Source organism: Hydrogenophaga sp. T66, assembly GCF_057219855.1.
This window is the reverse complement of the sequence record NZ_JBXVVX010000003.1, coordinates 169772-225538: the sequence shown is the minus strand read 5'-3', so window position 1 is coordinate 225538 and position 55767 is coordinate 169772. Positions and strand designations below refer to the sequence as shown.

General features: G+C 69.9%; 51 protein-coding genes (2 of these 51 only partly in view). 28 read left to right on the top strand and 23 right to left on the bottom strand.

Annotated elements, in window-relative coordinates; translation table 11 throughout:
* The 7 genes from AC2D80_RS13395 to AC2D80_RS13365 form a co-directional block, all read left to right on the top strand.
* Positions 1-1065, top strand: the 3' portion of a protein-coding gene (locus AC2D80_RS13395) for an ABC transporter ATP-binding protein (protein WP_484633518.1). It extends 39 nt beyond the left edge of the window; the window shows 1065 of its 1104 coding nt (coding positions 40-1104); the start codon falls outside the window, past its left edge; the stop codon is at positions 1063-1065.
* Positions 1066-1190: 125 nt separating this feature from the next.
* Positions 1191-2105: an ABC transporter permease gene (locus AC2D80_RS13390; RefSeq protein WP_484633517.1), complete on the top strand. Its 915-nt coding sequence runs from the start codon at positions 1191-1193 to the stop codon at positions 2103-2105.
* A 117-nt stretch (positions 2106-2222) separates the two neighbouring features.
* Positions 2223-3083 carry an ABC transporter permease gene (locus AC2D80_RS13385; protein WP_484633516.1) on the top strand — a complete coding sequence of 287 codons (861 nt, stop codon included), beginning with the start codon at positions 2223-2225 and terminating at the stop codon, positions 3081-3083.
* 95 nt (positions 3084-3178) lie between these two features.
* Complete coding sequence (locus AC2D80_RS13380; protein ID WP_484633515.1) at positions 3179-4648, top strand: aldehyde dehydrogenase; 1470 nt, start codon at positions 3179-3181, stop codon at positions 4646-4648.
* A gap of 44 nt (positions 4649-4692) precedes the next feature.
* A complete protein-coding gene (gene gabT / locus AC2D80_RS13375) occupies positions 4693-6000 on the top strand; it encodes a 4-aminobutyrate--2-oxoglutarate transaminase (protein WP_484633514.1) in 1308 nt (435 codons plus the stop codon).
* On the top strand, positions 5997-7352 hold the full coding sequence (locus AC2D80_RS13370) for a type III glutamate--ammonia ligase (protein ID WP_484633513.1): 1356 nt from the start codon (positions 5997-5999) through the stop codon (positions 7350-7352). The genes gabT and AC2D80_RS13370 overlap by 4 nt, the downstream gene beginning before the upstream one ends.
* A gap of 52 nt (positions 7353-7404) precedes the next feature.
* A complete protein-coding gene (locus tag AC2D80_RS13365) occupies positions 7405-8139 on the top strand; it encodes a BUD32 family EKC/KEOPS complex subunit (protein WP_484633512.1) in 735 nt (244 codons plus the stop codon).
* Between the two features lie 22 nt (positions 8140-8161).
* On the opposite strand, the gene AC2D80_RS13360 is transcribed toward AC2D80_RS13365, so the two are convergent.
* The 9 genes from AC2D80_RS13360 to AC2D80_RS13320 form a co-directional block, all read right to left on the bottom strand.
* Entirely contained in the window at positions 8162-8932 is a 771-nt protein-coding gene (locus AC2D80_RS13360) for a class II aldolase/adducin family protein (protein WP_484633511.1), read from the bottom strand.
* Positions 8933-9024: 92 nt separating this feature from the next.
* On the bottom strand, positions 9025-11016 hold the full coding sequence (locus AC2D80_RS13355; RefSeq protein ID WP_484633510.1) for a hypothetical protein: 1992 nt from the start codon (positions 11014-11016) through the stop codon (positions 9025-9027).
* 32 nt (positions 11017-11048) lie between these two features.
* Complete coding sequence (locus AC2D80_RS13350) at positions 11049-12470, bottom strand: hypothetical protein (RefSeq protein ID WP_484633509.1); 1422 nt, start codon at positions 12468-12470, stop codon at positions 11049-11051.
* Between the two features lie 9 nt (positions 12471-12479).
* A complete protein-coding gene (locus AC2D80_RS13345; protein WP_484633508.1) occupies positions 12480-13019 on the bottom strand; it encodes a hypothetical protein in 540 nt (179 codons plus the stop codon).
* 394 nt (positions 13020-13413) lie between these two features.
* Positions 13414-13605 carry a YgaP family membrane protein gene (locus AC2D80_RS13340; protein WP_484633507.1) on the bottom strand — a complete coding sequence of 64 codons (192 nt, stop codon included), beginning with the start codon at positions 13603-13605 and terminating at the stop codon, positions 13414-13416.
* A gap of 142 nt (positions 13606-13747) precedes the next feature.
* Positions 13748-14398 carry a Crp/Fnr family transcriptional regulator gene (locus AC2D80_RS13335; protein ID WP_484633506.1) on the bottom strand — a complete coding sequence of 217 codons (651 nt, stop codon included), beginning with the start codon at positions 14396-14398 and terminating at the stop codon, positions 13748-13750.
* A gap of 84 nt (positions 14399-14482) precedes the next feature.
* A complete protein-coding gene (locus AC2D80_RS13330; RefSeq protein ID WP_484633505.1) occupies positions 14483-14758 on the bottom strand; it encodes a YkgJ family cysteine cluster protein in 276 nt (91 codons plus the stop codon).
* 36 nt (positions 14759-14794) lie between these two features.
* Positions 14795-15409 carry an NADPH-dependent FMN reductase gene (locus AC2D80_RS13325; RefSeq protein WP_484633504.1) on the bottom strand — a complete coding sequence of 205 codons (615 nt, stop codon included), beginning with the start codon at positions 15407-15409 and terminating at the stop codon, positions 14795-14797.
* Between the two features lie 70 nt (positions 15410-15479).
* Positions 15480-15953, bottom strand: a complete 474-nt coding sequence (locus tag AC2D80_RS13320) for a hypothetical protein (RefSeq protein WP_484633503.1) — start codon at positions 15951-15953, stop codon at positions 15480-15482.
* A gap of 560 nt (positions 15954-16513) precedes the next feature.
* Here AC2D80_RS13320 and mnmG point away from each other — a divergent pair.
* Genes mnmG through AC2D80_RS13285 form a run of 7 tightly spaced genes read left to right on the top strand, consistent with a single transcriptional unit; the run spans position 16514 to position 22812 of the window.
* Positions 16514-18502: a tRNA uridine-5-carboxymethylaminomethyl(34) synthesis enzyme MnmG gene (gene mnmG / locus AC2D80_RS13315; protein WP_484633502.1), complete on the top strand. Its 1989-nt coding sequence runs from the start codon at positions 16514-16516 to the stop codon at positions 18500-18502.
* A gap of 58 nt (positions 18503-18560) precedes the next feature.
* Positions 18561-19220: a 16S rRNA (guanine(527)-N(7))-methyltransferase RsmG gene (rsmG, locus tag AC2D80_RS13310; protein WP_484633501.1), complete on the top strand. Its 660-nt coding sequence runs from the start codon at positions 18561-18563 to the stop codon at positions 19218-19220.
* A gap of 30 nt (positions 19221-19250) precedes the next feature.
* Positions 19251-19865: a LysE family translocator gene (locus AC2D80_RS13305; protein WP_484633500.1), complete on the top strand. Its 615-nt coding sequence runs from the start codon at positions 19251-19253 to the stop codon at positions 19863-19865.
* Between the two features lie 6 nt (positions 19866-19871).
* Positions 19872-20642 carry a ParA family protein gene (locus AC2D80_RS13300; RefSeq protein ID WP_484633499.1) on the top strand — a complete coding sequence of 257 codons (771 nt, stop codon included), beginning with the start codon at positions 19872-19874 and terminating at the stop codon, positions 20640-20642.
* Positions 20643-20661: 19 nt separating this feature from the next.
* Positions 20662-21210: an RBBP9/YdeN family alpha/beta hydrolase gene (locus AC2D80_RS13295; protein WP_484633590.1), complete on the top strand. Its 549-nt coding sequence runs from the start codon at positions 20662-20664 to the stop codon at positions 21208-21210.
* Positions 21210-22130 (top strand): ParB/RepB/Spo0J family partition protein, encoded by a 921-nt coding sequence (locus AC2D80_RS13290; RefSeq protein WP_484633498.1) that lies wholly within the window; start codon positions 21210-21212, stop codon positions 22128-22130. The genes AC2D80_RS13295 and AC2D80_RS13290 overlap by 1 nt, the downstream gene beginning before the upstream one ends.
* Before the next feature lie 16 nt (positions 22131-22146).
* Positions 22147-22812 carry a hypothetical protein gene (locus AC2D80_RS13285; protein WP_484633497.1) on the top strand — a complete coding sequence of 222 codons (666 nt, stop codon included), beginning with the start codon at positions 22147-22149 and terminating at the stop codon, positions 22810-22812.
* A 30-nt stretch (positions 22813-22842) separates the two neighbouring features.
* On the opposite strand, the gene AC2D80_RS13280 is transcribed toward AC2D80_RS13285, so the two are convergent.
* On the bottom strand, positions 22843-24267 hold the full coding sequence (locus AC2D80_RS13280; protein WP_484633496.1) for an FAD-binding oxidoreductase: 1425 nt from the start codon (positions 24265-24267) through the stop codon (positions 22843-22845).
* Between the two features lie 173 nt (positions 24268-24440).
* On the opposite strand from AC2D80_RS13280, the gene AC2D80_RS13275 reads away from it, so the two are divergent.
* The 6 genes from AC2D80_RS13275 (at position 24441) to AC2D80_RS13250 (ending at position 34261) form a co-directional block, all read left to right on the top strand.
* Entirely contained in the window at positions 24441-25007 is a 567-nt protein-coding gene (locus tag AC2D80_RS13275; protein ID WP_484633495.1) for a cob(I)yrinic acid a,c-diamide adenosyltransferase, read from the top strand.
* Positions 25008-25180: 173 nt separating this feature from the next.
* Positions 25181-25435, top strand: a complete 255-nt coding sequence (locus tag AC2D80_RS13270; RefSeq protein WP_484633494.1) for a hypothetical protein — start codon at positions 25181-25183, stop codon at positions 25433-25435.
* A 373-nt stretch (positions 25436-25808) separates the two neighbouring features.
* Positions 25809-27335, top strand: a complete 1527-nt coding sequence (locus AC2D80_RS13265; protein WP_484633493.1) for a ShlB/FhaC/HecB family hemolysin secretion/activation protein — start codon at positions 25809-25811, stop codon at positions 27333-27335.
* 59 nt (positions 27336-27394) lie between these two features.
* Positions 27395-33523, top strand: a complete 6129-nt coding sequence (locus AC2D80_RS13260) for a hemagglutinin repeat-containing protein (protein WP_484633492.1) — start codon at positions 27395-27397, stop codon at positions 33521-33523.
* Positions 33510-33863, top strand: a complete 354-nt coding sequence (locus AC2D80_RS13255; RefSeq protein ID WP_484633491.1) for a hypothetical protein — start codon at positions 33510-33512, stop codon at positions 33861-33863. Before AC2D80_RS13260 ends, AC2D80_RS13255 begins: the two co-directional genes overlap by 14 nt.
* Positions 33860-34261 (top strand): hypothetical protein, encoded by a 402-nt coding sequence (locus tag AC2D80_RS13250; protein WP_484633490.1) that lies wholly within the window; start codon positions 33860-33862, stop codon positions 34259-34261. Before AC2D80_RS13255 ends, AC2D80_RS13250 begins: the two co-directional genes overlap by 4 nt.
* Positions 34262-34885: 624 nt before the next feature.
* On the opposite strand, the gene AC2D80_RS13245 is transcribed toward AC2D80_RS13250, so the two are convergent.
* The gene (locus AC2D80_RS13245; protein WP_484633489.1) at positions 34886-36172 is read right to left on the bottom strand and encodes a solute carrier family 23 protein; all 1287 of its coding nucleotides are present in this window, start codon (positions 36170-36172) and stop codon (positions 34886-34888) included.
* A gap of 135 nt (positions 36173-36307) precedes the next feature.
* Between AC2D80_RS13245 and AC2D80_RS13240 the strand changes: the two genes are divergently transcribed.
* The gene (locus AC2D80_RS13240) at positions 36308-38500 is read left to right on the top strand and encodes an acetoacetate--CoA ligase (protein WP_484633488.1); all 2193 of its coding nucleotides are present in this window, start codon (positions 36308-36310) and stop codon (positions 38498-38500) included.
* 164 nt (positions 38501-38664) lie between these two features.
* On the top strand, positions 38665-39669 hold the full coding sequence (locus AC2D80_RS13235) for a tripartite tricarboxylate transporter substrate binding protein (protein WP_484633487.1): 1005 nt from the start codon (positions 38665-38667) through the stop codon (positions 39667-39669).
* A 16-nt stretch (positions 39670-39685) separates the two neighbouring features.
* Here the strand turns inward: AC2D80_RS13235 and AC2D80_RS13230 are convergent, their stop codons facing one another.
* Genes AC2D80_RS13230 through AC2D80_RS13220 form a run of 3 tightly spaced genes read right to left on the bottom strand, consistent with a single transcriptional unit; the run spans position 39686 to position 41530 of the window.
* The gene (locus tag AC2D80_RS13230; protein ID WP_484633486.1) at positions 39686-40093 is read right to left on the bottom strand and encodes a hypothetical protein; all 408 of its coding nucleotides are present in this window, start codon (positions 40091-40093) and stop codon (positions 39686-39688) included.
* A 13-nt stretch (positions 40094-40106) separates the two neighbouring features.
* On the bottom strand, positions 40107-41012 hold the full coding sequence (locus tag AC2D80_RS13225; protein WP_484633485.1) for a DMT family transporter: 906 nt from the start codon (positions 41010-41012) through the stop codon (positions 40107-40109).
* Positions 41009-41530 carry a flavin reductase family protein gene (locus AC2D80_RS13220; RefSeq protein ID WP_484633484.1) on the bottom strand — a complete coding sequence of 174 codons (522 nt, stop codon included), beginning with the start codon at positions 41528-41530 and terminating at the stop codon, positions 41009-41011. The genes AC2D80_RS13225 and AC2D80_RS13220 overlap by 4 nt, the downstream gene beginning before the upstream one ends.
* Before the next feature lie 99 nt (positions 41531-41629).
* On the opposite strand from AC2D80_RS13220, the gene AC2D80_RS13215 reads away from it, so the two are divergent.
* On the top strand, positions 41630-42445 hold the full coding sequence (locus tag AC2D80_RS13215) for an alpha/beta fold hydrolase (protein ID WP_484633483.1): 816 nt from the start codon (positions 41630-41632) through the stop codon (positions 42443-42445).
* A 16-nt stretch (positions 42446-42461) separates the two neighbouring features.
* Here the strand turns inward: AC2D80_RS13215 and AC2D80_RS13210 are convergent, their stop codons facing one another.
* On the bottom strand, positions 42462-43823 hold the full coding sequence (locus tag AC2D80_RS13210) for a D-amino acid dehydrogenase (protein WP_484633482.1): 1362 nt from the start codon (positions 43821-43823) through the stop codon (positions 42462-42464).
* 119 nt (positions 43824-43942) lie between these two features.
* Between AC2D80_RS13210 and AC2D80_RS13205 the strand changes: the two genes are divergently transcribed.
* Complete coding sequence (locus tag AC2D80_RS13205; protein WP_484633481.1) at positions 43943-44860, top strand: LysR family transcriptional regulator ArgP; 918 nt, start codon at positions 43943-43945, stop codon at positions 44858-44860.
* Positions 44861-44907: 47 nt separating this feature from the next.
* Here AC2D80_RS13205 and AC2D80_RS13200 read toward each other — a convergent pair whose 3' ends face one another.
* Entirely contained in the window at positions 44908-45363 is a 456-nt protein-coding gene (locus tag AC2D80_RS13200; protein ID WP_484633480.1) for a fasciclin domain-containing protein, read from the bottom strand.
* A 197-nt stretch (positions 45364-45560) separates the two neighbouring features.
* Between AC2D80_RS13200 and AC2D80_RS13195 the strand changes: the two genes are divergently transcribed.
* A complete protein-coding gene (locus AC2D80_RS13195) occupies positions 45561-46196 on the top strand; it encodes a TetR/AcrR family transcriptional regulator (protein ID WP_484633479.1) in 636 nt (211 codons plus the stop codon).
* 11 nt (positions 46197-46207) lie between these two features.
* On the opposite strand, the gene AC2D80_RS13190 is transcribed toward AC2D80_RS13195, so the two are convergent.
* From AC2D80_RS13190 to AC2D80_RS13180, 3 genes are all read right to left on the bottom strand, one after another.
* Entirely contained in the window at positions 46208-46633 is a 426-nt protein-coding gene (locus tag AC2D80_RS13190; RefSeq protein WP_484633478.1) for a universal stress protein, read from the bottom strand.
* Positions 46634-46702: 69 nt separating this feature from the next.
* Positions 46703-47473, bottom strand: coding sequence for a metallophosphoesterase (locus AC2D80_RS13185; RefSeq protein WP_484633477.1), 771 nt, complete (start codon positions 47471-47473; stop codon positions 46703-46705).
* A gap of 25 nt (positions 47474-47498) precedes the next feature.
* Positions 47499-48488, bottom strand: coding sequence for a LysR family transcriptional regulator (locus AC2D80_RS13180; protein WP_484633589.1), 990 nt, complete (start codon positions 48486-48488; stop codon positions 47499-47501).
* Between the two features lie 105 nt (positions 48489-48593).
* Between AC2D80_RS13180 and AC2D80_RS13175 the strand changes: the two genes are divergently transcribed.
* Both AC2D80_RS13175 and AC2D80_RS13170 read left to right on the top strand, forming a co-directional pair.
* Entirely contained in the window at positions 48594-49118 is a 525-nt protein-coding gene (locus AC2D80_RS13175) for a hypothetical protein (protein ID WP_484633476.1), read from the top strand.
* Between the two features lie 169 nt (positions 49119-49287).
* Positions 49288-50592: a hypothetical protein gene (locus AC2D80_RS13170; protein ID WP_484633475.1), complete on the top strand. Its 1305-nt coding sequence runs from the start codon at positions 49288-49290 to the stop codon at positions 50590-50592.
* A 180-nt stretch (positions 50593-50772) separates the two neighbouring features.
* Here AC2D80_RS13170 and AC2D80_RS13165 read toward each other — a convergent pair whose 3' ends face one another.
* From AC2D80_RS13165 to AC2D80_RS13150, 4 genes are all read right to left on the bottom strand, one after another.
* Positions 50773-52641 (bottom strand): phosphoenolpyruvate carboxykinase (GTP), encoded by a 1869-nt coding sequence (locus AC2D80_RS13165; protein ID WP_484633474.1) that lies wholly within the window; start codon positions 52639-52641, stop codon positions 50773-50775.
* A 385-nt stretch (positions 52642-53026) separates the two neighbouring features.
* The gene (locus AC2D80_RS13160; RefSeq protein ID WP_484633473.1) at positions 53027-53170 is read right to left on the bottom strand and encodes a hypothetical protein; all 144 of its coding nucleotides are present in this window, start codon (positions 53168-53170) and stop codon (positions 53027-53029) included.
* A gap of 76 nt (positions 53171-53246) precedes the next feature.
* On the bottom strand, positions 53247-53651 hold the full coding sequence (locus AC2D80_RS13155) for a PaaI family thioesterase (protein WP_484633472.1): 405 nt from the start codon (positions 53649-53651) through the stop codon (positions 53247-53249).
* A gap of 7 nt (positions 53652-53658) precedes the next feature.
* Complete coding sequence (locus AC2D80_RS13150) at positions 53659-54858, bottom strand: threonine ammonia-lyase (protein WP_484633471.1); 1200 nt, start codon at positions 54856-54858, stop codon at positions 53659-53661.
* 155 nt (positions 54859-55013) lie between these two features.
* Between AC2D80_RS13150 and AC2D80_RS13145 the strand changes: the two genes are divergently transcribed.
* A protein-coding gene (locus tag AC2D80_RS13145) for an ATP-binding protein (RefSeq protein ID WP_484633470.1) crosses the window boundary here: on the top strand, positions 55014-55767 show its 5' end (the start). Its footprint extends 1634 nt past the window's final position; only the first 754 of its 2388 coding nucleotides appear in the window; its start codon is at positions 55014-55016; its stop codon lies beyond the right edge, outside the window.

Genomic DNA, 55767 nt, shown 5'->3' with positions numbered 1-55767 from the left:
GAGAAGCTGGTGAAGCGCTTCGACGAAGCGGTCGCCGTGGACGAGGTGTCGCTGTCCATCGGCAAGGGCGAGATCTTCGCCTTGCTGGGCAGCTCGGGCTGCGGCAAGTCGACGCTGCTGCGCATGCTGGCCGGCTTTGAGACGCCGACCTCCGGGCGGTTGCTGCTCGGCGGCCAGGACCTCGCCGCGCTGCCGCCCTACGAGCGGCCGGTGAACATGATGTTCCAGAGCTACGCGCTCTTTCCCCACCTCAACATCTGGGAGAACGTGGCCTTTGGCCTCAAGCGCGAGGGCCTGCCGCGCGATGAGATCGCCCGCCGCGTGGACGAGATGCTCGGCCTCGTGCAGCTCACCCCTTACGCCAAGCGCAAGCCCCACCAGCTCTCCGGTGGCCAGCAGCAGCGCGTGGCCCTGGCGCGCAGCCTGGCCAAGCGCCCCAAGCTGCTGCTGCTCGACGAGCCGCTGGGCGCGCTGGACAAGAAGCTGCGCGAGCAGACGCAGTTCGAGCTGGTCAACATCATCGAGAAGGTCGGCGTGACCTGCGTGATGGTCACGCACGACCAGGAAGAGGCGATGACGATGGCGAACCGCATCGCCATCATGAGCAAAGGCCGCGTGCTGCAGGTCGGCTCGCCGCAGCAGATCTACGAATACCCGGCCACCCGTTTCGTCGCCGACTTCATCGGCAACGTCAACCTGTTTGAGGGCAAGCTCACGCTCGATGAACCCGACCGCTGCACCGTGGGCAGCAGCATCGGCGACATTCACGTCGGCCATGGCATCAGCGGCGCGATGGGCATGCCGCTGGCGGTGGCCGTGCGGCCCGAGAAGATCAGCATCGGCAAGGCGCGTCCGGCCGAGGTGACGCACAACCTGTTCAGCGGCCGGGTCAAGGAGATCGCCTACTTCGGCTCCTACAACACCTACATCCTCGTCACGTCGCAGGGCGTGCGCGTGAAGATCACCGAGCCCAACGGCTCGCGCCACGAACGGCTGGACATCACCTGGGAAGACGATGTGTTCTTCTGGTGGGACGACACCGACGCGGTGGTCCTCAGAGATTGAATGGGAGGCCCCCCGCGCCGCTGTGCGTCACTCCCCAGAGGGGGGCGATGCGGGTGGCCCGGCGGAGCCGGTTCCACCGCATCCTTGACCTTCGTGATCCCATTCAACCGCCTCAGGAGTCGTTCATGGCCTCCTCATTGATTCCGGTCCCGGGCAAACGCTTCGTCATCGGCGTGCCCTACGTCTGGCTCATCGTCTTCTTCTTCCTGCCCTTCCTGATCCTGCTGTACATCAGCTTCGTGGACATGGGCGACTCGATCAGCCCGTTCAAGCCGCTGTGGGACCCGGTGACCGGCGTGCTGCAGCTCAAGTACGAGAACTACCTCTCGATCTTCCGCACGGAAGAGGGCGCGCCGCTGTTCAAGACGCTGTATGTGGACGCCTACCTGCGCTCGCTGATCTACGCGTTCTGCACCGCGATCCTGTGCCTGATCTTCGGCTACCCGTTTGCCTACTTCATCGCCCGTTCGCCGGCCAGCGTGCGCCCGGCGCTGCTGCTGATGGTGATGCTGCCGTTCTGGACCTCGTTCCTGCTGCGCGTGTACGCCTGGAAAGGCATCCTGGCCGATGAGGGCGTGCTCAACCGCTTCCTGATGGCGATCGGCCTGACCAGCGAGCCGATCCACATGCTCTACACCAACGTGTCGATGCTGGTGGGCATGACCTACGTCTACCTGCCCTTCATGATCCTGCCGCTGTACGCCAACCTGGTGAAGATGGACTTCCGCCTGCTTGAGGCGGCGTACGACCTGGGCACCACGCCGTTCAAGGCCTTCTGGCTGGTCACGGTGCCGCTGTCGAAGTCCGGCATCGTCGCCGGCTTCATGCTGGTCTTCATCCCCTGCGTGGGCGAGTTCGTGATTCCCTCGCTGCTGGGCGGCCCGGAGAACCTGATGATCGGCCGCGTGGTGTGGGACGAGATGTTCACCGCCAACAACTGGCCGCGGGCCACCGCGCTGGCCGTGGTGATGATCGCGCTGATCGTCGTGCCGCTGGCTGTCTATTACAAGGTCACCGGCGACGCCGCGGAGAAACGATGACCACCCCCGCGCCGCTGTGCGGCTCCCCCTCGAGGGGGCCACGCCAATGGCCCGGCCAAGCCGGCGCCATGGCGTGCCTCGATCCGTTGCTTCCTCTCCCTGTCTGAAGGGTTCCGCATGAAAGCGTTTCTCGAAAAGCACTTCGGCAAGTTCTGGCTGCTGATCGTCTTCGGCTTCCTGTACCTGCCGCTGTTTTTCATGATCGTGTTTTCGTTCAACAGCACACGGCAGGACGCCCGGTTCACCGGCTTCTCGCTGCGCTGGTACGAGGCGCTGACGCGCGACACCAAGATCGTGGAGGGCTTCTTCCTGTCGCTGAAGGTGGCTGCGGTCACGGGGGTGCTGTCGGCGGTGCTGGCCACCTTCGCCGCCTTCGTGCTGGTGCGCTACCGCCGTTTCCTGGGCCGCACGATGTTCAGCGGCATGGTCAATGCGCCGCTGGTGATGCCCGAGGTGATCATCGGCCTGTCGCTGCTGCTGCTGGCGGTGGGCGCGCAGAACGTGTTCGGCGGTCCCGAGCGCGGCATGCTCACCATCATCCTGGGCCACACGCTGCTCGGCATGGCCTACGGCATGGTGGTGATCCAGAGCCGGCTGCTGGAAATGGACCGCCGCATCGAAGAGGCCGCCATGGACCTCGGCGCCCGTCCCCACCAGGTGTTCTTCCTGATCACGCTGCCCAACATCTTCCAGGCCATCCTGGCGGCCTTCCTGCTGTCGTTCACGCTGTCCTTCGACGATGTGGTGATCTCCGAATTCCTCAGCGGTCCGGGCGTGAACACCCTGCCGCAGGTGATCTTCGGCTACGCCCGCCGCGGCATCAACCCGACCATTTACGCCGCCGCCACGCTGCTGATCGTGACCGTCACCATCGTGATCGTGGGCTACGCGCTGTGGGTGGCCCGCCAGACCCGCCGGCGCGAGCGCGAGGTCGCTGCCGCCCTGCGTCAGGAGCTGGTGGCGCTCAACCCGAACTGACGCCGGCTCCCGCGCGGGGCGCCAAAGTGGACTGGCGCGCAAGCGTCCTCCGGGGGTAGCATGGGGGCCAATTACCCTACGCCCGCCCCCGCTTCATGACCGACCTTTCCTTCGACGGCCGCGCCTTCATCAACGGCCAGCGTGTGGCCGCCCGCGACGGCCAGACCTTTGACTGCTTCTCCCCGGTGGACGGCCGCCTGCTGACCGCGGTGGCCCGCGGCGGCGCGGCCGACATCGACGCCGCCGTGGCCGCCGCCCGCGCGGCGTTTGAGGACCGGCGCTGGGCCGGCAAGGCGCCGGCGGCGCGCAAACGCATCATGATCCGTTTCGCCGAGCTGGTGCAGGCCGCGGGTGACGAGCTGGCGCTGACCGAGACGCTGGACATGGGCAAGCCGGTGAAGTACGCCAAGGGGGTGGACGTGAACAGCGCCGCCAACTGCCTGCGCTGGTACGGCGAGGCGGTGGACAAGGTGTACGACGAGATCGCGCCCACGCCCGACACGGCGCTGGCGCTCATCACCCGCGAGCCGGTGGGCGTGGTGGGCGTGATCGTGCCGTGGAACTACCCGATGATCATGGCCGCCTGGAAGATCGCGCCGGCGCTGGCGGCGGGCAATTCGGTGGTGCTCAAACCCAGCGAGAAAAGCCCCCTGACGGCGCTGCGCCTGGCCGAGCTGGCGCTGGAGGCCGGCATCCCGGCGGGCGTGTTCAACGTCGTGCCGGGTTTCGGCCCGGAGGCCGGCAGCCCGCTGGCGCTGCACATGGATGTGGATTGCATCGCCTTCACCGGCAGCACCCGCGTGGGCAAGCAGATCCACGTGATGGCCGGTCAGAGCAACCTCAAGCGCGCCTGGACCGAGCTGGGCGGCAAGTCGCCCAACATTGTGTTCGCCGACTGCCCGGACCTCGACCGGGCGGTGGCCGCGGCGGTGGGCAGCATCTTTTTCAACCAGGGTGAGAGCTGCAACGCGCCCTCGCGCCTGTTTGTGGAGGCCTCCATCAAGGAGGCTTTTCTGGAGAAGGCGCTGGCGATGGTGCCCCAGTACCGGCCGGGCAACCCGCTGGACAAGAACACGGTGATGGGCGCCATCGTCGACCGGGTGCAGATGGACACGGTGCTGCGCTACATCGACAGCGGCAAGAAGGAAGGCGCGAAGCTGCTGGCCGGCGGCGAGGCGGCCGAGCCGGTGAAGGGCGGTTGCTACGTGCAGCCCACGATCTTTGACGGCGTGACCAACGACATGACCATCGCGCGCGAGGAGATCTTCGGGCCGGTGCTGTCCGTGCTGAGCTTCACCGACGCGGCCGACGTGGTGCGCCAGGCCAACGCCAACATCTACGGCCTGCAGGCCGCGGTGTGGACGCGCGACATCAACAAGGCGCACGGCGTGGCCCGGGCGCTGCGCGCCGGCACGGTGCACGTCAACCAGTACGACGAAGACGACATCACCGTGCCGTTCGGCGGCTTCAAGCAAAGCGGCGTGGGTCGCGACAAGTCGCTGCACGCGTTTGACAAGTACACCGAAACCAAGACCACCTGGATTCGGATCGATTCGCCGGTGTGACCGGTGCCCCCTGCGCTGCCCCATCTGCCGTTGAAGGAGACCCCATGAACGCCCCGCAAAAGCCCGAAAACCTGACCCCGCCGCACACCAACGCCGCCTGGCACCAGCGCCGCCTGGCGGCCACGCCGCGTGGCGTGGGCGTGATGGGTGACTTCTTCATCGACCGCGCGAAGAACGCCGAGTTCTGGGACATCGAGGGCCGGCGGTTCATCGATTTCGCCGGCGGCATTGCGGTGCTCAACACCGGCCACATCCATCCCAAGGTGCAGGCGGCCATTGCGGCGCAGTTGCAGCGTTTCACGCACAGCTGCTACCAGGTGGTGCCGTACGCCGAGTACGTGGCGCTGGCCGAGCGGATCAACCGCCTGGTGCCGATCGAGGGCCCGGCGAAGACGGCGTTCTTCTCCACCGGCGCCGAGGCGATCGAGAACGCGATCAAGATCGCCCGCGTGGCCACGGGCCGCAGCGGCGTGATCGCCTTCGGCGGCGCGTTCCACGGCCGCAGCCTGTTCGCCGTGTCGCTGACCGGCAAGGTGCAGCCGTACAAGGCCGGCTTCGGCCCGTTCCCGCCCGAGATTTATCACGTGCCGTTCCCCTGCCACTGCGCGTCGCTGGACGACACGAAGAAGGCGATCGAGCAGCTGTTCAAGTGCGACATTGAGCCCAGCCGCGTGGCGGCCATCGTGTTCGAGCCGGTGCAGGGCGAGGGCGGCTTCAACCCGATCCAGCCGGCGGCGGTGAAATGGCTGCGCGAGCTCTGCGACCAGCACGGCATCCTGCTGATCGCCGACGAGGTGCAGACCGGCTTCGCCCGCACCGGCAAGCTGTTCGCGATGGAACACTACGGGGTCAGCCCCGACCTGATCACCATGGCCAAGAGCCTCGCCGGCGGCACCACGCTGTCCGCCGTCTCCGGCCGCCTGGCGGTGATGGACGCGCCCGCACCGGGCGGCCTGGGCGGCACCTACGCCGGCCACCCGCTGGCCATCGCCGCGGCCCACGCGGTGATCGACGTGATCGAGGAAGAGCGCCTGTGCGAGCGCGCCCAGCGCCTGGGCGACAAGCTCATCGGCCACCTGATCGCGCAGCGCGCGGCGCGCCCGCGCATCGGTGACATCCGCGGCCTGGGCGCGATGGTCGCCTGCGAATTCATCGACCCCAAGACCGGCGCGCCCGACGCCGACACCACCAAGCGCGTGCAGCAGGCGGCGCTGGCGCGTGGTCTGCTGTTGCTGACCTGCGGCGTGTACGGCAACGTGGTGCGCTTCCTCTTCCCGCTGACGATCGAGGACGCGGTGTTCGACGAAGGCCTGGCGGTGCTCGACGCGGCCCTGGCCGAGGTGCTGGCTTGAACCTGGCCGACGGGCCCGGCGCGGTGCCGCTGGCCGAGCGCATCGCGGCCTTGCGCGCGCAGGGCGTGCACACGGTGATGGCCACGTTCACCGACCTGCCCGGCGCCCCCAAGGGCAAGCTGATCCCGCTGGAGGCCTTGCCGGCGGCGGTCGCCACCGGCGCGGGCTTCGCCGGCCCGAGCATCGCCGGCACCGGCCTGCCGCGCCACGGCGCGCGCAGCGAGTACATGGGCCGCGTGCGGCCCGAGACGCTGCGCCCGCTGCCGTTCATGCCCGGCGTGGCCCACGCGGTGTGCGACGGATTTGCCGGCGGCGAGCCGCTGGACACCGACCCGCGCCAGACGCTGGCCCGGCAGGTCGAGCGCCTGCGCGCGCGCGGCTGGACGCTGTGGGTCGGCATCGAGCCGGAATTTTTCCTGCTCAAGCGCGGCGCCGACGGGGGCTGGGCCGTGGGCGACGCGCTCGACACGCTGGCCAAGCCGTCCTACGACCTGCGTGCCCTGGGCCGCAACCTGGGCTTCCTTGACGACATGCGGCAGGCGCTCACGGCGCTGGGGTTTGAGCTGCAGCAGACCGACCACGAGGACGCCACCGGCCAGTACGAGATCAACTACCGCCACGACGACGCGCTCGCCGCGGCCGACCGCTACCAGCTGTTCAAGCTCACCGCCGCGGCGCTCGCGGAGCGCCACGGTCTGGTCTTCTCGACCATGCCCAAGCCGCTGCCCCACGCCCCGGGCAGCGGCCTGCATTTCCACATCAGCCTCACCGACGCCGCCGGCGTGCCGGTGATGGCCGAGGACGGCGGACCGCTCGGCCTGAGCCGCGCCGGCCTGGGCTTTGCCGCCGGCCTGCTGCACCACGCCGACGCGCTGGCCGCGCTGTGCGCGCCCACGGTCAACAGCTACAAGCGCCTGGCCGCCAGCCGCAGCGCCTCGGGCACCACCTGGTCGCCGGTGTGGAAGGCGATCGGCGACAACAACCGCAGCTGCCTGCTGCGCGGCGTGGCCGGCCGCCTGGAGTGGCGCCTGCCCGACCCGGCGTGCAACGTCTACCTCGCGCTGGCCGGCGTGATCGCCGCGGGCCTGTCGGGCATCGATCAGGCACTGCCCGCGCCAGTGCCCTGCGACGAGGATCTCTACGAGCGCCACGCCGCGGGCCTGCCCTTGCCGGCGCGCCTGCCGCGTGACCTGCACGACGCCCTGGCCGCGCTGCGCGCCGACGCGCCCTTGCGCGCGGCGCTGGGCGAGGCGGTGTGTGCCCAGTTCCTTGCGCTCAAGGAGGCCGAGTGGGCCGCCTGGAGCCAGCAGGTCACGGCCTGGGAGCTGGCGCAGTACGCCGACGCGCCCTGAGCCCCCGCCCGCCGGGGTCGGTGCCCCGGGGGGTTTGCGCATAATCCGCCCGGTGAGCGACGCCGCCCCCCTGCCCAAGGCCTGGACCAAGACCGCCGACCGACCGCTGCGCAGCTGGCGCAAGTCGCTGGGCATCTGGCTGTTTGCCCACGCGGTCGGCGTGCCGGTGCCGTGGCGCGCGACGCGCCAGACCGACGGCGCGGCCCTGCTGGCCTTCGAGCACGACCGCCTGCGCGCGCTGGCCGAGGCCGGCGAGGCGGTGCCGCCGGTGCTGGCCTTTGATGGCCGCAGCCTCACCACCGGCGACATCGGCATGACGCTCGACCACCTGCTGGGTCGCATGGCCGAGGCCGACCGGCTGCCCCTCATGTGCGCGGCCAGCGCCGACCTCGCGGCGTTCCACGCGCGCGGCCACTGGCACGGCGGCGCGCAGACCCGCAACCTCACCTGGGACGGCCAGCGTTTCGCGCGGCTCGACTTCGAAGAGCGCCTGCAGCCCGGTCTGGACCTGGCCACCGTGCAGCGCTACGACGCGCTGCAGCTGCTGCTCTCGCTGGCGCGCTACCTGCAGCCGCTGGGCCCGGGCGCGGTGCGTGAGGTGCTGGAGGCCTATCAGCGCGCCCCGGGCACCCACCCCGATCTGCGCGGTTTCCTGGGCCGGCTGCTGCCGCGGCTGCGCGCGGTGTCGTGGCTGGCGCGCTGGTCGGCCCGGCTCGACGGCTCGCGCGAGGTGGTGCGCCTGCGCACGGTGATGGCGGGCATGCAGGCCTTCGTGGCCGGCGGCTGACCGCGCCGACCGGCTGCGTCGGTCAGGTCCGGTACGACGGGTCGAGCCGCTCGGCCTTGCGCAGCAGCGCGGGCCACGCCAGTTGGGCGCCCTGGCCCGCGGTGGCGATGCGCATCACGTCGGCCATGCCGGCCAGGATGCGCGGGTCCACGTGGGTGAGCTCGCTGCCGCCGGCCAGCGCGTCCACCTGGATGCGGCAGGTGTTCTCGAAGGTGTACATCGACAGGAAGGCGTCGGCGATGGTGCGTCCCACGGTGAGCAAGCCGTGGTTGCGCAGCACGAGGTAATTGGCCTCGCCGAGATCGGCCTGCAGGCGCGGCTTCTCGTCCGGGCGGAAGGCCACGCCCTCGTAGTCGTGGTAGGCCAGCGAGGACAGCACGAAGGTGCTCTGCTGGCTGATCGGCAGGATGCCGTGGCGCTGGGCGCTGACGGCCACGCCCGCGCGGGTGTGGGTGTGCAGCACGCAACCGGCCTGCGGCCGCGCCTCGTGCACCGCGCTGTGGATCACGAAGCCGGCCGGGTTGACCGGGAAGGGCGAGTCGTGCAGCTTGTTGCAGGCCATGTCGACCTTCACCAGGCTGCTGGCCGTGATCTCGTCGAACATCAGGCCGTACGGGTTGATCAGGAACTGGTGTTCCCCGCCGGTCACGCTGTCGGGCAGCTTGGCGCTGATGTGGGTGAAGACCAGGTCGCTCCAGCCGTAGGCGGCCACCAGGCGGTAGCAGGCGGCGAGGTCGCAGCGCAGCGCCCACTCCTCGGCGCTGACCACTTCTTTGAGGGACGGAATGTGCATGCGTGTCTCCGGTGGCGGGCGCCGGGCGGCCCGTGCCGGTGACTGTAGGCACGCGCCGCCCGCCCGGGGGTCGCGCCGACGACAGGGGCTGTTCAGGCCTCCATCACATGCAACACGGTGCAGGTGATGTAGGTGTCGTACCAGTTGCGCTCGTCCATCGGCGGGAACGGGCCGGTGCCGGCGCTGGGGGCGCTCGTGGCGCCGGGTCGGCGGCGCCACAGGTGCACGCTGATGTCAAACAGCGCGCCGCTGCGGCTTCCCCCGGTGACGTGCAAGGCCAGGGCTTCGTCGGGGCCCAGGAATACCTCCACGTCGTCTTCCGTCAGCACCGCAAAGGCGCCGCTGTGCCAGCACCGGTGATAGCGCGCTTCGACCCAGCTCCAGTCTGCGGCCTGGAGAAGACATCCGATCTTTCCACCTTGGACCCGTCCTCGCCTGAGGGTTTCGCGGCCGACCGCCACGGTCAGTGCTCGGTGGAATTGTTCTTGCAGGCGCGCGTCGGCCTGGGCCTTGTGGATGGCCTGCCGCAGCGCCTGGATGGCTTGTTCGGCTTGGCCGAACGTGCGACGCGCGGCGGTCTCCCGCTTGGGCGGCTTTTTGGCCAGGCCATCCAGCGGGTCAAGCAGCTGGTTGGCTCGCTGGATGGCGTCGCCGCTCGTTCCCAGCAGCTTCGCGCGCATGATCAGGTCATTGATGTCGTCGCGGTAGAAGCTTGCCGCGTCGGACACGGCGTTTTGCATCAGCAAGTCGACGCTGTCATCGGTCCACTCTGCTTTGCTCTGCGGCGGTTGCGGTTTGCTGGCCGGTGTGGGTTTGGTGCCGGGTGTCGGGTTGCGCGGGGTGCTTGATGCGGCCGCGGAAGCCTGGCGCGGTCGGGTGCGGGCTTGCAGTTTGGCGCGGGCCTTGGGGCGGTCGATGGGGGGCGGTTCGTCCGGCGTGGCGAGTGGACCTTCAGCGAGGTCAATGACTTGGCGCTGGAGCAAGGCGCGGTTCGCATCCTTCGGTGATATCGCCGGGGCGATGTCGGGCAGCGTTGATGGAGCCTTGCTGCGGGGCGGATTTCCGCCGGTCGGTGGTGTGGAGGTCGGCCCGGAGTGTTCACGCAGCCATTCGGCCAGTCGAGCCGCAGCGCCTTGGTCGGCTTGTTTATCCATCAATCTCAGCGTGGCCTTGCTGCGAGCGCCCACTAGGCCCAGGTCCAGATCCTGCGCCAGGGCGGCCAACAGATCGTTGTGCATGCACGTGAGCAGGCGTAACCGTTCGCTTTCTATCCATGCCAGCGCGTAGTTGACGATAGCGGTCTCGAACTCGGGCGAGATTTTGTCCGGCGCCGCCTGTTCGCCCCTGATCTTGAATCCCTTCGTAAGCGCTTGGCTGCGCAGGGCGATGCTGACCTCGGTCCTGGTGGTCAGCACATTGCTGAGCAAGGGATAGGACGTCCGGTGTTCTTCCTCGACGTACTCTTTGATCAAGAAGCCGATGTCCCTGCGCTGATCGGGCGGTGCGAGCAGGAGGTGCATCGCCACGGCGTGAATCATCTCTGGCCCTCCGTTCGCCATGTCGGCGATGCCCTCCGCGAAGGCGAGCACCTCTTCTTCGTGATCCGAGATGAAGCCGTCTTGTCGCCGCGTCCTGAGATCCGTGTATCGCACGGCCACGCTGGTGGACCGCAGGAAGTCGGCCAGCACCCAGCGTGGCGTCAGCACCGCCATGCGTTGAATGGCGGCGACCGTCGGCTCCCATGTCGGGTGCCAGCTCTCCGACGGACCCAGGACGCTCACCAGCTCTTGGTTGATCGAATCTTCCCGCAGCTTGCGCTCGCCCGGGGGCAAGAGATGATGTCGCAGCATCAGGCGCAGGCCATAGTCCAGCAGGATGGGGGCTTCCGGCAACCACGGCACCGCGGCCATGAGTGCTTGCTCCACGCGAGGCAAGTCGTCTGGCGGGATCGTCGTTGTGCGGAGCAGGGCGGTGGCGGCTTCAGGCCCCATCGTCGACGCGGATGGAGCGCCCATGCAGTCCAGCTTCCACCAATCGAGGACGGGCCCCTGACTGGGGTTGGCTTGCGTGATCCAGGCATACATGGTCTTTTCCTTTCGGTGTGGCCGGTGGCGGCTCAGGTGCTGCTCGGGATGTGCAGGACCGCGCAGGTGATGTAGGTGTCGTACCACTGCGCCTCGTCCATGGGCGGGTAGTCCCCGGCTTCGAGGCTGGGCGCGCCGGTGCAGCCCTCCTGGCGGTACCAGAGGTGCACCGAGATGTCGAAGGCGTAGCCGCTGAGGCTGCTGGCGGTGACGTACAGGGCCAGCGCGCAGTCCTCGGGCAGGGTGGTGGTGACGCCGTCTTCGGTCTCGTACCGGGTGACGTGGCTGAGCCAGCGGCGGTGGTAGCGGGCTTGCACCCAGGCCCAGTCGGCGGGCGTCAAGCGCTGCTGGATGACGCCGCCGCGTTCCTTCCCATGGACAAGGACTTCTTTCGACAAGGCCAGGGTCAGGCAGTGGTCGAACCGCGCCTGCAACCTGGCCTCCGCTTGGGCGTGCGCCAATGCCGCGCGCAGCGCGGCGATGGCTTCCTCCGCCTGGGCCAGGGCATCGCGGACGGCCACCTCGTCCCAGGTGGTTGCGTGGATCACCGTGGTCATCCGCTCGGACGCCTTGAGGCACGCCGTCACCCTGTCCGCCGGCGGATTGAAGCGGGTCGTCATGTCCAGCAGGTCCTTGATTTCTGCCACCTGGAACTCGACCGCCCTTTCGAAAGACTGGCGCAACACGCGGCTGGCTTCTTTTTCCGTCCACTTGGGCTTGGCCTTGGCCTGGCGGGTGGATCGGCGGGCGCTACCCGCCTCATTGGTGCGTTTCTGCAGCGCTGCCGTCGCGGTTTTGGGGTCGACGGCCGTGATGCCGGTGCTGCGTCGACGGGCCACCGGGCCGCGGCACGCTTCCAGCGTGCGTTTGGTGCGCCACGTGCGGGCGGTGTTTGGGTCGGGTTGCCGGGCGGGCGCTTCCAGGGTCAGGGTGATGGGCCGCTCCCTGGGCGAGGGCGGTATCGCGGTGGAGCTGCTTTCCGGCTCTTGGTCGATGGACAGCGCGGTCTGCTGGACTTGTAAGTCGGTCAGGTTTTGAAGGCTCTCTCGCCCCAGTGTCCCGAGGTCCACGCCGTTGCGAAGCGCCTGCGTTGTGATGGCTTGGGCGTGCTGTTCGGCCGCCGACTGGCGGGCCAGCATGCGCGCGAGGCTGACCGTCGCGAAAGTCGTTTTGAGCCAATCGCCCGGGTCGGCATCGGCCGCCATCTGGATCTGGTCGTCCAGCATGCGCAGGGCTTCCCAGAAGGCGTCGAACAGCGCGGCCGTGGGCGCAGCATTGGATTGGAGGTCGGCTTCGCGCAGGTACTGCAGGATGTATTTGCGCGCCTCGGCCTTGTTGCTGATCCGCTCCAAGCACTCGACACGCTCACGGCGTTGGTGCAGAGGCGCGTGGTTGTAGAAAAACTTCAGGGAGTCAAAGCCGTCTGGGTGGCCCAGTTTGTTGGCGACATTCATCAGTCGCCCTCAATCGGCCGCTTCCGCGGGGGTGAGCGTGGACGGTTTCGCGTCGAAGCGCGCTTGATGCCAATGGGCCGCTTTCTTGGCGCAGACGGTGCGCACCTGGTTGTCCAGCAGCGCGTCGGGCACGAGGATGGCGGTCGCGATCACTCCATTGAGCGCTGTCTGCTGGCTGGGCGTCCAGCCTGTCCGGGGGCCAAACCAGTGCTCCACCACGCCGGCGATGCGGTTTTCCCGCTGGTTGCGTTCCGCCTGTGGCATCAGGTGGTGTTGCAGGGCGACCCGCAGGGCGAAGTCGACCTGGGCGTCGGTGAAGCCGACGATCCAGCGGGCCAGTTCAACCAGCGCCGCGCGGATGCGATTCCGCTCGGGCGGCGTGATCGGGGGTTGGTGGGCACTGATGTGCGCCTGGAGGATCTCGTCGATGGCTTTCTCGTAGGCCGGGACGGGGTGGGCGAGCGGTGTGTCCTCCGGCAGCAGGCTCATCCACGCGAGGGACATGTTGGGATACTGGAGGTTTGGGTCGGTGATCAAGAGGCCATACATGTCGAGCTCCTTCTGGGTGGGCAGCCCGGCGGGCGGCTGACTTCAGTCTGGTCGGCGCGCGGCGGCGCAGACTCACGCAGCCTTGATGCGGATGCCTAGCCGTGACACCGGAGGCGACGGCGTTTCGCGCTGTGATGGGGCGCGCGGCGGTTGCGATTGGTGCGCCGGGCGGTGGGCGCACCGGGGGGGTGCGCCGTCCTCGCGCGTTGAGGGTTTGGCCGAGGCCGGGAGTCCGTGACGCGGGCCCGCGCCGGGCGGGTGTTCGGCAGCCCGCGGTGTGAGGGATGGGACGTATTGGATGGGAGGTGTCGGGTCAGCGCGGCACGGCGGGCGCTGGCCCTTGGGTGTCACCCCGGCGGCGGCGCTCCCTGCCGCCGCCGGGGCCTTCGGCCGCTCAGGCCTTGGTCTTGCAGGTGTTGAAGCCGAGCAGGGCGTAGGGCGGGCACCAGCCCATCAGCCCGGTGGCCAGGGGCACGACGCCCAGCCAGCCCCAGACGCCGACGGTGCCGGTGGCGGCGGCGGCGATCAGGGCGAGGCCGGCGGTGATGCGAAGGGCGCGGTCGATGCCGCCAACGTTGCGTGTCATGGTGAGACTCCTCCAGGGTTGCGGGATGCCGGGCCTTGGGGCCCGGTGCCGGCATTGCACCGCGGCGGCGGGCGACGGTCTGTGACCGTGGTCACACAGGGTCGTCACCCAGGGTCGTCACACGGGGCGGCCACCGGCGGCGTCAGCCGCCCGCCGCCAGTGCGCGCAGGGCCGCGGCGTCCTTGAGCTCGATCCGCTCGCGGGACAGCGCGACCCAGCCCTCGCGCTCGAAGCGGTGCAGCAGCCGCGTGACGATCTCGCGCACGGTGCCCAGTTCGTCGGCCAGGGCCTGGTGGGTGGCCTGCACGGCCGGTCCGTGGCCGAGCAGGGCGGCGGCGAGGCGGCTGTCCAGGCGCTGGAACGCGATCGCTTCAATCAGGCCGGTGAGGTCGGCCAGGCGGGTGGCGTACAGACCGAGCACGTAGTCGCGAAACCCCGCGTCCGCCAGCGCCTCGCGGAACGCGCCGGGCGGCAGCAGCGCCAGCGTGGTCGGCCCGACCGCCACGCCCCGCGCACCCAGCGGCTGGCCGGCGAACAGCGCGGCCGAGGACACCAGGCACAACTCCCCCGGCACCACGCGGTACAGCTCCAGCTCGCGGCCGTTGGGGGCCGCCCGGCTGACGCGCACCTCCCCGTCGAGCACCAGCGGGAATCCCTGACAGGGGTCGCCGTCGCGGAACAGCACCGTGCCGGCCGGCACGGTGAGCACCGGCTGGTCGCGCAGCCGTGCCGGCAGCCCGCTCACGCAGGGATAGCGATCAAGCAGGGCGGTCGGGGGCGGGGCAGCGCTCATGCCGGCCATTCTAGGCAGGGCGGGTCCTCTCCACGCCATGAACACACTATGTAAGCGCCCGCTTTCGTTACGGGTCCTGAACGATCAGGGTTGGGTGGCGGCCTCCAGCCGGGTGAGAAAGGCCATGGCATGGGCGCGGTCGGGGCCGCACATCTCGGGGCCGGGGGCGAGCGAAGCGCACACCGCGGGCCGCTCCGGCCGGCCGAACAGCCGGCAGCGCTGGTGGTCGTCGAGGTGGGGGCAGGGCATGCCGGCGGGCTTGCCGTCGGGCAAACCGGGCAGCGGGCTGCTGATGCTGGGCGCGGTGCAGCAGGCGCCGCAGCCGGGTCGGCAGGCCGGGGCCGCGGGGGCGGGGATCATGCGGCCTGGCTGGTGGGGCTGGTGGTGGGGCGCCGCTCAGGCGCCCGGGCGCAGCCGCGCCGCCGCCCACAGAACCTGCTCCACCACGCCGGCCACCGCCTGCTGCGCGGTGTCGCTGGCCAGCGCGCCGTCGGCGGTGAAGGCCTCGCCGGCCTTGGCCAGGGCGTGGCGCTTGGGCGCCACCCAGCATTGCAGCTGCGACAGCAGCGGCGCCAGGTGCTCCAGGCCGCGCACGCCCCCCAGCGCCCCGGGGGAGGCGCTCAGCAGGCCCACGACCTTGCCGGCGAAGGGCTTGGTGCCGCTGGACCAGTCGGGGTCGCCCTTGATGGGGCTGGAGACCCAGTCGATGGTGTTCTTCATCAGCCCGGTGTAGCTGCCGTTGTATTCGGGCGAGCAGACGATCCACGCGGGGTGGGCGTGGAAGATTTCTTTCAGGCGCCGGGCGGCGGCGGGCGTGCCGCGGGCTTCGAGGTCGGCGTTGTACAGCGGCAGCTCATGCTCGGCCAGATCGAGCAGCGTGACGCTGGCGCCGGCGGCGCGGCCGATGTCGGCGGCCACGCGGGCCAGCCGGCGGTTGAAGGATTGGGCGCGGGTGCTGCCGGCGAACACGAGCAGCGGGGGCAGGGCGGGGGTGGGGCTGGGCGATGACATGCCCACCATTGTGCCGGCGCCCGCCGGGCCGTTCGGCGGGGTCGGGGCAAGACCCCGGGGCGGTCCGGCGTCAGAACACCGAGCTCACGAAGGGCGGCGGCGCGGGTGCGGCGGGTGGCGGCGCCGGCGGGCAGCCGCGCGTGCTGAGCCCGGCGGCGATCTGCCACTGGCCGCGGGTGAGGTCGCGCCCGAGCACCACGCTGCCGCGGCGCCCGTTCACGCCCAGACCCACGTCCACGCCCGGCCCGTCGCCCTGCGGGCTGCCACGCTGGAAGGTCAGGCCGACGGCGGCCACCGGCCGGTCGGGCCGGTTGCTGGAGAGCAGTTTGATGGTCACGCCAGTGCCGCCGCCGAAGTTGTGGCTCACACCGATCATGAGCGCGGCGCCGGCGTGGGCCTTGAGTGTGGCGAGCGCGCCGAGCAGGGCCAGCCAGGCGCGCCGCCAGCCGCGGGTCGGTGGGCGCGGCGCGGCGGGAGCGTGGGGCAGGGGGGCGCCTGACCTGGGGCGGGCCGACGCGGGGTGGGTGGGGGGCGTTCGACGCATGGGTGGCTCCGTGGGCTGGGGTGGGGCCATCGTCGGCCGGCGGGGCCGGCGTGCCCATCGCGGCGCGGCGCTAGCGGCGCCGGCCTGCGGGTCGCGCCGCAGGGCCGAGACCCCGGCCCGACGCCCACGCTCAGAGGGCGAACACCCGCCGGATCGCGGCCCAGAGGCGGCGCCAGCCGCGAGCGGGGTGGGGCGGCGGGTGGGGTGTCGGGTGGGCGGTGGCCGGGGGCCCGGCAGGGGCCGCGGGGTGGGGTGCGGGGGTGGGGGCCCCCGGGTGGGGCGGCGTCGCCGGGGCGGCGTGGCCGGCGGGGGGCTGATCGCGGGTCGGGTGGGGATGGCTGGGGTGGGGGTGATGGGGGTGTGACATGGCGGGTCCGGGGCCGGCGGTGCGGCGGTCTCTGTGGGAGGAGCCGTGATCGTCGCCACACCGTCGGCCCCTGCCCATCGCCGCGGCGGGCTAGCGGGCCGGCCCTCGGGTTCACAGGCTGGGGTCTTCGGTGGGAGAATCGCGGGTTGCCCGCCGCGGCCCGCCCGCCGGGCCCATCCAGGACCTTCCCACCATGCTGTACCCGCAGGAATTTGACGTCATCGTCGTCGGCGGCGGTCACGCCGGCACCGAGGCCGCGCTGGCCGCGGCGCGCATGGGCTGCGCCACGCTGCTGCTCACCCACAACATCGAGACGCTGGGCCAGATGAGCTGCAACCCCAGCATCGGCGGCATCGGCAAGGGCCACCTGGTCAAGGAGGTCGACGCCCTCGGCGGCGCGATGGCGCTGGCCACCGACGAGGCGGGCATCCAGTTCCGCATCCTCAATGGCAGCAAGGGCCCGGCCGTGCGTGCGACGCGGGCGCAGGCCGACCGCGTCCTGTACAAGGCCGCCATCCGCCGGATGCTGGAGAACCAGCCCAACCTGTGGCTGTTCCAGCAGGCGGTGGACGACCTGATGGTCGAAGGGGACCGGGTGGTTGGCGCGGTGACGCAGGTCGGCATCCGCTTCCGCGGCCGCACCGTGGTGCTCACCGCCGGCACCTTCCTCGACGGGAAGATCCACGTCGGCCTGAACAACTACGCCGCCGGCCGCGCCGGCGACCCGCCCGCCGTGTCCCTGTCCGCGCGGCTCAAGGAATTGCAGCTGCCGCAGGGCCGCCTGAAAACCGGCACGCCGCCGCGCATCGACGGCCGCAGCATCGATTGGTCGCGCTGCGAGGAGCAGCCCGGCGACCTGGACCCGGTGCCGGTGTTCAGCTTCATGGCGCATGCGTATGGAGGGGCGGCCATGCACCCGCGGCAGGTGCCGTGCTGGATCACCCGCACCAACGCCCGCACCCACGAGATCATCCGCAGCGGCTTCGACCGCAGCCCGATGTTCACCGGCAAGATCGAGGGCGTTGGCCCGCGCTATTGCCCCAGCGTGGAAGACAAGATCAACCGCTTCGCCGACAAGGACAGCCACCAGGTGTTCCTGGAGCCCGAGGGCCTGACCACGCACGAGGTCTACCCCAACGGCATCTCCACCAGCCTGCCGTTTGACATCCAGCTCGCGCTGGTGCGCAGCCTCCCGGGCCTGGAGAACGCGCACATCCTGCGGCCGGGCTACGCCATCGAGTACGACTACTTCGACCCGCGCTCGCTCAAGCGCAGTTTCGAGACCCGGCAGATCGCCGGCCTGTTTTTCGCCGGCCAGATCAACGGCACCACCGGCTACGAGGAGGCCGCGGCGCAGGGCCTGTTTGCCGGGCTCAACGCCGCGCTGCACTGCCGGGGCGAGGCGCCGTGGGTGCCGACGCGCGACCAGGCCTACCTGGGCGTGCTGGTCGACGACCTCGTGACGCAGGGCGTGACCGAGCCGTACCGCATGTTCACCAGCCGCGCTGAGTTCCGCCTGCAGCTGCGCGAGGACAACGCCGACCTGCGCCTGACCGAAACCGGCCGCCGGCTGGGCCTGGTGGACGACGCGCGCTGGGACGCGTTCTGCCGCAAACGCGATGCGGTTTCACGTGAAACTGAGCGCCTCAAAAGCACCTGGGTCAATCCGCGCAACCTGCCGCCGGCCGAGGCCGAGCGCGTGCTGGGCAAGGCCATCGAGCACGAGCACAACCTGTTCGACCTGTTGCGCCGCCCCGGCGTGAGCTACGAGGCGCTGATGGGCATGAACGGCGGCGCCTACGCCACCGACGCGGTTTCACGTGAAACACTCGGCGAGCTGGCCGGCCCGGTGCTCGAGCAGGTGGAGATCGCCGCCAAGTACAGCGGCTACATCGACCGGCAAAAAGCCGAAGTCGAGCGCGCTGCCCACCACGAGCACCTGCCGCTGCCGCCCCACATCGACTATCTGCAGGTCACCGCCCTGTCGATCGAAGCCCGCCAGAAGCTCGCCCGCCACCGCCCCGAAACCCTGGGACAGGCCTCGCGCATCGCCGGCATCACGCCGGCGAGCATCTCGCTCCTGCTGATCCACCTGAAGAAGGGCGGCTTCAAAGGCTTCGCGACCCTGCCTGCCGAGGCCGCCGCCGAGACACCCGCCCGCGCGGACGCCGACGCGGCCTGACCGACCGACCACCTGATCGATCCCCCACGGTGGCCCCGCCACCGGGCGAAGGAACCCCATGAGCGATTTCCTGCGCAACACCCTGCGCGACGGCCTGCGGGTCATGGAGCTGGACCTGGATGAGGCCCAGATCGATCTGTTGCTGGGCTACCTGGAGCTGCTCCAGCAGTGGAACAAGGTCTACAACCTCACGGCGGTGCGCGACGTGGACGAGATGCTCACGCACCACCTGCTCGACAGCCTGGCCGTGATCGGGCCGCTGCAGCGCGAGACCGACCACCGCCGCCTGCGCCTGCTCGACGTGGGCTCCGGCGGCGGGCTGCCCGGCGTGGTGATCGCCATCGCCTGCCCGCAGATCGAGGTGACTTGCGTCGACACGGTGGCGAAGAAGTCGGCCTTCATTGCGCAGGTGGCCGCGCGCCTGGGCCTGGTGAACCTGAAGTCCCTGCATGCCCGGGTGGAGACGCTCAGCCGCGCAGGCGGGCAGGGGTTTGATGTCATCGCCTCGCGGGCCTTTGCCTCGCTGCCCGATTTCGTGACGTGGTCGGCCGGCGCGCTCAACCCCGCGGGCGTGTGGATGGCCATGAAGGGCAAGCGCCCGCTCGACGAAATCGCCGCGTTGCCGCCGGGCGTGGAGGTGTTTCACGTGGAACCGATCGCCGTGCCCGGGCTGGACGCCGACCGTTGCATCGTCTGGCTGCGCGAGCGCCTCACGTAAACTCGGCCCCTCACCAACCCCGGGGGCTCCATGTTCGGCATCGCGGATTACGGCGCGTTCGTCGCCGCCATCGTCCTGTTCCTGGCCATTCCGGGGCCGGGCAACCTCGCGCTCATCACGTCCACCGGCAAGGGCGGCATCCGCGGCGGGCTGGCCGCCACCTTCGGCGTCATCGCGGGTGACCAGGTGCTGATGTGGGCGGCGGTGGCCGGCGTGGCCGCGCTGCTGGCCGCCAGCCCGGCGCTGTTTGGCGCGGTGCAGTGGATCGGCGCGGCCTATCTGGCGTGGCTGGGCTGGAAGATGCTCACCGCCAAACCCGGCGACGCCCCGGTGCTCAACATCCGCCCACGCCAGTACTTTCAGCAGGCCGCGGCCATCACCCTGCTCAACCCCAAGGCGATCGTGTTCTACATGGCCTTCTTCCCGCTGTTCGTGGACCCGGCCCGCCACCAGGGCCTGCTCACCTTTGGCGCCATGGCCGCCACCATCGCCGCGCTCACCTTCCTCTATGGCCTCGGCCTGACCCTGCTCGTCCACCATCTGGCCGAGCGCCTGCGCGCCAACCCCCGCATCGGCCGCGCGCTGGAAAAGCTGGCGGGTGTGTTCCTCATCGGCTTCGGCGTGAAGCTGGCCCTCTCCAAATAAGACCCCATGGCGAAGATTTTTTGTGTGGCCAACCAGAAGGGCGGCGTCGGCAAGACCACGACCACGGTCAACCTCGCCGCGGGGCTGGCCAAGGTCGGGCAGCGCGTGCTGATGGTCGATCTCGATCCGCAGGGCAACGCCACCATGGGCTCGGGCGTGGACAAGCGCGCCATGAACCTCTCGGTGTACGACGTGCTGCTGGAGTCGGCGACGGTGGACGAGGCGGCCGTGTTCTCCGAGAAGTGCGGCTACCACGTGCTCGGCGCCAACCGCGAGCTCGCCGGCGCCGAGGTCGAGCTGGTCGAACTGGAGCGCCGCGAGCGCCGGCTCAAGCAGGCGCTGGCCGCGGTGGACGAGCGCTTCGACTTTGTCCTGATCGACTGCCCGCCGTCCCTGAGCATGCTCACGCTCAACGGCCTGTGTTCGGCGCACGGCGTGATCGTGCCGATGCAGTGCGAGTACTTCGCGCTGGAGGGACTGACCGATCTCGTCAACACCATCAAGCAGGTCCACGCCAACCTCAACAAGGACCTGCAGATCATCGGCCTGCTGCGCGTGATGTACGACCCGCGCATCACGCTGCAGCAGCAGGTCAGCGACCAGCTCAAGGCGCATTTCGGCGACAAGGTGTTCGACACGGTCATCCCGCGCAACGTGCGGCTGGCCGAGGCGCCCAGCTACGGATTGCCCGGCGTGGTGTTCGACCCGTCGGCCCGTGGCAGCCAGGCCTTTGTGGCCTTCGCCCAGGAAATGGTGCTGCGCATCCAGCGCATGTGAGGACCGGCGCGTGTTTCACGTGAAACCCCACAACGTGCTGATCCTCCCGGGTTGGCAAAACAGCGGCCCGACCCACTGGCAAAGCCGCTGGGAAGCGCTGCACGGCTACCGCCGCGTGGACCAGCACGACTGGATGACGCCGCGCCGCGGCGACTGGATGGCGCGGCTTGACGAGGTGGTCGGCGACGCCGACGGCCCGGTCGCGCTCGTGGCCCACAGCCTGGGCTGCATCCTCACCGCCGCGTGGGCGGCCCACTCGCGCCACACCGCCCGCGTGGCGGGCGCGCTGCTGGTGGCCCCCGGCGACCCGGCGCCCGAGCCCATCTGCCACCAGCTGCCCGGCTGGGCGCCGGTGGTGCGCCAGCGCCTGCCGTTCCCGGCCGTACTCGTGGGCAGCCGCAACGACCCGTACTGCACCGCCGAGCGCGCCCAGGGCTTTGCCGCCGACTGGGGCGCGCGCTACATCGACCTCGGCGACGCCGGCCACATCAACGCCGACACCGGCCTGGGCGACTGGCCCGAGGGCCACGCCTGGCTCGCCGACCTTCTTCAGAAAGACACCCCCTGATGGTTTCCAAAAAACCCAAAGGCCTGGGCCGCGGCCTGGAAGCGCTGCTCGGCCCCAAGGTCGACGACCGGCCCGCCGAGGCCGCCCCGGCGGGCGCGCCGTCGGTGCTGCCGCTGGACGCGCTGGTGCCCGGCCAGTACCAGCCGCGCACCCGCATGGACGAAGGCGCGCTGTACGAGCTGGCCGAGAGCATCCGCGCCCAGGGCGTGATGCAGCCGATCCTGGTGCGCCGCCTGAGCGCCGGCCCGAACGCCGGCCAGTACGAAATCATCGCCGGCGAGCGCCGCAGCCGCGCCTCGCGCCTGGCCGGACTGACGGAGGTGCCGGTGCTGGTGCGCGACGTGCCGGACGAGGCCGCCGCGGCCATGGCGCTGATCGAAAACATCCAGCGCGAAGACCTCAACCCGCTCGAAGAAGCGCAGGGTTTGCAACGCCTTATCAAAGAGTTTGGGCTCACTCACGAGCAGGCCGCCCAGGCCGTGGGCCGCTCCCGCAGCGCCGCGAGCAACCTGCTGCGCCTGCTCCAGCTGGCCGAGCCGGTGCAGACCATGCTCATGGCTGGCGACATCGACATGGGCCACGCCCGCGCCGTGCTGGCGCTGGACAAGGCCGCCCAGATCACCGCCGCCCACCAGATCGCCACGAAGAAACTCTCCGTGCGCGAGGCCGAGAGCCTGGTGAAAAAGCTCGGCGCCGAGTTCAACCTCGTGCCGCAGCAGCCCAAGAAGGAAAAGTCGCGCGACATCCGCCGGGTTGAGGAGGAGCTGGCCGACCTGCTCACCGCCGCGGTCGAGGTGCGCGTGAAGAAGCGCGTGAAGCGCCACGGCCGCGTGGAGGAAATGGGCGAGCTGGCGATCCAGTTCGGCTCGCTGGATGAACTCAACGGCCTGATCGACGCGCTGCGCGCCACGCGCGGCTGAGCCCGGACGCCGCCGCATGAACCGCACGTCGCCTTCGCCGGACAGCCCGCCGCGCATCGCGCTGGGCACGGGCTGGCCCGGGTTGCCCGACGGGCCCCGGCCGGTGGTCGTCGCGCTGGACCCACGACCCACCGGCCCGGCGCTGGACGACTGCATCGACGACCTGCGCCGGCTGATCGACGACGTGGCCCTGACCCGGCGTTTCGCCGGGCAGCTGATGATCGCGTTCGAAGGCATCGAGCGCGACCCGCGCCAGGTGCACGTGATCCCGGCCTGCCGCGACTGGCTGCAGGCGCTGCACCGCCGCTGGCCGTACTGGCTGCATTTCCTCGCGCCGGTGCCCGATCAATGGGCGATGTGGCTGCTCGCCGTGCTGCCGCCACAAACCCCGGTCACGCTGCCCAACGGCCGCCGCGGCCGGCGCATCGACCGCGTAGCGCTCGACGAACTGCTGCTGATCCTCATCAGCGCGATGCAGGAGCTGCACCACCACCACCAGATCCCGCCCGAGGAACGCCAGCGCATCACCGATGCCGCCTTCGACGCCATCGAACGCGCCACCGGCGTGCGCCCCACGCTGCCGCCCCCGCGGCGCCGCCGTTCCCCGACCGCGCCCGGCCTGGACCCGGACGAGCCGGACACCGGCGGCGCGCTGGGCGATCCGCCGCCGTCGCGCGTCTGACCGCGCGGGGGCCGCGCCGCAGCGCGGCGCTCAGTCCGCGAAGATCTTGCCGGGGTTGAGGATGTCGTGCGGATCGAGTGCGCGCTTGAGCGTGCGCATCACCGCCACCGCGCCGTCGCCGGCCTCGTCGCGCAGGAAGCCCATCTTGTGCAGGCCCACGCCGTGTTCGCCGGTGCAGGTGCCGCCCAGGCGCAGCGCGCGCTGCACCAGCGTCACGTTCAGCGCCTCGGCGGTGGCGCGCTCGGTGGCGTTGTCCGGGTCGATCAGGTAGCCGAAGTGGAAGTTGCCGTCACCCACGTGGCCGACCAGAAAGTAGGGCAGGCCGGAGGCGTCGGCCTCGGCCACCGAGTCGAGCAGGCAGTCGGCGAGCTTGCTGATCGGCACGCAGGTGTCGGTGCTGATGGCGCGGCAGCCGGGCTTGCTCTGGATGGCGGCGAAGTAGGCGTTGTGCCGCGCGGTCCACAGCCGCGTGCGGTCTTCGGGCGTGGTGGCCCACTCGAAGGCCTGGCCGCCGAACTCGTCGGCGATGGCCTGCACCGTCTCCGCCTGCTCCTTCACGCCCGCCGGCGAGCCGTGGAATTCCATGAGCAGCATCGGTTCCTCGCGCAGGCCGAGCTTGCTGTGGGCGTTGACCATGCGCACCGTGCCGGCGTCGATGAGCTCGCAGCGCGCGATCGGCACGCCGAGCTGGATGGTCTGGATCACCGTGCGCACGGCCGCCTCGATGCTGGGGAAGCTGCAGGTGGCCGCCGAGATCGCCTCCGGCAGCGGGTAGAGCTTGAGTGTGATTTCGGTGATCACGCCCAGCGTGCCCTCGCTGCCCACCATCAGGCGCGTGAGGTCGTAGCCGGCGCTGCTTTTCTTCGCGCGCGTGCCGGTGCGGATGACTTCGCCGCTGGCGGTGACGACTTCCAGCGCCAGCACGTTCTCCCGCATGGTGCCGTAGCGCACGGCGTTGGTGCCGCTGGCGCGGGTGGCGGTCATGCCGCCGAGCGAGGCGTCGGCCCCGGGGTCGATGGGGAAGAACAGGCCGTCGTGGCGCACGGCCTCGTTGAGCGCCTTGCGCGTCACGCCCGGCTGCACCGTGACGGTGAGGTCCTCCGGGTGGATCGCCAGCACGCGGTTCATGCGGCTCACGTCCAGGCTGATGCCGCCGCGCACGGCCAGCAGGTGGCCCTCCAGCGACGAGCCCACGCCGAACGGAATGACCGGCACGTGGTGCTGCGCGCACAGCGCCACCGCGTCGGCCACGTCCTGCGTGGACTCGGCGAACACCACCGCCGCGGGCGGCGGCACGGTGAACACCGACTCGTCGCGCCCGTGCTGTTCGCGCACCGCCAGCGCCGTGGAACACCGGGCGCCGAAGCGCGCCTGCAGCGCGGCCAGAAAGGCCTCGGGCACCTCGCGCGGCGCCACGGTGGGGAGCAGGTGGGCGATGTCGGTGGGGGCGTTCATGGGCGGTCTCCGGGGCCTTCGGTCGGGCAGGGCAGGGGGTCAATGAGTGTACGGCGAGCCCCCGCCTGAAAGAAACCGCGCGCGACCACGACCCACCCCAATCGCCCACAATCGAACCCCCGCCGGCACACCACCGGCCACCGACCCCCCGTTCATCACCCCGAGGATTTCGCATGGGCAACCGCCTCACCCAGATCGCCACCCGCACCGGAGACGCCGGCACCACCGGGCTGGGCGACAACTCCCGCGTCTCCAAGAACAGCCTGCGCGTGCACGCCATGGGCGACGTGGACGAGCTGAACTCGCACATCGGCGTGCTGCTGTGCGAGCCCATGCCCGACGAGGTGCGCGCGCTGCTCGTGGAAATCCAGCACCAGCTCTTCAACCTCGGCGGCGAGCTGTCGATCCCCGGCTTTGAACTGCTCAAGCCCGAGGCCGTGATCGCGCTCGACGAGGCGCTGGCCCACCACAACGAGCGGCTGCCGCGGCTGCAGGAATTCATCCTGCCGGCCGGCTCGCGCGCCGCCAGCCTGGCCCACGTGTGCCGCACGGTGGCCCGCCGCGCCGAGCGCGCCGTGGTGGCGCTGGGCAACGAAGAGGCCATCAAGGATGCGCCCCGTCAGTACCTCAACCGGCTGTCCGACCTGATGTTCGTGCTCGCCCGCGTGCTCAACCGCATGGACGGCGGCGACGACGTGTACTGGAAAAGCGAGCGCCTGGCGCAGGGCGGGGCGGCATGACGGCCGCGGCGCGCGGGGCCGGGCGGGCGGCCCGCTGGGCGGCGGCTTGCCTGGCCTCGGGCGCCGCGCTGGTGACGGGGTCGGTGCTGGCGCAAACGCCGCCTGTTGCTCCGGCGGCATCCACGGCGCCACCGGCCGCCGCCCCATCGCGCCCCGCGCCCGCGGAGCAGACCGTGCGCCTGTTGTGCGACGCGGTGTACCAGCCCGCGCGCACCAACTGGCTGCGCACCGTGGACATCGCCTTCGACGGCCGGCGCGTGCGCCGCGTGCTGATCGACGGCGTGCCGGTCTACACCTTCACCGTGTTCGAGACGACCATCCTCACCGCGCTGGACAACGAGCGCATCCAGATCGACACCGCCACCCAGCTGTGGACCAGCGATTTCCGCGGTCAGGCCACCGGGGCCGGCCGCTGCGAGCGGGGGTGATCGGCGGGCCCGTTGTGAAAAACAGCACATTAAGTAATTCCTATCACTAAACACTGACCTCAAAACGACTGACTTCCACCACAATTTGCACTCTTTCGTATTCATAAGAGTGTTCAGGGTGGATGTTGATCGGTTGATGAGGGCTGGTGCGCCCGGGTGTGCCTACGTCGTGCTGCCGTGGGTGATCTGGTTGGGTGTGGCCGTTCTGGGCGGCGCGCCATCGGAAGCGTGGCCGCAGGACTTGCCCGCCGCAGCTCGCCTCAGCGACGACGCGGCCCGGCAAGCGGCTGAGCGCGACCGTCTTCAACAAGAGCGCCTGCTGCCGTCCGGGCGCGCCCGTTTGCCAGCGCCGCCGCCGCCACCAAACGCCCGCTTGCCCGAGGAGACGCCGTGCCAGCGCATTGACCGCGTGGTATGGGACGGCGCTCCGCCGGCCTGGACCGCCGGTCTGACGCGCAGCCTGTCCGGTGCGGCGGGAGACGACGACCCGCTGGGACGCTGCCTGGGTGCGACCGGGGTGGGCGTGTTGGTGGCCCGCGCGCAGGGCGCTTTGCTGGCCGAGGGCTGGATCACGAGCCGCGTGCTGGTGGAGCCCCAGGACCTGTCCGGCGGCGTCCTGACGCTGACGGTCCTGCCCGGTCGCGTGACCGGTGTGCGTGCGGGCCCACAGACGCCTCCCTTGCCAGCGCGCACCGCGCTCTGGCCGATGGCCGATGGCGAGCCGCTCAACCTGCGGGAGCTTGAGCAGGGTCTGGAGCAGCTCCAGCGCCTGCCGTCGTGGCGCCCCACGCTGCGGCTGGAGCCGGGTATCGAGCCCGGGACCACCGATGTCGTGGTGGACGCTGCCGTGGCCCGGCCGTGGCGCGGCCACGCGTCGCTGGACGACGGCGGCAGCCGGCGCACGGGGCGCTGGCAGGGCAGCCTCGCGCTGGCCTGGGACAACCCCTTGGGCATCGCCGACATGTGGCTGGCCAGTGTGCAGCGCGACCTCGGCGGCGGTGATGCGGGCGAGCGTGGCACGGGCGGGCACAGCTTGTCGGTCTCCGTGCCCTGGGGCCACGACCGCATCAGCCTCAGCCACGCACGCCATCGCTACCGCCAGGCCGTGGCCGGCGCCACGCAAACCTATCTGTACCGGGGCCAGGGTGACACCGACGCGTTGCGCTGGACCCGCACCGTGCGACGCGACGGCCAGGGCAGCACCCAGATCGGCGCGGAGGTGTTTGCACGCGGCCAGCGCAACTTCATCGACGACGTGGAGATCGCCGTGCAACGCCGACGCACGGCCGGCTGGGCGCTGCTGCTTGACCACCAGCAGCGCTGGGGCCGCGCCGATCTCCAGTTCAGCGCCACCCACCGCCGAGGCACCGGCGCCTTCGGGGCGCTGCCGGCGCCCGAAGAGGCGTTTGGCGAAGGCACGTCGCGCTTGCGCCTGACCACGGTGGAGATTGACCTGCGCCTGCCCCTGGCGCCCGCAGCCCATCAAGACAGCCCACCCACCGGGCAGCGCCTGCGCTACCGGAGCACCGGCCGGCTGCAGTGGCACCACACCCCACTCACCCCGTCGGACCGCTTCAGTCTCGGAGGCCGTGCCACGGTGCGCGGCTTCGACGGGGAAACCACGCTCACCGGCGACAGCGGCTGGCTCTGGCGCCAGGAGCTGGCCTGGGACCTGCCATCCCCCGGGTGGCAAACCTTCATGGCCCTCGACATGGGCGGCGTGTCAGGGCCGTCGTCCCGGGGGCTCGCCGGCCGACATCTGGCTGGCGCCGCAGCCGGGCTGCGCGCGGCGCAGGGGCCCTGGCAGGCCGAGGTCTTCGTCGGCCTGCCGCTGCGCCAGCCCGTTGGCTTCGCCGCACCGTCCCCGGTGGCCGGGTTGTCGTTGTACGCCACCTTTTGAGCCGCCACCCCGCACAGCTTTTCCCCGCATCCCCGCAGACGCATGCCCTTGGAGCCTTCATGAACCGCCGCTGCCATCGCCTTCTGTTCAACCCCGCCCGCGGCCTTCTCATGGCCGTGGCGGAAACCGCTCGCAGCGCCGCCGCGCGCGGGGGGCGCCGCGCCGGCAGCGCGACAGCCAGCGCCGCGGCCTCGGCCGCCGCGTGCTGGCTGTTGTCGGGGCTGGCCGGGCCGCCGGCGCTCGCCCAGATCGTCGCCGACCCAGCCACCGCCGGCCAGCACCGGCCCACCGTGCTGGCCGCGCCCAATGGCGTGCCCCTGGTCAACATCACCACCCCGTCGGCCGCCGGCGTGTCGCGCAACGTGTACCGCCAGTTCGATGTGGCCCCCGCCGGCGCCATCCTCAACAACAGCCGCAGCGACGTGGCCACTGCGCAAGGCGGTTGGGTGCAGGGCAACCCGTGGCTGGCCGCCGGGGCTGCCCGGGTCATCCTCAATGAGGTCAACAGCAGCCAGCCCAGCGAGCTGCGTGGGTTTGTGGAAGTTGCCGGCAGCCGCGCCGAAGTCGTGATCGCCAACCCCAGCGGGATTCAGGTCAATGGCGGCGGCTTTCTCAACGCGTCCCAAGTCACGCTCACCACCGGTACACCGCAGTTCAGCGCCGGCGCGCTCAGCGGCTACCGCGTCGAACAGGGCGTGGTCAGCATCGATGGCCTGGGCCTCAACACATTGGATGCCGATGCCACGCGTGTGCTCGCCCGAGCGGTGAACATCAATGCCGGGTTGTGGGCGCGCGACCTGCGCGTCGTGGTGGGCGCTGCTGAAGCGGGTGCCGACGCCTCTACCGCCACGCCCCGCGCCGGCACCGGCGCTGTCCCCGCCTTCGCCCTCGATGTCTCTGCGCTCGGCGGCCTGTACGCCGGGCGTATTCACCTCGTGGGCACCGAGGCGGGGCTGGGCGTCAACCACGCCGGCGTGATCAGCGCCGGCGGCGACCTCACGCTCGATGCCCGCGGCTGGCTCACCCAGCAAGCCACCGCCCGCACCTTCGCCGACAGCATCCACCTGCGCACCGAGGGGATCGACAACGCCCACGGCGCGGTCATCGGCGCGCGCGAGTCGCTCACCATCGACACCGGCACCCTGCTCAACCGCGACGGCAGCACCCTGCTCAGCCTCGGCGACGCCACCATCACCGCCCGCGATCGCGTGGAGAACCGCTCTTCGCTGATCGAGGCCGGCGGCGCGCTGCGAATCACCACCCCCGAACTGCGCAACCTCAACGACACGCTGGAGCACACCGTGATCACCGACCCGGCCACCAGCGCGGTCGACTATTTCACCCCCGCGGGCGTGATCAGTGGCGCCGATGTGGGCTGGGTGGCGCCGATCCGCCGCACCAACATCGGCTTCCTGGCCATCAGCGCCTTGGGCCGCGACCACGTCGTCCCAGCCAGCCACGCCTATGGCGATCCGGCCTACCGCGCCTACTACCTCGGCCCCTTGCCCTACGAGGCGGCCCGCACCGTCCGGTCCGGCGGCCGCGACAGCACGCCCACCCTCATTCCCGATGCGTTCCATTACGACGCCAGCTCCCCCGTGTGGGCGCTGTTTGGCGTGGCCGCGCCGACCGGGAGTCCGCCCGGGTCACGCCCCCGCGCCACCGAGGGCGAGTACGGGCCGGTCGAACCGTCGGCACAAGCCATTGCCGACTGGGAGGCCCAGGCCGCGCCCTGGCTCGCCTTGAACGAACGGGTGCTGGCCATGCGCAGCAGTGTCAGCGCAGCCATGCTGTCCTTTGACGTGTGGCGCAGCTACACCCAGACCACGAGCCACGCCGAAATGACCCGAAGCGCCGCGGCGCGGCTCGTGAGCGGCGGCGCCATGACCCTGCAGGTGGGCCAGACCCTGCTCAACCAGGATTCCGAGGTGTTGGCCGGCGGCGCACTCTCGGCCAGCGCCGAGGCGTTGGACAACCGCGCCACCACCGTCAGCGCTCCCACCTCCCGCAGCGGCACCGTCTACAGCTGGGGCGTGGTCGGCCGCGATTGCGACCTTTTTGATTGCGACCCCGTGTACGGCTGGCAGTCAACCGCTTACGCCGAAACGATCGCCCGCGACGTGCCCCTCCCGGCGGTGCGCAGTGCCGGCGGACAGCCAGCGCCCTTGCAGGGTGCCAGCGCCGCCAGTGGCCTGTTCGTGCCCGCGGCAGACCCGGCCGCCACGGTGCTGTTCGAGACCGACCCCCGCTTCACCGACCGGCGCCAGTGGCTCAGTTCCGACTACCTGCTCAACGCCCTCGCCATCGACCCCGCCAGCGTGCAAAAACGCCTGGGCGACGGCTACTTGGAGCAGCAGCGCGTGCGCGAGCAGATCGCGGGCCTCACCGGGCAGCGCTGGCTGGACGACTTCACCAGCGACGACGCCCAGTACGCCGCCCTCCTGGCCGCCGGCGTCACCTTCGCTCAAGCCCACCAACTGCGCCCTGGTATCGCCCTGTCGCCCGCGCAGATCGCCGCGCTCACCAGTGACATCGTCTGGCTCGACACCCAGACCGTCACCCTGCCCAACGGCGCCACCACGCAAGCGCTCGTTCCCCGCGTCTACCTCGCCCCCCGCCCGGGCGACCTCAGCGCCGGCGGTGCACTCATGGCGGGAGCCCGTGTGCAACTCCAGTTCAGCGGCGACGCGCACAACACCGGCACCATCGCCGGCCGCCAGATCGTCCAGATCAACGCGCAGAACCTCACCAACACCGGCCTCATCGATGGCGCCAGCACCGGCATCAGCACCCGTCAGGACGTCAACAACATCGGCGGAACGATCAGCGCCACCGATGCCTTGGTCGTGCAGGCAGGGCGCGACCTCAACGTGCAGACCACCACCGCGCGCGGCGCTGACGCCGTAGGCGCGGGCCGCTACAGCAGCGAGCAAATCGACCGTGTGGCCGGCTTGTACGTCAGCGGCGAAGCCGGCGCGCTGCTCGCCAGCGCCGGGCGCGACGTCAACTTGACAGCCGCTGCACTGCAAGCAGGCAGTGTGCAGGTGCAGGCCGGGCAAGACCTGAACCTCAACAGCGTCAACACGTCCAGCCACCTCGACGCCACCCGCGACGCCCGCAACATCGCCCGCGTGCAGCAGCGCGGGGAAGTCGGCACCCAGATCCAGGGAACCACCATCCACCTGCAGGCCGGGCAAGACATCACCACCCGCGCCGCGGGCGTGCAGGCGCAGGGCGACCTCGCCCTCAGCGCCGGGCGTGACGTGAGCCTCACCGCCGGCCAAGCCAGCTACCAGATCGACCACAGCGTGTACGCCAAGAGCAGCGGCCTGCTCGGCTCATCAAGCGTGGAGACCCGCACGCACCACAGCCACACCCAAGCCGTCGGCACGGCGCTGGGCGGGCACAAGGTCGTGATCCACAGCGGACAAGACATCCTCCTGAGCGGCTCCAGCGCCGTGGCCGACCAGCGCATCGCCCTCAGCGCCGGGCGCGACGTGAGCCTCACCGCCACCCAGACCCACTCAGCCAGCCGCCAATTCCACGAAGAGAAGACCCGCGGCGTGTTCAGCTCGGGCAGCGGCATCACCGTGGGCCGCCAGCAGCAAAGCACCGACCAGCAAACCCAGGCCACGGGAGCGGCCGCCTCCACCGTGGGCGCCATTGGCGGCGATGTGAACATCACCGCCGGCCGCGCCTACGCCCAGACCGGCTCCGACCTCCTCGCCCCCGGTGGCGACATCACCGTCCAGGCCCAGACCATCGCCATCACCGAGGCGCGCACCACCGAGCGCAGCACCACCGAACAGCGGTTCAAGCAAAGCGGCGTGTCCATCGGCCTGAGCGGCCCGATCATCGAGGCCGCGCAAGGCTTGGCCAACACCGCCCAAGCCCTGGGCCGCACCCAGGACACCCGCACCCAAGCCCTGGGCGCCGCCACCGCCGCGCTGCAAACCCGCCAAGCCATCAATGCACTCAACGCACCGAGCGCCCCCCCATCGGGCGGCACCACCAGCCCCGGCGTCTCCGTCAGCGTCAGCATCGGCTCCAGCCAGAGCCACAGCCAGACCGAGCGCCAGCGCCATGGCGCCCAAGCCTCCACAACCGTCGCTGCTGGCGACATCAGCCTCACCGCCGCCGGCGCGGGCGAGCGATCCGACCTCCTCGTTCAAGGGAGCTCAGTGAGGGCCGGGCAAGAGGCCGCCTTGAGCGCCGAGGGCAACATCCACCTGATCGCCGCCACGAGCACCACCCAGGAGAGCAGCCGCAGCCATAACCGCAGCGCCAGCGTGGGCGTCAGCCTGGGCGCGCAGAGTGGCCTCACCGTGGCCGCCAGCGCCGGCCGGGGGCACGGCGACGGGCAGGAGACCGTGCACAGCAACACCCGCATCGAAGCCGACCAGCGCGCGCGCCTCCAATCCGGCGGCCACACGACCCTGCGAGGCGCCGTCGTGGCGGCACCCCAGGTGCAAGCCGATGTCGGCGGTGATCTGCGCATCCAGAGCCTTCAAGACACCAGCGCCTTCCATGAGAGCCGCCGACAGGCCGGCGGCTCGGCCACCTTCGGCCCGGCGCCCGGGGCCAGCGTCAGCGCCAGCCGGACCACGATCGACAGCCAGCTCGCCTCCGTCAGCGAACAAAGCGCCCTGCGCGCGGGCGACGCAGGCTTTGACGTGCAGGTCAGGGGCACCACCGACCTTCAAGGCGGCGCCATCACCAGCAGCCAGGCGGCGGTTGACCAAGGCGTGAACCGCTTCAACAGCCAAGGCGGCCTCACCACCAGCGACATCCGCAACACGGCCAGCTTCCAGGCCAGCAGCAGCGGCGTGAGCGTGGGCGTGGGCAGCCAGCTGGGCAGCAGCGGTGCCGGTGTAGGCTCAGACCAAGGCAACGCCCGCAGCACCACCCAATCCGCCATCTCAGGCATCGCTGGCCATACCGCCGCCCGCACCAGCGATGCCGAGACCGGGTTGGCGCCCATCTTTGCCAAGGACCGCGTACGGGATGAGGTGGAGGCCCAGGTGGCCATCACCAGGGCGTTTGGGCAGCAGGTCGTCCCCGCGGCCTCACGGTTCGCCGATGACAAGGCTGTGCAGCTGCGCCGAGAAGGCAACGAGGCTGAAGCGCGCAAATGGGACGAAGGAGGTGAATACCGTGCTGGCCTGCACGCCGGCATCGGCTTGCTCACCGGCAGCATGGCCGGCGCCGTGGGCGCTGGCGCTGGCGCGCTGATCATCCCCGGGCTGGGTGAGGCCATCGCCGGTTTGAACCTCCCCGAGGCCGTGCGGCAGGGCTTGACGCAGGTGGTTGGTGCGGCCATCGGTGGGGCAGTCGGTGGGGCCGCTGGCGCCGCAGCCTCGCTGAACCAGACCGCCCACAACTACGTGACACACAGCCCGTATGCGCGCGTGCGGCGCACGGTCAGCCAGGAAAACGCGCGCTTGACCCAGGCCTGCGGCACGACCTGCACGGCCGAAGACTTCCGCCGCATCGACCAACAGATGGCCCGTGTGGAAGCGGCGGGCAACCTCGCGGAGATCGCGCGCCACAGCGGGCTCACGCCTGAGCAGGGCCGACAAATGGCCCAGCTTGCTCTGGAGTTGGCGCCGGTCTACGGCACGGGTGAGGCGCTGGTGCAGCTGCTCACGGGACAGAGCAGCGTCAGCGGCGAAGAGGCCAGCCGCTTCTGGGCCGCCGTGGGGGTGGTGCCGGTTGTTGGTGGCGTATTCCGAAAGATGGTCGAACCCTCCGCCGACATCCTGAGCGCAGTCCTGCGCAATAACCTGTATCGAGACGGTGGCGATCCGGGAATAGTCAAGAGTATGCTGAACGATGCCGCCAGAAACTCCACAGTCAACCCCAACGGAACAGAGGTTGTGCTGGGCCAATACATCGCCGGCAGCAGTGAGTCCTATGAACAGGTGGCCAAAAGCCGAGGCGCCACGTTCTTTGAGATGCCCGATTGGGCGGTTGTCGAGGGGCAAATTGGCGCTGACAAGATGTGGGAGATAAACAAAGCCTTTCTGGATCAGCAGATCGCGCAAGGGAAAGAATTTGTGTTTATTTCTGATCCCAGAGTTCTCGCAGCGAATCGGCCTTCTTCTTACACTGCCAGAGAGCTAAAGCATCTTACGGAGAACGGTTTTCGCATCAGATTCAAAGAAGGAGTTTACCGTGCAAGCCGATGAAAAAGCAAAAATCTCTTCACTCATCGATGTCGTAGTCAACTACTACGAGTCACAAAGAAGGCAGTGTGTTTTGGTGGGCTCTGGCATACAGGGTGGAGAAACTCTCCATGGAGATTTTCTGATCGATAGGCGGCTTGTGGCCCGTATCGTGATTCCGATTGACACGCGAAACTTTCATGCAGCATTGCTAATTGGAGTCGGGCCATGTTTTGTCCACCCAATGCATCTGATGGACTACACGGAGGCATCCAGGTATTCAATGAACAGCGATGAAGAGGCATTGCTGAAAAATCTAAAGCTTTTGGACGAGCATGTTGGTCGAGGTCTCATTCCGAGTTGACCGACGCCCGCACGAATGTTTTGACGGCTTGGCTGGAACAGCATGTCAAGGTAATCAAAAACGATGTCGACGGAAGAAATCTGCTGAGAAAGACAATCTCTTCGTATCACGAAGTCAATGGGGGAAGACCTGTCTTTGGATACAGGGTCGACAGGAAGGCAGACCCCGGCTGGCATGAGGAGTATTTCCTCATGGACAGAAAGCCTGTTTTCAGCTACTGCATTGGGAGTGATCGCGGCATGACGATTGGCGGAATTGCCCTGGCTATTGGGCCGCACGCTTTCGCCCCTTCAGTTTTCCGGGATTATGAACACTCAAGTCGATTCACAATGGAGTCGAGTATGGGGGCTATAGAAAGAAACTTACGCTTGCTCGACGAGTTTTTGGGCTATCGATGAGGGATTCCGGACCAGTTTGATTTCGGCAAAGCCTGGGGCGTTGGCGAAACGTTTCGGCCGGCAGATGGTTCTGGCTGTCTGGGGCATTTTATGCGTCAAATCTACCCGGACAAAGTCTAATTGTTAATCGCGGAGAAGTCCCGACATCCGGTGGCTAACGAGCGTCGGTGGCACTTGCAGTCAGGAGTGCACTGTGCAGTTAACAAATGACGTCGATGGACGAAACGGGTTGCGGCGAATAATCCTAAGTCACTGTAAGGAAACGGGGCGCCCACCACTATTTTTTGGGAGTCTGAAGAAGATGGATTCTTCTATGCGAAATTTCCTGTTGACGAAAGCATGTAGCACGCTACGGAATTGCCGGAGACAGGTGTGCAGCAATTGGTCAAATACAGCTTGCGATTGGCCCGCACTACTTTTCACCCGATGAATTTTGGGGGTGTGGGGCGGCACAACGATTTTCGATCGAAGCCAGTGAGGATGCATCCAGAGAAATCTGAGGTTGCTCGACGAATTTTTGAGTACGCAAGAGAGTCGAGGCTGAGCTCTATCAGTTGGCGTATCAGGGGCTGCCGTTGGGGTTGAGACGGGCCACCGGCCGGAGCGGCCGGTGGCTGACCGGGGTCAGCGGCCGCGGTTGAGCAGGGCGTAGAGCAGGATCGCGCCGAAGGTGGCGGTGCCGATGCCGCCGAGGGCGAAGTCGCCGAACTTCAGGGTGTAGTCGCCAGTGCCCAGGATCAGGGTGATGGCGGCCACCAGAAGGTTTTTGTTGTCGCTGAAGTCCACCTTGTTGTCGACCCAGATCTTGGCGCCGGCGATCGCGATCAGGCCGAACACGACGATGGACACGCCGCCCATCACCGGCAGCGGGATGGCCTGGATCAGCGCGCCGAACTTGGGGCTGAAACCCAGCACGATGGCCATCACGCCGGCGATCAGGAAGATGGCGGTGGAGTAGATCTTGGTGGCCGCCATCACGCCGATGTTTTCGGCGTAGGTGGTCACGCCGGTGCCGCCGGTGCCGCCGGCGACCATGGTGGCGATGCCGTCGCCCATGAAGGCGCGGCCCATGTAGCGGTCCAGGTTCTGGCCGGTCATGGCGGTCACGGCCTTGATGTGGCCCAGGTTTTCAGCGACCAGGATGATCGCCACCGGCGCGATCAGCAGGATGGCGTTGGCGCTGAACACCGGCGCGCTGAAGCTGGGCATGCCGAACCACGCGGCGTTGGCGATGCCCGAGAGGTCGAGCGGCTTGCCCAGGCCCAGGCCGTTGGCCAGCACCGCGTAGACCACGCTGGCCACGATCAGGCCGACCAGGATCAGCAGGCGCTGCACCATGCCGCGGGTGAACACGGCCACCAGCGCCACGCTGACAAAGGTGATGCCCTGCATCCACGCGTCGAAGCTGGTGGGCGCCATGTTCTTGACGGGAATGCCGGCGAGGTTCAGGCCGATCACCGCCACCACCGAGCCGGTCACCACCGGCGGCATGAAGCGCTCGATCCAGCCGGTGCCGATCGCCTGGACGATGGCGCCGATGATGAAATACAGCAGGCCGCAGGCGATGATGCCGCCCAGCGCGACGCCGATGTTCGGGTTGGGGCCGCTGCCGCCGTAGCCGGTGGCGGCGATGACCACGCCGATGAAGGCAAACGACGAGCCCAGGTAGCTCGGCACGCGGCCGGCGGTGAGCAGGAAGAAGATCAGCGTGCCGACGCCGCTCATGAGGATGGCGACGTTGGGGTTGAAGCCCATGAGGATCGGCGCGAGCACGGTGGCGCCGAACATGGCGATCAGGTGCTGCACACCCATGACGGTGGTCTGCGGCCACGGCAGCCGCTCATCCGGGCCGATCACGCCCCCTTGTGCGAGCACCTCGGTGCCCTTCTCGCGCCAGTCCAGCATACCCATGCGATACCCTCCGGTTGTTTGCAAAACGCGCGATGGTAGTCGCAAATTCCACGCCAGCCGGCCCGCGTTTTTCCCGGTGTGGCCCTGTCCCGCGCGGGGCAGTCCGACACCCTGGGGGGTTTTCATAATCCGGCCATGAACACCCCCGCCGCCCCCGCGCCCCACGCGGCTTTGTCCTCGGCCCCGACCTCGGCCCCCTTCGTCCCCCGCCTGCGCCTCTATCAGGACTGGCTGGCCCGCGAGCGCGGGCTGCGCTTTGACAGCTACGACGCGCTGTGGCGCTGGTCCGTGACCGACCTCGACGCCTTCTGGCAAAGCATCTGGGACTACTTCGACCTGCGCTCGCCCACGCCGGCGAGCGCCGTGCTGGCCCGCCGCACCATGCCCGGCGCCCAATGGTTTCCCGGCGCGCAGGGCAACTACGCGCAGCAGGTGTTCCGCCACGTCGATCCCGCCCACGCCGCCGGTTTCCCGGCCATCGTCAGCCGCAACGAAAAGGGCCAACACCGCGAGCTCGCCTGGCCCGACCTGCGCCGTCAGGTCGCGGCGCTGGCGCTGCACCTGCAGGCCCAGGGCGTGCGCCCCGGCGACCGCGTGGCGGCCTACCTGCCCAACATCCCGGAGACCATGGTCGCCTTCCTGGCCACCGTGTCCATCGGCGCGGTCTGGAGCCTGTGCGCGCCCGACATGGGCACGCAGGCCGTGCTCGACCGCTTCCGGCAGATCGAGCCGGTGGTGTTGATCGGCGTGGACGGCGTGACCTACGGTGGGCGCGACATCGACCGCCTGGGCGTGCTGGCCGAGATGCGCGCGGCGCTGCCCAGCGTGCGTCACGTGGTGCTGCACACCAACCTCGCCGACGCCCCGGCCGCCGAGGCCTCGGCGCTGGCGCACGCCGCGCCGGCGGCCCACTTCGCCGCCGTGACCGCCCGCGACGACGCCGCCACCGCCGCGTTCGAGCCGCTGTGGCTGCCCTTCGACCACCCGCTGTGGATCGTGTATTCCAGCGGCACCACCGGCCTGCCCAAGCCCATCGTCCACGGCCACGGCGGCACCGTCATCGTCGCGCTGGCGCTGAAGTTCCTGCACAACGACGTCGGCTGCAGCTACGACCCCAACAGCTGGGGCGAGCGGTACCACTGGTACAGCTCCACCGGCTGGGTCATGTGGAACGCCCAGACCAGCGGCCTGCTCGGCGGCACCACCTGCGTCATCTACGACGGCAACCCCGGTGGCAGCAAAGAACGGCCCGACTGGACCACGCTGTGGCGCTTCGCCGCCGAGACCGGCGTCACCTTCTTCGGCGCCGGCGCCGCCTTCTTCGCCAACTGCCTGAAGGCCGGCATCGACCTCGCCGCCATCCCCGGGCTGCACCGCGTGCGCGCCCTCGGCACCACCGGCTCCCCCCTGTCCGAAGACGCCCAGCGCTGGGGCACCGAGCAATTCCGCCGCGTCCGCGCCGCGGCGCAGCGTGGGGGCGACGAGCCGGCGCTGGGCCGCCCCGAGCCGGATCAGCCCCCTCGGGGGGCAGCGACCCGCGCAGCGGCGGAGCATGGGGGCGACATTTGGTGGTGCAACATCTCCGGCGGCACCGACTTCGCCGGCGCCTTCATCGGCGGCCACCGCGAGCTGCCACAGGTGCCGGGGCAGATGCAATGCCGCCTGATGGGCTGTGCGGTGGAGGCCTGGAACGAGGCCGGCGAGCCGGTGATCGGCGAGGTGGGCGAGCTGGTGTGCACCGAGCCGATCCCGTCGATGCCGCTGTACTTCTGGGGCGACCCGGGCCCCGGCGGCGACGGCACGCCCGGCCCGCGCTACCTCTCCAGCTACTTCGACATGTACCCCGGCGTCTGGCGCCACGGCGACTGGCTGAAGATCCTGCCCGAGGGCGGCTGCATCATCTACGGCCGCAGCGACGCCACCATCAACCGCCACGGCCTGCGCATGGGCACGAGCGAGATCTACAGCGCCGTGGAAGCGCTGCCCGAGGTGCTCGACTCGATGGTGGTGGACCTGGAATACCTGGGCCGCGACAGCTACATGCCGCTGTTTGTGGTGCTGCGCGAAGGCGTGACGCTGGACGAGGCGCTCACCGAGCGCCTGCGCGCCGCCATCCGCACCGCGCTCTCTCCCCGCTTCCTGCCCAACGACATCTTCCAGGTGCCCGAGATCCCGCGCACGCTCTCCGGCAAGAAGCAGGAGCTGCCGATCAAGAAGCTGCTGCTGGGCCACCCGCTGGAGAAGGTGATCAACAAAGAGGCCATGGCCAACCCGGGCTGCCTGGGCTGGTACGTGGACTTCGCCGCGCGCCGCGCCGCCGCGGCGTGACGCCGCGGCCGGCTCTGGGCCGCCCGCCGCCCGTCGCGCACGGGACTGCGCCAAGGGACAACCCCAAGCCGGGCCGCCTTGAGCCGGGCCGCGGCCTGCGCTACCGTGCGGCAGCCGCCGACGAGAACGGCCCGACAGAAAACACCCACCCTGGAGACACCGCCATGAGCCTCACCCCCCCGCGTTCCACCCGCCGCCAGGCCCTGCAGCGCGCCGCCGCCGGCGCGGCCGCGCTCGCCGCCCCCGCGCTGTTCAGCGAAGCGGCCCGCGCCGCCGACAAATACCCGGCGCGCCCGATCACGCTGATCGCCCCGTGGCCGGCCGGCGGCAGCAGCGACGGCGTGATGCGCGCCTTCGGCCAGGCCGCCAGCAAGGTGCTGGGCGTGCCGGTGGTGGTGGAAAACCGCCCGGGCGCCGGCGGCACCATGGGCGCGGCCGCGATGGTCCAGGCCAAACCCGACGGCTACACGCTCACGCAGCTGCCGCTGGGCATCTACCGCCTGCCGCACATGCAGAACATGACCTTCCACCCGGTCAACGACATCACCCACATCGTCTGCCTCACCGGCTACACCTTCGGCATCGCCTGCACCGCCGACGCACCGTTCAAGACGCTCAAGGACATGGTGGCCTTCGCCAAGGCCAACCCCGGCAAGCTGGAGTACGGCCACACCGGCACCGGCACCACCCCGCACCTGGCCATCGAGGAGTTCAGCGACAAGGCCGGCATCCAGCTCAACCCGATCCCCTTCAAAGGCTCGGCCGAGATCCTGCAGGCCATCCTGGGGGGCCACATCCGCGTGATGAGCGGCACCACCGAGTTCGCCCCCCACGTGCAAAGCGGCAAGCTGCGCCTGCTGGCCACGCTGGGCAGCCAGCGCAACAAGGCCTTCCCCGATGTGCCGACCGTCAAGGAAAGCGGCTGGGACACCATCACCGAGTCGCCGTTCGGCATCGGCGGTCCGAAAAACATGGACCCGGCGGTGGTCAAGGCCGTGCACGACGCCTTCAAGGCCACGCTCGACGACGCCGAGGTCAAGGCCACGCTGGACAAGTTCTACATGCCCACGATCTACATGAGCACGGCCGACTACACCGCGTACGCCGCGCGCACCTTCGCGGCCGAAAAAGCCACCATCGAGCGGCTGGGGCTGGCGAAGAAGGGTTGATGGGGCGCTGCGTTGCTCAGCGCTGAACGGCGGCGCGGCGGCGCAGCAGGACCGTCAGCCACAGCGCGGCCACGCCATCGAAGCCGAGACAGAACCCAGGCCACCACGCGGGCACGCCCGCGTGGTGGTGCGCCCAGGGATGCCCGGCGTCGTACAGCGCATGAGCCGCGAGACCGGCCACCACCAGCCAGGGGGCGCGGCGAAAGCCCAGCCCGGCCACTGCCATGAACGCGACCATCACCAGCGCTTCGGCCCCCAGCGCGGCCGGCGCCCCGGCGATGGCCGCGAACAGGACGTAGTACGTGGCGATCACGACCAGCATCGTCGGGTAGAACGCCCGGTCCTGGTCGAACCCGATGACCCGGGCGCCGCCGCACGCCAGCAGCGCCACGCCCGCACCCGCCACAACGTCCAGCAGCTCCACGCCGACTCAGCCCTCAGCGCCGGCTGACCAGCACGATGCCGGCCGCCACGCCGGCCAGCGCCACCACCAGTTGCCAGGTCAGCGGCTCGCCGAGCAGCGCCACGCCGAACACCAGCGCAAACACCGGCGTGAGGAAGGTGAAGGTGCTCATCTGCGTGGCCGGGTAGTGGCGCAGCATCCACATCCACGTCAGATAACTGGCGAACGCGCCCACCACCGTCTGCAGACCGATCGAGGTCCAGGCGGTGGCGGAATAGTCGAAGCCCCAGGTCTCGCCCAAGAACAGCGAGATCAGCGGCGCCACCGCCGCCGTCACCGCCACCTGGTAGAACAGCGTCTTCTCCGCGCTCACCGTGGCCAGCTTGGTGGCGCGCAGCGTCAGCGTGGTCAGGCCCCACATCAGCCCGGCCGCCAGCCCCAGCGCATCGCCCTTCCACTGGCCGGCCACCGGCGAGTGGTGCAGAAAGCCCTCGCTGAACGCCAGCGCCACCGCGGCAAACGCGATCGTCAGGCCGATCCACTGGATGCGCCTGAGCGTCTCGCCCGGCACCACGCGCGGCAGCAGCAGCGCCACCACGAACGGGCTGGTGTAGAGGAACACCGTGAGCCGTGAGGCGCTGGTGTGCATCAGCCCGAGGTAGATGCCGCAGAACTCGCCGGCAAACAGCAGGCCGGCCAGCAGCCCGGCGCCCAGCGTGCCGTCGCGCTCGAACAGCGCCACGCCGCGCGAGCGGCACCACAGCCACAGCAGCAGCGTGGCGCCCCAGAAGCGGATGCTCGCCTGCCACAGCGGCGGCACTTCCGCCACCGCCGTCTTGATGAGGATCTGCTGGAAGCCCCAGAAGGCGCAGCACACGACCAGCAGGCCGATGGCCAGCGAGTCGAGGTGGGGCTTGCGGATGGGCGCGGCGGCGCTCACAGCGGGTGTTCCGTGTAGAAACGCCCGCCGTGGAACAAGAGCGGCGAGCCGTCGGCGCGGTGCGTGCAGCGCTCCACCTCGCCGACGAAGATCACGTGGTCGCCCTCGCGGTACTGGCTGCGGTTGAAGCACTCGAAACGCGCCACCGTGCCCGCCAGCAGCGGCACGCCGTGCTCGCTGTCCTCGAACGCGACGCCGGCCCAGCGGTCGACGTCGCGCGCCGCAAAGCGCTCGGCCAGCGCCTGCTGGTCGGCCGCCAGCACGTTGACCGCGTAGCGCTGCCCGGCGGCCATGGCCTGCATCGAGCCGGCGTTCATCGACAGGCTCCACAGCACCAGCGGCGGCTGCAGCGAGACCGAATTGAAGGAGTTGGCCGTCAGCCCCACCGGCTCGCCGGCGGCGTTGCGCGTGGTCACGATGGTCACGCCGGTGGCGAACATGCCCAGCGCGGCGCGGAACTCGCGCGGGGTGAAGTCGGGCGCGCGCAGCAGGGCGGGGGAGGGCAGGGGCGTGGTCATGGCGGGGCTCAGGCGAAGCCCGCATTGTCGGCGATGGCCGGCGGCCCGGGCGTCACGCCGGCGCAAGTCCCGCGCCGCCCGGGCCCCTAAGATGACCGCATGAACGCTTTGCCCGCTTTCAGCGCCCTGGGTCACGGCCCCACCGTGCTGTTCCTTCACGGTATCGGCGGTGGCCACCGGGCCTTCGCGCCGCAGCTCGAAACCCTCGCCGGCGCGGGCTACCGCGCCGTGGCCTGGGACATGCCGGGCTACGGCCGCAGCGCGCCCATCGAGCCCTACACCTTCAAGGGCCTGGCGCAGAGTTGTGTGGACCTCATCGACGCGCTGCGCTGCGACAGCGTGGTGCTGGTCGGTCACAGCCTGGGCGGCATGGTGGCGCAGGAAGTCACCGCACGCCGGCCCGACAAGGTGCGCCGGCTGGTGCTGGCCGGCACCTCGGCGGCCTTCGGTCAGCGCGCCGACGGCCAGCCCGCGCCCGGCTGGGCCGAGCGGTTCGTCGCCGAACGCACCGCGCCGCTGGACGCCGGCCAGTCCATGGCGCAGCTGGCGCAAACGCTCGTGCCGCGCATGGCCGGCCCTGGCGCGCTGCCGGAGGGCCTGCGCCTGGCGGAGCACTGCATGGCCGGTGTGCCGGCGGCGACCTACCGGCGCGCCCTCGATTGCCTGGTGACGTTTGACCGCCAGGCCGCGCTCGGCGCGATCCGCGCGCCCACGCTGCTGGTGGGCGGCGAGTTCGACCGCGTGGCGGCGCCCGCGGTGATGCGCCGCATGGCCGACGCGATCCCGATGTCGCGCTATGCCGAGCTGCGTGGCATCGGCCACCTCATGAACCTGGAGGCGCCCGACGAATTCGACGGGCTGCTGCTCGACTTCCTCGCCGAGCCGTGGCCGACGCTGGCCGGCGGCTTGCACTGACCCGAAGGCGCCCCGCTCAGGCGCGGGAGGTGCTGCCGGCGGTGGCGCGGGTGGCCGGGGTGTGGACCGGGCCGCGCGCGGCCGGTGCGGGCAGGCCGTGGAAGCCGAAGGCCATGGCGGGTTGTTCGCCGCTGATGAGTTCGGCCAGGGCCTTGCCCGAGCCGGCGCCGTGCGTCCAGCCGAGGGTGCCGTGGCCGGCGTTGATCCACAGGCCCTTGACCGGCAGTCGCCCGATCAGGGGGATGTTGGTGGGCGTGGCCGGGCGCAGGCCGGTCCAGAACCGCGGGTTGCCGCCCTCGGCCGGCGTGCGCGTGTCGGCCACGCCAGGAAACACTTGTTCGATGCGTCGCACCAGCATCTCGCAGCGCTTTTGCGCCAGCGGCGTGTCCAGCGACAGGTCAAAGCCGCCGAGCTCGATCGTGCCGGCCACGCGCAATTCGTTGCCCAGGCGTGACATGGCGATCTTGAGCTGGTCGTCGATCATGCTCACCGACGGCGCGCGCTCCGGGCGCAGCAGCGGCAGCGTGGCGCTGTAGCCCTTGCCGGGGTAGATCGGCACGCGCACGCCGATGCGCGCGAGCAGCGGCGTGGTGTAGGAGCCGCAGGCCACCACCGTGGCGTCGCTGCGCAGGGCGCGCAGGGTGCCGGTGGCGCGGTCGCGCAGGCGCACCTGTCGCAGCTCACCGCCGGCGGCGTCGAGGCCCTCGATGTCGTGGTTGAACAGCAGCTGCGCGCCGCGCAGCGCGCAGCGCTCGGCCAGCTGCTGGGTGAACAGCCGCGCGTCGCCCGACTCGTCGCTGGGCGTGTAGGTGCCGCCGACGATGCGCTCGGCAAACGCCTGCAGCGCCGGCTCGATGCGCAGCAGCTCGTCGCGCGACACCACGCGGCGCTGCACGCCAAAGCGGCCCATGACCTCGGCGGCGGCGGCCGCGCCGGCGAAGGACTTCTCGTCGGTGTAGTAATGCGCGATCCCGCGTTCCAGGCGGTGGTACTGGATGCCGGTGTCGGCGACCACGTCTTTCAGCGCGGCGTGGCTGTATGAGCCCAGGGCCACGAGCTGCGCCACGTTGCGCACAAAGGCCGCGTCGTTGCACTGCGCCAGAAACTGCAGGCCCCAGCGCCACTGCGCCGGGTCGAGCTGCGGGCGGAACAGCAGCGGCGAGGTCGGCGAAAACATCCACTTCAGCGCTTTCAGCGGCGCCTCGCGGTTGGCCCAGGGCTCGCAGTAGCTCACCGAGATCTGCGCCGCGTTGGCGAAGCTGGTCTCCAGCGCCGCGTCGGGCTGGCGGTCCACCAGCGTGACCTCATGGCCGCGTTGCAGCAGGTGCCAGGCGGTGCTGACCCCGATGATGCCTGCGCCGAGAACGGTGACGTGCATGACCTGCTCCAGAGGGAAAACGTGAATGTCCTGAAGTGTCCGCAGGCGCCACGGATTTGTGAAGCAGGATTAAACTGAATGCAGATTCATCAGTGGAACTGATGCAGGAGCCGGTTCGCATGAGCACCTTCGATCCCGACGCGCTGGAATGCCTGGCGGCCATCATTGAAGAGGGCGGTTTCGAGCGCGCCGCGCAGCGCCTGTCGATCACCCAGTCGGCCGTGTCGCAGCGCCTGCGCGCGCTGGAGGCCCAGGTGGGCACGGTGCTGATCGTGCGCAGCCGCCCGCTCAAGCCCACGCCGGCGGGCCAGTTGATGCTCAAGCACGCCAAGATGATGCGGCTGCTGCGCGCCGACCTGGAAAAAGACCTGAAGGAGCTGGCGCCCAGCTCCACCGGGCGCGGGCGCGACGAAGAACGCATTTCCGTGGCCATCAACGCCGACAGCATCGCCACCTGGGCCCTGCCCGCGCTGGACGAACTGGCCCGTGCGGGGCTGCCGATCGAAATCATCACGGACGACCAGGAATTCACCCACGAGTGGCTGCGCGAGGGGCAGGTGCTGGGCTGCGTGACCTCGCTGGGTCAGGCGCTGCGCGGCTGTCGCATGGACGCGCTGGGCACGATGGATTACGTGGCCGTGGCCAGCGCCGATTTCGCCGCCGCCCACTGCCCCAAGGGCCTGAACGCCCACAACTTCCATCAGCTGCCCTTTGTGGCCTTCAACCGCAAGGACAACCTCCAGCACGCCTTCGTGATGAAGGCCTTCAGCCTGCCGCGCGTGATGCTCAAGCAGCTGTTCGTGCCCAGCAGCACCGGACAGGTGCGCGCGGTGCAGGCGGGTTGGGGGGTGAGCGTGGTGCCGCTGATGCTGGTGCGCGAGGCGATCGAGCGCGGCGAGCTGGTGAACCTGGCGCCACGCCACCGCTTCGGCGTGGCGCTGCACTGGCACTGCTGGAACCTGAGTTCGGACGTGCTGGACGCCCTGTCGGCGGCGCTGCGGGCGGCGGCCGCCCGCAGCTTGCGTCGCCCGGGCTGAGCGGCCCGGGGCAGCGGCGCCCGCCGGGGCGCCGCCCGCGGGGGTCATTACTTCGGCAGCACCACGGTGTCGATCACGTGGATCACGCCGTTGTCGGCCGCGATGTCGGTCTTCACCACGTTGGCGTTGTCCACCTTCACGCCGCCGGTGGTGCTCACCGTCAGCTCGCCGCCCTGCACGGTCTTGACCTTGCCGGCCTTCACGTCCTTGGCCATCACCTTGCCCGGCACCACGTGGTAGGTCAGCACGGCGGTCAGCTTGGCCTTGTCCTTCAGCAGCGCGTCCAGATCGGCCTTGGGGATCTTGGCAAACGCCTCGTCGGTGGGCGCGAACACGGTGAACGGGCCCTTGCCCTTGAGCGTGTCCACCAGACCGGCGGCCTGCACCGCGGTCACCAGGGTCTTGAACGAGCCGGCGGCCACGGCCGTGTCGACGATGTCCTTGGCGTGGGCGGCGCTCAGGGCACCGAAAGCCAGCAGCGAGGCGATCAGGGTCTTCTTCATGCGGAACTCCAGAAACAAGGGTTGGGAGGGGAAAAACAACGCCGTCTGAACAGCGCCGGCCGCATATTAGTCGTCAAAGATCAAAAAGCTACTGATTGGTATCGTAAGGAACTGTTCTGTAGGGATATCGACGGATTCGTCGAACTTCGGCACAATCCACGAATCACAGCGAGCTTTTGCTCACGCCATCCGTCCCCATGCCCACCGCCGCCACGAACACCGCCGCCGCCCCCAAACGCAGTTTTCGCGAGCAGATGCACATCGCCCGCGAAGACGCGATCGTCTCGGCGGTGAACCGGCTGCTGGCCGAAAAAGGCTTTGAAGCCATGACGGTGGACGAGGTGGCGGCCGAGGTCGGGATCGCCAAAGCGAGCCTGTACAAGCACTTCCCGAGCAAGGAAGACCTGGCGGCGGCGGCGATGGTGCGGGTGATGAACCGCGCGCTCGACTTCCTCGCCACGCGCGACGCGGTGCAGGTCAGCCCGCTGGAACACCTGCGCGCGGTGGCGCGCTGGACGATGGAAGTGCAGCTGGCGGGCGAAATGCCCTCGCTGCCCAGCGAAAACTCCACCTTGCGCGCCGCGCTGGCGACCAACAAGGACTACGTGGACGGGCTGATGGCGGTGAGCGACCGCCTGGGCGAGTGGATTCTGGCGGCGCAGGCCGCCGGGGCCATCAACCCGGCCCTGCCGCCGATCGCGGTGCTGTACACGCTGTACGCCCGCGCCTGCGATCCGGTGCTGGGTTTCCTGAAGGGCTCCGGCCAGATGGACAACGCGCAGATCGTCGACCTGGTGTTGTCCACCTGCTTCGACGGCCTGCGCGCGCGATAAAGCCGGGCGCGTCAGCGCACCAGCAGCACCGGCACCTTGCAGTGCGCCAGCACCTGGGTGGCCACCGAGCCCATCACCAGGTTGCCCAGGGCGCCGTGGCCGTGCGAGCCCATCAGCACGAGATCGAACTTGCCGCTGGCGGCGGTCTTGGCAATCAGTTCACCGGGCGAGCCGACCTTCAGCAGCACCTTCGGATCGATGCCGTGGCGGGCGAGGAACTTCACCACCGGGCCGGTGACCTTCGCGCCTTCCTCGGCGTGGTAGGCGTTGGCGATCTCGGCGCCCACGGCCGCGCGCGCCCGCGGGGGCAGCGGGGCCTGGACGGTGATCACGCTGAAACTGTTGCCGTCGGCGCTGAACAGCTCGTCGTGGGCGGCCAGGTAGCCGAGCATCTTCTTGGTGTAGGCACTGCCATCGACGGCGAGCAGGATCTTCATGAGGGGTCTCCTTGGGGGTTGGTCACGCACCGAGTGTAGGGCGCGCCCAGGCTGACCCTTTGCGGTGGCTCAAAGTTCGATGCAGCGCCATGGGTCGAACGCCGCCTGCTCCCCTTTGTCGGCGTAGCCCAGCGGGTTGGCCACGATGCGGCAGCGCCCCACGCGCGCGTCGGTGGGGCAGTGCAGGTGGCCGTGCAGCCAGAGGTCGGCCCGGGGCAGCAGCGCATCCAGCCCGTTGCAGAAGCCCGCGGTGCCGGGCGTTGCGCCGTAGCGCGGGTCCATGCTGTGCAGCGTGGGCGCGAAATGGGTGACGACGACGGTGGGCCCGTCGAACGGGGCGGCCAGCGCCGCGCGCAACCAGTCCTGGCAGTCCAGCGCGAGCGTGCGCATGGCCGCGGCGTCGAACAGCGCGCCGTGGCGCTGGCTGGCCATCTTGCTGAGGTAGTGGTTCGCCGCGCGAAACGCCTTCTCGCGCTGGCCGAACACGTCGTAGTCGCTCCACAGCGTGGTGCCCACAAAACGCACGCCGCGCCACACCCAGGTCTCGCGTTCGAGCCAGCGCAGGCCGTGGCGCTCGCACGCCGCGCGCAGGCCGGCGTGGGCCTCGTCCACGTCGAGCGCGTCGTACTCGTGGTTGCCCGGCACAAACAGCACCGGCACCGGCCAGTGGGCGAAGCGCCCGAGGCCCCAGTCGGCCTCGGCCATGGCGCTGCCATCGCGGCGCCGCTGGTAGGAGCCCACATCGCCCGCCAGCACCAGCAGGTCCGCGCCCGGCGCCGGCCGCGGCACGAAGTCGGGGTTGGCCTCGAGATGCAGGTCGCTGAGCAGCTGAATCTTCATGGGTGCGGTGCGGCGCTGGGGTGGGTCAGCCGGCGATTGTCGGCGCCGCCGGCACACCCGCCGCCGAAAACCCCGCCGCCGACGCCTGGCCCACCGCGTCGCGCAGCCAGCGGTGGGCGGCGCTGTGCCCCGCCTGCCGGTGCCACAGGGCGTCCACATGCACCGCCGGCACCGGCAGGGGCAACTCGCAGAGCGCCAGCGCGTGCGCCAGGCCGGTGGCACCCACGAAATGCCGCGGCAGCACGGTGAGCAGGTCGGTGGTGGTCACCACCTGGCCGGCGGTGAAGAACTGGTTGACGGTGAGCACGACCCGGCGGCGCCGCGACACCGCGGCCAGCGCCTCGTCGACAAAGCCAAACGGCCGGCCGGAGAAGCTCACCAGCAGGTGCCGTGCCGCGCAGTAGGTGTCCAGATCGAGCGGCCGCCCGGCCAGCGGATGGTCCCGGCGCATCACCACCACGTACTCGCCGTCGTACAGCCGCCGGTGCTCGAAGGGCGGCACGTCCTCGCGCAGGTGCACCGCGCCCAGCTCGGCCAGCACGCCCGGGAAATGCCCGACCGCCAGGTCGGCGCCGCCGCTGGCCAGCAGCGCGCGCGGATCGCGCGTGGTCAGGGGCACGACGCGCAGGTTCACCCCCGGCGCCTGCGCCTCGCACAGCCGGATGAGCCCGGGGATCAGCTGGGCGGCGGTGGCGTCGGCCATCGCCAGCACGAAGGACTGGTGGGCCGTGGCCGGGTCGAAGCGCCCCGGCGCCAGCGTTTGCTGCAGCAGCGCCAGCGCCTCGCGCACCGACGGCCAGATCGCCAGCGCGGTGGCGGTCGGCTCCACGCCGTAGCCCGCGCGCACCACCAGCTCGTCGCCCACCGCCTGCCGCAGCCGCCGCAACGCGTTGCTCACCGCCGGCTGCGTCATGGCCAGCCGCTCACCGGCCCGGGTGAGGTTGCGCTCGTCCATCACCGCGTCGAACACGCGCAGCAGGTTCAGGTCGAGGGTGCGGAAATTCAGGTCAGAGATCACAGATATGAATGGTATGCATCACAAAGATAAAGTGGAAACATATGCGGGAAAACCCTAGATTTGAGCCTGTCCACAAGACACCCCCTCTTCAAGGAGCGCACCATGACCATCGCCGCCACCACCTCCCCCGCCCCGCTGGGCCTGCGCCCGGCGGCCTCCACCCCCGCCCGCGCCGCCACCCCGGCCCCGCGCGACAGCGCCCGCGGCCTGGCCGCGTTGCTGCTGGCCGCCGTGGTCTCCGCCATGGTGGTGCTGGCCGACCGGCTGGTGAGCACCTGGGCCGACGGCCACCTCCTGCTCGCGTGGGTGCTGCTCTGGCTGGTTGTGTTCGCCGGGCTCGCCCTGTTCGCTGGCACGGCCCGCCGCGTGGCCCGCGACGCACTGGCTGGCCTCGACACCTGGTCCGCCCGCCGCGCCGAAGTCCGCGCCGAAGCGCGCCTCTGGGAAATCGCCCGCACCGACCCGCGCGTGATGGCCGAGCTGACCCTGGCCCGCGACCTCGCGGAGCGCGAGGCCGAGGCCACCGCCGCGCCGGTCGTGGCCCCGGTGGCCGCCGCCACCCCGGTCTCCTACTGGGAGGCGCTGGGCCGCGCCCGTGCCCGCCGCTCGCTGATGTACCCGGTCTGACGACGCCCCGCGCGCCGCTTCCACAAAGCCACCTTCGGGTGGCTTTTTTGCGTGCGCGCCAATCGGCTGGCGTCACGGCATTCGGCCCCTCACCGGATGGCCGCCGGGCGATCGCTCAGAGACCATGGATGCCCCGCACCCACCGGGCACCCGCCCGCCTCGCCGCACCATGGAATTCCGCTCCAACGCGCCCACCGACAGCGCCTCCCCCACCGCCCGCGCCCGCAACGCCCTCGACCCGCTGGCTGTGCCCACGGTCGGTGCCCTGACACCCGAGCAGCGCCAGCATGTCTACAACGCGATCATCCACCTGACCGCCGCGCAGCCCGTGGGGGCAGAAGAAGATCTCAACTTCGCGGGGGGATTCGAGGTCGCGGTGGTCCACGACCAGCTTGCCCTCACCGCGATGGCGGAAACGCCCCTGTCCCTCGACGCGGCCAAGGCCGCACGGAAAGGTCGCCCGCCGTCAGCCACCGTGAGCAACGCTTTCAAGATATTCGCGCCGATCCTGCAACCGATCCTTCTCGATGTGCTGAGCCGCTCCGGGATTGCGGGCTACCTGGTGCAGCGGGCCCCCGCGATGATCAAGGACGGGTGGCGTTTGGCCTTGACCGTCATGCCCTACCGCGACCGCGATCCCGGTCTCGTGGGTCTGCACAAGGACACGGAGGGGGACAACCTGTTCATGCTCCTGCTGTTCCCCAACGAGCAGCCGATCATGGGACCGGAATACCTGTTGCGCCCGCCACTGCCCGACAGCTATCTGCCGACGTTCCGGCGCGGTGTGCCCGCGTCCTTCGCGGAGGAAGTGATGGCCATCCTGAGCGACGGCATGGACCCCACCATCTACAACACCCGCATTCCCGCTGGCGGCGGTTACGTGGCCGCGTGTGATGAGCTGATCTTTCATTCCACGCCGTTCTGCCACCACCGCGGGGCCTGGACGGTGAATTCGCTGCGCATGGCTTTGCAGAGGGCCGCGGATCGCTACCTCAGTGTCCGTGACAGGAAGGCTTGCACCGGCTACCACAAGCCGGGGTTTGACACCGCGGGTCCGCTCCAGGACCGGGAAGCGGCGTGGGAACGCTTCATGTCTGGGGTGGAAAACGACACGACCCTCAGTGCCTCGGTCAAGCAAGTGCTGGGCTTCTATGGCCGAATGGGCAAGCACGGGCAGCGCGACCCCTGGGTCGACCTTTTCGAGGCGGCGTCCTGGACCACCGACGACAAGCTCTGGGCCGCCATCGTTCGGGAAGAGCCCGACACCGTGGACCCCTACGCGGCCGGCGGCGCCATTGAGCTGGACAACACCCGGCGCTTCGTCTCGCCCCCCGTCCCGCGTGCCCAGCTGACGCGGACCATGAGTGGAGACCTGGCCAAGGGTGCGGCCGGCGATGTCCACCCCCCGTCCGCGAGCCGCGATTTCCTGCGCCTGTGGCTGATCGCCCGCCACCCCGACAACCCCACGCTCTGAGCCACGCCGGGCGTTCAGCCCCGGGCCATGACCCCCAAAAAAGAAACGGCCCTCATGGGGCCGTTTCGGGGGGCTGTGGGTCACAGCGCTGGGGCTTTGCCCGCCGCATCGAGCGGGACAAAACGATCCGGCGCCCAGGTCGTGGGTGCCGGGCCGATCGTGCGGCCGCCGCGCGGGGCGTCAGGCGGCCAGGCGTTGCTCGATCTTCGCCTTCGTCTCCTCGAGCTCACGGGGAAGGTGGTAGGCCAGCTGCTGGAACAGCTCGCCGTGCAGTTGCAGTTCCTGCGTCCAGGCCGCCTTGTCGATGGCGGTCACGGTGGTGTACTGCTCGCGGGTGAAGTTCAGGCCGCTCCAGTGGATGTCCTCGTAGCGCGGGCTCACGCCGAACGCGTGTTCCACGCCCTGGCCGCGGCCTTCGACGCGGTCGATCATCCACTTGAGCACGCGCATGTTCTCGCCGAAACCGGGCCAGACGAACTTGCCGTTCTCGTCCTTGCGGAACCAGTTGACGCAGAAGATCGACGGCAGGGTCGCGCCGCTGGTCTGCAGCTGGCGGCCGAGGTTGAGCCAGTGCTGGAAGTAGTCGCTCATGTTGTAGCCGGCGAAGGGCAGCATGGCGAACGGGTCACGGCGCACCACGCCCTGCGCGCCAAAGGCCGCGGCGGTGGTTTCCGAGCCCATGGTGGCGGCCATGTAGACGCCTTCGGTCCAGTCGCGCGCCTCGGTGACCAGCGGCACCGTGGTGCTGCGGCGGCCGCCGAAGATGAACGCATCGATCGGCACGCCGGCCGGGTCGTCCCACGCGGCGTCCAGCGCCGGGTTGTTGGTGGCGGCCACGGTGAAGCGCGCGTTGGGGTGTGCGGCCTTGGCGCCGGTTTCCTTGGCGATCTGCGGCGTCCAGGCCTTGCCTTGCCAGTCGATCGCGTGGGCCGGCGCGTCGCCCATGCCTTCCCACCACACGTCGCCGTCGTCGGTCAGCGCCACGTTGGTGAAGATCACGTCGCGGTTGAGGCTGGCCATGCAGTTCGGGTTGGTCAGCGTGTTGGTGCCCGGTGCCACGCCGAAGTAGCCCGCCTCGGGGTTGATCGCGTACAGGCGGGTCTGGCCGTGCGCGTCGGTGCGCGGCTTGATCCAGGCGATGTCATCGCCGATGGTGGTGACCTTCCAGCCCTCAAAACCCTGCGGCGGGATGAGCATGGCGAAATTGGTCTTGCCACAGGCGCTGGGGAAGGCGGCCGCCACGTGGTACTTCTTGCCCTCGGGGTTGGTCACGCCCAGGATCAGCATGTGCTCGGCCAGCCAGCCCTGCTGACGCCCCATGGTGGAGGCGATGCGCAGCGCAAAGCACTTCTTGCCCAGCAGCGCGTTGCCGCCGTAGCCCGAGCCGTAGCTCCAGATTTCGCGGGTCTCGGGGTAGTGGACGATGTACTTCGTGGTCGGGTTGCAGGGCCAGGCGGTCTGGTCCTTCTCGCCCGGCTGCAGCGGGGCGCCCACGGTGTGCACGCAGGGCACGAAGTCGCCGTCGCTGCCCAGCACGTCAAACACCGCTTTGCCCATGCGGGTCATGAGCTTCATGTTGACGGCCACGTAGGCGCTGTCGGACAGCTCCACGCCGATGTGGGCGATCGGGCTGCCCAGCGGGCCCATGCTGAACGGCACGACGTACATCGTGCGCCCGCGCATGCTGCCGGCAAACAGCGGCTGCAGCGTGGCGCGCATCTCGGCCGGGGCCTTCCAGTTGTTGGTGGGGCCGGCGTCCTCGGGGCGCTCGCTGCAGATGAAGGTGCGGTCTTCCACGCGCGCCACGTCCGACGGGTCGGACCAGGCCAGGTAGCTGTTCGGCCGCTTGGCCGGGTTCAGGCGCTTGAAGGTGCCGGCGTCGACCAGTTGCTGGCACAGCCGGTTGTATTCCTCGTCGCTGCCGTCGCACCACACCACCTGGTCCGGCTGGCACAGGGCCGCCATGTCAGCCACCCAGGCGATCAGGCGCGCGTGTTTCACGTAGGCGGGGGTATTGAGGGCCAGGCCCTGCATCACGGGAGAGTTCATGCACAAAGCTCCAAAGTTACAAACCGGGGGCCCCGCGCGCCACCCCAGACGCCGGCAGCCGCAAGCGTCACGCGCGGTGACGGGGCGGCTGTGGGGGTCTGCTCGGGCAGATCGGGGTGGTCGGCGCCAGGGCTGCGGGGCGGTAGGCGGTGCAGCGGGCGATCGGGCGCGCGGGGGGTGCATCCGGCGGGTCCGGTGGCGGGTCGGCCAATGGCGAAATTGTAGGCAAGGGCCTTCCGGGTTACCACGGGGTTACATGCAAAACCCGCATAACCTGATGCATCTTTCACGCGCCGGCGTGAAAAAAGCCGACGGCCCGAAGGGCGGTCGGCTGGCGGGAGCGCGCGGCGGCCGATGGGTGGCAGCGCGGGCGCGGTGTCGCGGTTCAGGCCATGAAGACGGCAATGAAGGCCAGCAGGAACATCAGCACGCCGCCGGCCACCGGCAGCACGATGGGCATCAGCGGGACGATGGACTCGACCACGTCGTCGGTCTGCTCGGCGGGGGTGTGGTGATCGTGGTGCGCCATGGCGTTTGCTCCGGTCTGGTTCGTAAAACCCTCGGATTTTAAGCCAGCGCCGGGAGTTCCCGGCCACGCCCGCGCTTCACAGCAGCGCGTAGGTGGTGCTGGCGCGGCTCACGCTCTTGCCGTCCGCGGCACCGCGGATGTCGATCTCGCCAAAGGCCAGCGCCTTGCCCGCGCGCAGCACGCGGGCCTCCACCAGCGCGTCCTGTCCCGACAGGGGCTTGAGAAAACTGCTGTTGAGCTGCACGGTGGTGCAAGGCCGGAATGCGCCGAAATGCCGGATGAGCGCCAGCACCATCGCGGTGTCGGCGGCGGCCATCAGCGCCTGCCCGCACACCATGCCGCCGACCCGGCTGAGCCGCTCGGATGACGGCAGCCGCAGGGTGACGCTGTCTTCCCCCACGGCCTCCACCCGCAAGCCCAGGTCCTGCACCCAGGGGGCGAACAGCTCGGTCAGGGCGGTCTGGAGATCGGGCGCGCTCATGCGTCGATTATGGCGATCGGACGGCGTAGCCCGCCGCCGTGAGCGCGTCAATCACCTGCTGCACGTGGGCCGGGCCCCGCGTCTGCAGCACCAGCTCGATCTCCACGTTCTGCGCCGCCAGCAGGGTGAACGCGCGCTGGTGGTGCACCTCGTCGATGTTGGCGCCCGCGTCGGCCACGGTGCTGGCGATGCGCGCGAGGTTGCCCGGCACGTCGCGCGCGTTGACCACCACCCGCGCCAGCCGCCCGGCGCGCACCATGCCGCGCTCGATGATCGAGGCCAGCAGCAGCGGGTCGATGTTGCCGCCGCACAGCACCAGCCCCACGCGCTGGCCCGCAAAGCGTTCCGGGTGCCGCAGCAGCGCGGCCAGGCCAGCGGCGCCGGCGCCTTCGACCAGCGTCTTCTCGATCTCCAGCAGCATCACGATCGCCTGCTCGATGTCGCCCTCGTCGACCAGCAGCAGCTCGTCCACCCGCTCGCGCACGATGGCCAGCGGGACGGTGCCGGGGGTGCCGACGGCGATGCCCTCGGCGATCGTGCTGCTGCCCTGCGGGTGGGCGCTGCCGGTGACGGCGTTGACCATGGCCGGAAAGCGCTCGGTCTGCACGCCCACCACCCGGATGCCGGGCTTGATCGCCTTGGCCGCGGTCGCCATGCCGGCGATCAGGCCGCCGCCGCCGACCGCCACGACCAGCGTGTCCAGGTCGGGCTGCGCGCGCAGCATCTCCAGCGCCACCGTGCCCTGCCCGGCGACGATCGCTTCGTCGTCATACGGGTGCACGAACACCAGCCCGTCGCGGGCGGCCAGCGCGCGGGCGTGGGCGCGCGACTCGTCCAGCGTGTCGCCGTGCAACACAACCTCGGCGCCGAAGCCGCGGGTGCGCTCCACCTTCACGCCCGGCGTGAAGCGCGGCATCACGATCACCGCCCGCAGCCCCAGGCGCTGCGCGTGGTAGGCCACGCCCTGCGCGTGGTTGCCAGCACTCATCGCCACCACCCCGCGGGCGCGCTCGTCGGGCGTGAGCTGGCTGAGCTTGTTGCAGGCGCCCCGTTCCTTGAACGAGGCGGTGTATTGCAGGTTTTCGAACTTCAGGAACACCTCGCAGCCGGTGAGCTGCGAGAGCGTGCGCGAGGCCACGCAGGGCGTGTCCAGAAGCTGCCCGTGCAGCCGCGCAGCGGCGGCCTGGATGTCGGCGAGCTGGATCATGGTGGGGCGATTGTGGACCGTCGGTCCGACAGAAAGCCCCAAAAAGTCGCGTATCACGCACTTCCATCGCGCATCAAGCTGGGTTATGGTCGTTTTCACGCCGCCCGCTGCGGTGGCGCCCACGGCAGTCCCGGACACCCGTTCAGGAGGTTTCCATGAGCAAGCGTGCCCCGCCTCTGGCGAGCCCGACCTCGCGCAACGCGCCCGGTCCGGTGCCCGACGCGCGTGCGTTGCTCGCCGGTGACGGCCGGGTGTTCGTGCCCCCGGGGCTGCGCCACGCGCCGGTGCTGGACCTCATGTGCTCGCACTTCGTGCTCACCCTGGCCGCCCGCCAGGGCCCGCGCTTCAACGTGCGTCGCGACCTCAACACCCTGCTCTCGCTGGCCGGGCGCCACCTCGTGTGGCCCCACACCGTGCTGGTGCGGCTGCGCGAGTTCCTGCAGCGCCGCTGCAAGGACAACGAGCTGTGGGCCGGTCACGACCGCCTGGGCACCGGCGCCTTCATGGAGCGCCACGGCGTGTGGCGCGGGCCGTACGAGGAAGGCACCCTGTTCTTCTATCTCGACGAGTACGCCAAGGAGTCGCCCAAGGACCTGCTGGCCGTGCTCGCGGTCACCGGCGAGTGGCTCAGTCAGGCGCTCAAGAAGCAAAGCACCCTCGTCGAGAAGAACATCGATGCGCTGGCGCAGCTGCTGCAGCTCAACCGCGCCGAGCGCGCCCTGCTGCTGTACGGCACGCTGGCGCGGTACCAGCGCGACCTGCGCTCCATCCTGGTGGAGTTCAAGGTCAACAACGCGCCCGAGGCTTATGCGGCGATCGCGGAGGTGGCGGGCGTGAAGGCCAGCGAGGTGGGCGAGGCCTTGCGCGCCGGCTCCCGGCTCGAGCGCATCGGCATGGTGGAGAACCTCA

What these genes read in the sequence shown, in the direction of transcription:
- AC2D80_RS13390 (WP_484633517.1), top strand. Translation starts at nt 1,191, where the DNA reads ATGGCCTCCTCATTGATTCCGGTCCCGGGCAAACGCTTCGTCATCGGC.
- AC2D80_RS13385 (WP_484633516.1), top strand. Translation starts at nt 2,223, where the DNA reads ATGAAAGCGTTTCTCGAAAAGCACTTCGGCAAGTTCTGGCTGCTGATC.
- AC2D80_RS13380 (WP_484633515.1), top strand. Translation starts at nt 3,179, where the DNA reads ATGACCGACCTTTCCTTCGACGGCCGCGCCTTCATCAACGGCCAGCGT.
- gabT (WP_484633514.1), top strand. Translation starts at nt 4,693, where the DNA reads ATGAACGCCCCGCAAAAGCCCGAAAACCTGACCCCGCCGCACACCAAC.
- AC2D80_RS13360 (WP_484633511.1), bottom strand. Translation starts at nt 8,932, where the DNA reads ATGCACATTCCGTCCCTCAAAGAAGTGGTCAGCGCCGAGGAGTGGGCG.
- AC2D80_RS13355 (WP_484633510.1), bottom strand. Translation starts at nt 11,016, where the DNA reads ATGTATGCCTGGATCACGCAAGCCAACCCCAGTCAGGGGCCCGTCCTC.
- AC2D80_RS13350 (WP_484633509.1), bottom strand. Translation starts at nt 12,470, where the DNA reads ATGAATGTCGCCAACAAACTGGGCCACCCAGACGGCTTTGACTCCCTG.
- AC2D80_RS13345 (WP_484633508.1), bottom strand. Translation starts at nt 13,019, where the DNA reads ATGTATGGCCTCTTGATCACCGACCCAAACCTCCAGTATCCCAACATG.
- AC2D80_RS13340 (WP_484633507.1), bottom strand. Translation starts at nt 13,605, where the DNA reads ATGACACGCAACGTTGGCGGCATCGACCGCGCCCTTCGCATCACCGCC.
- AC2D80_RS13335 (WP_484633506.1), bottom strand. Translation starts at nt 14,398, where the DNA reads ATGAGCGCTGCCCCGCCCCCGACCGCCCTGCTTGATCGCTATCCCTGC.
- AC2D80_RS13330 (WP_484633505.1), bottom strand. Translation starts at nt 14,758, where the DNA reads ATGATCCCCGCCCCCGCGGCCCCGGCCTGCCGACCCGGCTGCGGCGCC.
- AC2D80_RS13325 (WP_484633504.1), bottom strand. Translation starts at nt 15,409, where the DNA reads ATGTCATCGCCCAGCCCCACCCCCGCCCTGCCCCCGCTGCTCGTGTTC.
- AC2D80_RS13320 (WP_484633503.1), bottom strand. Translation starts at nt 15,953, where the DNA reads ATGCGTCGAACGCCCCCCACCCACCCCGCGTCGGCCCGCCCCAGGTCA.
- mnmG (WP_484633502.1), top strand. Translation starts at nt 16,514, where the DNA reads ATGCTGTACCCGCAGGAATTTGACGTCATCGTCGTCGGCGGCGGTCAC.
- rsmG (WP_484633501.1), top strand. Translation starts at nt 18,561, where the DNA reads ATGAGCGATTTCCTGCGCAACACCCTGCGCGACGGCCTGCGGGTCATG.
- AC2D80_RS13305 (WP_484633500.1), top strand. Translation starts at nt 19,251, where the DNA reads ATGTTCGGCATCGCGGATTACGGCGCGTTCGTCGCCGCCATCGTCCTG.
- AC2D80_RS13300 (WP_484633499.1), top strand. Translation starts at nt 19,872, where the DNA reads ATGGCGAAGATTTTTTGTGTGGCCAACCAGAAGGGCGGCGTCGGCAAG.
- AC2D80_RS13290 (WP_484633498.1), top strand. Translation starts at nt 21,210, where the DNA reads ATGGTTTCCAAAAAACCCAAAGGCCTGGGCCGCGGCCTGGAAGCGCTG.
- AC2D80_RS13285 (WP_484633497.1), top strand. Translation starts at nt 22,147, where the DNA reads ATGAACCGCACGTCGCCTTCGCCGGACAGCCCGCCGCGCATCGCGCTG.
- AC2D80_RS13280 (WP_484633496.1), bottom strand. Translation starts at nt 24,267, where the DNA reads ATGAACGCCCCCACCGACATCGCCCACCTGCTCCCCACCGTGGCGCCG.
- AC2D80_RS13275 (WP_484633495.1), top strand. Translation starts at nt 24,441, where the DNA reads ATGGGCAACCGCCTCACCCAGATCGCCACCCGCACCGGAGACGCCGGC.
- AC2D80_RS13260 (WP_484633492.1), top strand. Translation starts at nt 27,395, where the DNA reads ATGAACCGCCGCTGCCATCGCCTTCTGTTCAACCCCGCCCGCGGCCTT.
- AC2D80_RS13245 (WP_484633489.1), bottom strand. Translation starts at nt 36,172, where the DNA reads ATGGGTATGCTGGACTGGCGCGAGAAGGGCACCGAGGTGCTCGCACAA.
- AC2D80_RS13240 (WP_484633488.1), top strand. Translation starts at nt 36,308, where the DNA reads ATGAACACCCCCGCCGCCCCCGCGCCCCACGCGGCTTTGTCCTCGGCC.
- AC2D80_RS13235 (WP_484633487.1), top strand. Translation starts at nt 38,665, where the DNA reads ATGAGCCTCACCCCCCCGCGTTCCACCCGCCGCCAGGCCCTGCAGCGC.
- AC2D80_RS13220 (WP_484633484.1), bottom strand. Translation starts at nt 41,530, where the DNA reads ATGACCACGCCCCTGCCCTCCCCCGCCCTGCTGCGCGCGCCCGACTTC.
- AC2D80_RS13215 (WP_484633483.1), top strand. Translation starts at nt 41,630, where the DNA reads ATGAACGCTTTGCCCGCTTTCAGCGCCCTGGGTCACGGCCCCACCGTG.
- AC2D80_RS13210 (WP_484633482.1), bottom strand. Translation starts at nt 43,823, where the DNA reads ATGCACGTCACCGTTCTCGGCGCAGGCATCATCGGGGTCAGCACCGCC.
- AC2D80_RS13205 (WP_484633481.1), top strand. Translation starts at nt 43,943, where the DNA reads ATGAGCACCTTCGATCCCGACGCGCTGGAATGCCTGGCGGCCATCATT.
- AC2D80_RS13200 (WP_484633480.1), bottom strand. Translation starts at nt 45,363, where the DNA reads ATGAAGAAGACCCTGATCGCCTCGCTGCTGGCTTTCGGTGCCCTGAGC.
- AC2D80_RS13195 (WP_484633479.1), top strand. Translation starts at nt 45,561, where the DNA reads ATGCCCACCGCCGCCACGAACACCGCCGCCGCCCCCAAACGCAGTTTT.
- AC2D80_RS13190 (WP_484633478.1), bottom strand. Translation starts at nt 46,633, where the DNA reads ATGAAGATCCTGCTCGCCGTCGATGGCAGTGCCTACACCAAGAAGATG.
- AC2D80_RS13185 (WP_484633477.1), bottom strand. Translation starts at nt 47,473, where the DNA reads ATGAAGATTCAGCTGCTCAGCGACCTGCATCTCGAGGCCAACCCCGAC.
- AC2D80_RS13175 (WP_484633476.1), top strand. Translation starts at nt 48,594, where the DNA reads ATGACCATCGCCGCCACCACCTCCCCCGCCCCGCTGGGCCTGCGCCCG.
- AC2D80_RS13170 (WP_484633475.1), top strand. Translation starts at nt 49,288, where the DNA reads ATGGAATTCCGCTCCAACGCGCCCACCGACAGCGCCTCCCCCACCGCC.
- AC2D80_RS13165 (WP_484633474.1), bottom strand. Translation starts at nt 52,641, where the DNA reads ATGAACTCTCCCGTGATGCAGGGCCTGGCCCTCAATACCCCCGCCTAC.
- AC2D80_RS13160 (WP_484633473.1), bottom strand. Translation starts at nt 53,170, where the DNA reads ATGGCGCACCACGATCACCACACCCCCGCCGAGCAGACCGACGACGTG.
- AC2D80_RS13155 (WP_484633472.1), bottom strand. Translation starts at nt 53,651, where the DNA reads ATGAGCGCGCCCGATCTCCAGACCGCCCTGACCGAGCTGTTCGCCCCC.
- AC2D80_RS13150 (WP_484633471.1), bottom strand. Translation starts at nt 54,858, where the DNA reads ATGATCCAGCTCGCCGACATCCAGGCCGCCGCTGCGCGGCTGCACGGG.